Source organism: Pedobacter namyangjuensis (genome assembly GCF_003313325.1).
GTDB lineage: Bacteria > Bacteroidota > Bacteroidia > Sphingobacteriales > Sphingobacteriaceae > Pedobacter > Pedobacter namyangjuensis.
In genome coordinates this window covers 980417-1037481 of sequence record NZ_QMHQ01000002.1, presented here as the reverse complement: position 1 = coordinate 1037481, position 57065 = coordinate 980417, and the positions used below count along the sequence as shown (strand labels likewise).

Sequence of the window (57065 nt, the reverse complement as noted above, 5' to 3'; positions counted from 1 at the left end):
TTTTTCTCAGAATATTCTTCTATTCTGTTTTCGATAATGTTGTCCGTTAATTCATCTTTAGCTTGGCGTTTTTCAGACCTTAGATACGTTAAACATGTGTTTACTGCAATGCGATAAATCCACGTAGAAATCAATGATTTATTTCTGAATTTATCTAGGTTCTGCCAAACTTTTAAGAAAGTTTCCTGCAGTAGGTCATTTGCCGCATCCTTATCGCCAGTGTAACCATAGCACAAATGGAAAATCTTCTTAGAGTTTTTATCGAATATTTCCTTAAATATGACGTCTTTTTGGCTCATTAATGATTGATGCTACTGTTTTTAGATAGCGATAGGCTACAGATGTTACACAGTTTTGTGCCCAAAAATAATATTTGTTTGCTTACTTTGCGCAATTATTTATTTTTGCCATTCTCGTTTGTACGGTAAATAGTCTTGCGACATGAGATTATGTAGAAAAATAGGTATCATTACAGCAATTTTTCTAAAATAAGTAACCAAATAAACCTACAAGTGCCCTAATTAATTAGGTGCTAAACAAATATTAGCTAAATGAAAAAAAACAAAGTTGGGCAAATTACCTTAGTAGTTATCACCATTGCCATACTGCTAACCGTACTGCATGAATTTAATATCGTTGCGGTTCCCGATCAATGGATGATGGCCATGCGTTGGCTCGTTGCCGCTGTTTTGTTTGTGTATGCAAGTGTTAAAAGAAATTTAACTACCTGGATTTTGGTTTGTATGATATTTGGCGTTTTTGTAGGGCTGGATTTTCCCAATGTGGCTGCCGCTTTACATCCTTTAAGCAAGGGTTTTATAAAATTAGTAAAAACAATTGTTGGCCCAATTCTTTTCGGAACCTTGGTGTTTGGTATTGCTGGTCATTCAGATTTAAAGCAGGTTGGTCGTATGGCTTGGAAATCGATGTTGTATTTCTTTTGTGCCACTTCTTGCGCTATTTTTATTGGTTTAGCAGTTATAAACATTACTCATGCAGGTGTTGGGGTAGATATAAGTCAGATGCCGCAAGAACAGTTGCCTACAGCAAAAATGGTAGACAAAGAGTTGGAGGCTTTACCAGAAAATGTTCATGGGATTTACAAGTTTACGCATTTTATTTACGAGTTATTTCCGGAGAATGTAGTTAAGTCTATGTACGAAAATAAGGTACTACAGATAGTAGTATTTTCAGTTTTGTTCGGTATAGGTTTAGCTATGGTAGAGGAGAAAAAACGTAAACCATTGGTAGATCTTGTGGAAAGTCTCTCCGAAGCCATGTTCAAGTTTACCAATATCATTATGTATTTTGCGCCTATTGGCGTAGGTGCAGCAATGGCTTACACGGTGGGGCATTTGGGTATAGATATTTTAAAAAATCTCTTCATGCTATTAGGTTCGCTTTACATCGCCCTAATTGTATTTATACTATTGGTTTTTGTACCGATAATGATTTTCCTAAAAATTCCAATCAAGAAATTTATACAATCTGTTAAAGAGCCCGTTTCTATCGCATTTGCAACTACCAGTTCAGACGCTGCCCTGCCAAAGGCGATGAGCAATATGGAGCGTTTCGGTGTGCCTCGTAAAATTGTTTCGTTTGTTATACCAACCGGTTATAGTTTTAACCTAGATGGTACCTCGTTATACTTATCGTTGGCGTCTATTTTTGTGGCTCAAGCTGCGGGTATGGATTTGAGCGTTGGTCAGCAATTAGCTATCGCATTTACCCTGATGATTACCAGTAAAGGCGTTGCTGCGGTTCCTAGAGCATCTTTAATTGTACTTATTGCTACGGCAGAGCAATTTGGTTTACCCGTATTTATTATAGCAGCTATTTTAGGTATAGATGAGCTAATGGATATGGCCAGAACATCTGTTAACGTAATAGGTAACTGTTTAGCTACCGTAGTTGTGGCAAAGTGGGAGGGTGAGTTTGATGAGGAAGCAGCCAAGAATTTCAAAGAAGATTAATAATGACAAGTAGAGGAAAGAAAATATTTTTAGCGTCAACGGTAATTATTCCATTTTTAATTTACGCAACCATATACTATGCGCCGATAATTAGAAATGCACCTTTTAAAGCCAAGGAATTTGTTTCTTTAGAATATAAATGGGGCGATGCAGGCTTAGAAAATACCTATAATTCTGCCACAGGCGAATACAAATATTTAAACGATAAAGATTCGTTAATTGTTAAAAACATTAAGCTAACGGAGGCCGATCAGAAATTTTTAGATGAGAATGCTGATGTGCAAGGTTTTTGGAATTTGCCAGATGTTGTTGCCAACGGCGAAGCTGATTTGGAAAATAAAAAAGCCTTACGTTATTTCATAAAATTCAACTACGAGAAAAAATCTAAACAAGTAACATACTTCCCTAGCTTTAACGGCAACGTTAGGATGAAGGCTGCAATTGGAAAAATGCAAAAGGTAATAGAGCAACGTATTACCGATGTAGAAGCCAGAACAAAAAACTAAAATGGCTATAGCTCTAAAGAAAAACCTTTCGTTAATAGCGACTATAGTTGTCATTTTATTGGTAGCTATTGTTGGTTATTATTTTTTAAGGCTTAAGCAAGGTCCATACCAGGTGGTAGATTTTGATAACCTAACCTATAAATGGGGTACAGGCGACACACTGGAAAACGTTTATGACGCTAAAACTGGCAACTACCAGTATCTTAACGCGAAAGATTCTTTAATTAAAACCAACGTAAAATTACGTTCAAATAATATCATTTACATCCACAACAAACTTAACGAAATTGGTTTTTGGAGTTTGCCCGCAGTTATAAAAAATAAAAGTGCAGCATCTAATAGTGTGTTACGTTATGAATTTGAGCTGGTGTATGGCAAAAATCGCAAGACAGTAATTTATTATACAGATTACGATGAAAACCAAGAGTTCAAAGCAAAAGCTAAAGAAGTGCAACAGCTTATATCACAGACGATAGAAGAGGTGGAAAGTAGATTTACCCGCTAATAAAATCTTGAAACTTTAGTAGCTTTAATTGTTTTAATTTCGTATGTTTACGATATATTCGTAATAAATGGAGAAGTTAACACAACAAGAAGAAGAGGCAATGCTTGCGGTTTGGCAAGTTGGTGCTGGTTTTATAAAAGATTTTATGGACGCCATGCCAGAGCCTAAGCCGGTTTATACCACCTTGGCATCTACCATAAAAAACCTTGAACGTAAAGGTTTTCTTAAAAGCGAACGTTATGCCAACGCAAATAGATATAGTGCCAAGGTAAAGGAAGAAGCTTATAAAAAGCGCTTCATGAGTGGTTTTGTAAATAACTATTTCCAGAGTTCATACAAAGAGTTAGTAGCATTTTTTGCTAAGGATAAAAAGATAAGTGCGGATGAATTGAAAGAGATAATCAACTTGATCGAAAACCCTGAAAAGAAATGATATGCCAGATTTTTTTGTCGTATTGCTGAAAATAAATATTGTGTTGTTGCTTTTTGGCGCAACCTATTATCTTGTTTTACGAAGGCTAACTTTTTATACGCTTAACCGTTTTTTTTTAGCCTTTGGGATACTTTTTGCTACAATTTATCCTTTCATAGACCTTACTGATTTCTTTTTAAATCAGAAAAATGAAGCCGTTGCCTTTGTACCACAGTTAAACCAAAAAGTTAGCGAGATGGTACCGTCGGATTTTATCGCTATTAATTGGCAAGTCATAATGGTGGTTTTTTATCTAGGCGTAGCTTTTATGGCATTTAGGTTAATTGTACAATTTGTGTCTTTGTACAAAATGCACAGAAAATCTAAACCAGGTTATGTAGCCAATCATCAAGTTAGGATTTTAGATGAGCCGGTTTCTCCATTTTCTTTTTGGCAAACGGTTTATATCAATCCGGCATTACACAAAAAAACCGAGCTAGATACCATTTTGGCACATGAGAATGTACATGTAAAACAATGGCATTCCTTAGATATTATTTTAGCAGAGCTAAGTGTAGTTTTTTATTGGTTTAATCCGGGTGTATGGCTGATGAAAAAGGCTGTAAAAGAAAATCTGGAGTTTATAACCGATCAGAAGATATTAAATAAAGGAGTTGATAGAAAGGTTTATCAATACAGCTTGTTAGATGTTGGCAACTTAACGCCAGCGGTAGAGATTGTAAATAATTTTAACCTATCCGACTTAAAAAAACGTATTAAAATGATGAACAGTAAGCGTTCGTCTAAATTAACTTTAAGTAGGTATTTGTTCGTATTGCCCGTTTTGTTGTTAACGACTTTAGCGTTTACGGTATCTAAAAAAGAGATTAAAGAAGGATTTGCACCAATAAATAGATTAGTGTCGAGTGTAGTTGAAAATAACGATAATCCTTCTGAGGAAATTGTAGTAATACCTGCTAAGAAGAAAATAAATAAAAAAGTTTCGAGGAATAGTGTTCCTAAGCAGCCGGAGCAAGATAATGTTAGCCAAACTTTACCAACTCTTGATATAAAAAGAGACACTACCGTATTAGTTTTAGTAAAACGTGGCGAAGAAGCTTCTACAGGAGACGAGATTCTTTCTAGATTAAAAGGCCGTGTTACTGGTGTGGCACTTTATAAAGATACCTTAATAACTAAAAAAGGAACGGCATCAGTAAAGATGAATTTTGGTTATAAAGCTGAGGCTATGCCAAACAAAATAACTACTATAAGCAATGTTGTTGTTAGAGGTTATCCTACAAAGGCTAAAGCTGACAGTGTAGCTTCTTTAAAAAATGTAAAATTCGTTTTTGAAGGCAAACAGATTTATCTTGATGAATTTAGTAAATTGGATGCAAACCAAATTGAGTCTATAAATATTGTAAAAGGTACATCAACAGGAGCAGGCACTATTACCGTTGTCGGTCGTAAAAAGGACTAGATTTTTCCTAGCATCACTTCATTCCCATAAAAAGAAAGTAGTCCTAAATGGTTAGGCTTAGCTGTCTGCTTTTAAATACCGTTAAGGTGCTCGTTCTATTTGTCTAAAATTCCCTTTGGAAATCCGACATCACATATCTTTTGATTTCTAAACATTGTTTTAGATCATATTTTCATTGCTTCGAACTTATGGGCGGTTGCTTCGCGAATAAGAGCAACAAACTTTAAATCGAACACCGTAACAAATTTTAAAAGCTTTTGGATTTTTCAGGTACTAATCAATAGTAAAAAGCCCTAACTGCTATTGCAGAAAGGGCTCGTCATTGTTTGGTTTATTAACTATTAACTATTAACTATTAACTATTTCGCCCATCCAGGCTAATTTCTCCTACTAAACTGCATTTACATACTGTAAAATCTTTGGAAGCCTTTATCGTACTATTGATTTTCTTGTCATTAAACAATTTGCAGCAGCATATCTTCATATTTAAAAATTGAATGTTGCTCTTAACATTGCAACTCGGCCAGGTATGTAATAAGTGCCAGAGGTTAAAGCGTTTGCTGTTAGATTAACTGCCTCGAACTTTTGTACATTTGCCAAGTTGGTAATGCCAAATTGTAAATCTGTTTTAAGCTTAACAAACTTATATCTTGCATTAAAATCGGCAAACAAATAGTTAAGGTTGTTTTGACTAGCTTGGTGCGTGTGAATATGTTCTCCTGCTAAGGTTAAAAACACCCTGTTAAACACTGTTGCTGTAACAGACGACTGTTGCCTTAATTGCTGAAATTGAGTAGATATCGCATTTGCTCCGGTAGTTTTGTTATCGGTAACGGCTAAGTTGGCATTGTAAGACCAGTTAATAAATTTGGTAATTTTAGTTTCTATACCTGCTTTATAAGTAAGTGTTTGTGCCGTAAAAGGTAACAAATCGTTATTTTGCAATTGCTCAAATTTTGTTTGAGAAAAGGCTATGCCGGCACTAACCGTACTTTTAAGTTTAAATAAATATTTGCTTGTATTTGCATTAAGTGATAGGCTTTCCATATCATTTGCCATAGGTAACACTACTCTTTGCTGTATGTTGTTGGTTAAAGTGTAAGAAGATATGGTGTTCAAGGTAGTTTTACTGTACGAGGCAGAAACATTAAAGAAAAACATCTGCATCGCTTTGCGAAAATTAAAACCTACACCCGCACTATGCGATTTGCTTTCCGATATCGGCGCATCGTTAGCAAAAAGCGATCTGTAATTTTTTAAAACCGTTCCCTGGTATACGTCATCCAAACTTCCCAAACTGTTTCTGAAAGCGTAGTTGGCAGTTACATAATTCTCAATTCCTGATTGATATTTAAGGTTAAATGCAGGATTTAAGAAGAAACGGTTTAAGCTGTTGTCTAGCGATTTTGTAGCGTCGTTATAGCTAATGTTATTATAGCTGAAAGGCAAGCTTAACGTAGCTCTTAGTTTTTCGCCACTGTACTCGTAGGTAGCATCTGCGTATACTTTTGATTTATCCCAGTTCAAATCGTTAATCATATCTGGAGATACAATTGATGTTGTTTGGTCGTTTTGCACGCTAAAAAGTTCGGTGTTCAATTGTTGGTTTTGTAAACTGAAACCAGTTTTGTAGCTGTGCATAAACTTGTTTTTTGTAAAACCGAAGCTCATGTAATTATGTGTATACAGGGTTGGCAACTTTACAAACTGATCTAAACCTGCATAAGGAACACCATTGTTCAGTATATCTTCATTTAACCCTGGTCTAATGTTTAGCAACTCGGGTTGTGTAGTACGATTTAAAACCGAGTAAAAATTTATCGTATTGCCTGATTTTATTTTCTTACGGTAATTAAATTCGTTACTAATGTCAAACGTTTTCTGGCTAAGCGACTGAAAGGCGCCGATGCCGTTTATGGTTACGCTAGAGTTCGTTGAGTAAGGCGCATAATCTAAGGCCAATGAATTATTTAAATAATGCTTTTCAGCGTTATTATTTACGTTGAAATTAGCTTTTAAACGTTGCGGATTAATAGCATTCTCTTGTACCTCGCTATAACGTATAGTTTGGTTGGGTAAATAAGTTTCAGAAAACTTGTTATATACTTGGTCTCGTTGATCGTATAAATAAGAAACGTTTGCTTTAACTTGTAAATCGCTACTAATTTTATACAGATTGTTTAAGTTAATCAATCCCGCTTTGTTAAATAAAGTTCTAGACTGCGGTAAGGTAGGAACGCCCGCTGCACCAGCAGATAGCAGGTTGCCAGGTCTCTCATTGCCTAATCTCCGCTCGTAATCGGCCATGTTAAAGCTAGTTAAATCGTTACCCGGATCAATCCCGATGTTGTTGCCCTTTATGTTATTGATAAACTTAACCTTGTCTTTAAACAGCATGGTATTCACGTTTCCATCAAAACGCTCTGGAGCGCCTAGTCCGGCCATAATTTCGCCCATCACTTTTAGTTTAGCCTCGTCTTTAAAAACAAGGTTTAGGGCTACATCTTCGCTCATGTTGTTTTTGCGAAGCATTTTGATAGGTTGGTCGTTTTCAATTACCTGAACCTTATCTACTGCGCCATGCGGTATTTTTGTGCCAAGGCTATACTTATCATCTAAAAGATTATCGCCTCCCATATAAAGATTTGAAATGCCTTTGCCGTTATAGCTTATTTTTCCATTGTCGGCCACTTCCATTCCTGGCATTTTTTTAATTACATCGCCTATAGTTCGGTCCTGCTTGTCGGCAAAATCGCTAGTTTTATAATTAAGTGTATCGCCATTTGTAGTTAATTGAGGTCTGTTTTTAACCTCAACAGTTTTAAGGTTAATTTCGCTTTCCTTTAAACTAATATCGTAGCTTTTGTTAAGCTCTGTAATTTGGATAATCTTCTTTTCGAAGCCAATGGTGGTTGCTTCAATGATAAGGTCTTTTGCATCTGCAGGCGCACTCAAACTAAATTCGCCTTTGTCATTAGTTCTGGTGAAGCTTAAAATGCTACCTTCTTTATCTTTTAGGTTGATATTTACCGAAACGATAGGAGCTCCTTTAATATCTTTTACTTTCCCTTTAATTTGTTGTTGCGCAGAGGCGGAAAAATAACAGCCAAAGAGCATAAATATAACTGTAATTAAATGACTTTTCATTTTGTTTCAGGTAGCTCAATAGGGTTGTTTAATTCAATTTTATTTGCGCTGAATGATGCAGTAGCCGGGCGGATAGATGTGCCTTGAGCAAACTTAACATTCATACCGCTTGCTGCCATTTGCGCCTGCATAAAGCCTTGTGGATCTTTGGCTCTTGCTTCTTTTAATTTATCTATTTCTTTTCTGCTGGTTTTGATAGCGTCTGCAGGTAATTTAATTTCAGGACCTAAATAACTGTTTCCGCTATCCATACCAATTATATTTACCATATTTAGACCACCATTTGGCGATGAAACTTTAAGTTCGTCGTCTTTTGTTTGCGCAACTTCTTCTACGTTATCTATCCCCGCAAAAGTAAACTGAACTTCTTTTTTATCGTCGTAGGCTTCTATAATTAATCCTGGCAAACCATTTAATTTCCAAGGACCGCTTTGAAACGGCATTTCTGGCGCATACCAAGCAATCCAGTTTCGTCCTTTAAAGTAGGCTGTTGCTTTTTGGCATTTTACGCCAGAGAAACTAGCCGTGTCTTTCGTTATTTTCCAATTTATGGTTGGTGCGGTTTCTTCAATTAAATAGTTGTTAAAAACACGTTCCTTGGTAATGAACTTATTTTCTTTAGCGAAAAAAAAGTAATCAAGCGGTGTAGTAGTTTTACTATCGGTTTTATCAATTTTTATGCTCATGTTTCCACTGCCAGCTTGCTCTTTTAATTGTTCTGCCAGCTTTTTTTTCATTTGCAACTCCTGATTAATTTTATCATAGCTAGTATAAACCGATGCGTTTTTGCCGATAACCAGCAACATGTTTTCTTTATGTGGTTTATCTTTTTGGGTAGTATCTTGAATATGGGTAAAGCTATATCTAACTCGGGCTAATGCTTTGTCTGTATTCTGTGCAAAAGTTAAGCTTGTAATACCAAGGGCGATAATGCTAAAAAAGAGTTTTTTCATAATTGTTTGTTTTAATTGTTTCGTAAATCTACGATTATTTCGTAATAAGTAAAATGATTTAACAAATTTTAACTTAATAATTTACACTATTAATTTTCAGCTTCTTTTAAAGATGATTTAAACTTAATTAAGTTCTCTTTAGTGGTTTTAACTGTGCTGTAAGGTAGCTTTATTATATTTTCGAAATATGCATTAGCCACATCTGTTCCCATCATTAAATCGACAGGATTTACATCGCCCGGTTCAGCGGTCATTTTCTTTGTAACATCTACTAGCCTTTTAACTGCATTTTCTTTAGCATTATCTATACCGCCGAAACTATAGCTAATTCTTTTGTCTTCATCGTAGGCCTCTATAACCAAACCCGGAAGATTGTGGAATTTATAAGGACCACTTGAAAAAGGAAGGCTGGGAGCAAACCACGCAATCCAATTCTTGTTTTCAAAAGAACCAATAGCTTTTTGACAGTTTATGCCCGAAAAACTTAAGGTGTCTTTTGTGATTTTCCATTCTATATTTGGATCTGGTTCTTCAATTAAATAATCCTGCGCATCTACGGTTTCTTTCGTGTAGTATTTATTTTCTGCCGGATAAGCGAAGTAGCTAGCCTGGTTGGCTTGATCTAAAGCGCTAACATCTAGACTTATAGTGGTTTTATGCGTATTGTTCATCATAGATCTAACTTTTTGATCTAGATTAATTGCAGCTCTGATTTTGCTGTAACTAACATATAACGATGCGTCCTTCCCTAAAAAAAGCATCATGTTTTCTGTTTTTGTTTTTCCGTTTTTTAAAGTGTCATTTCGGTTGGCGTACACGTAAGTAACTCTCGCTATTACAGGTGTTGCTTTTTGGGCGAATGCACTGTTTATCAAAATAAGAATTAACAGGGATAATATAATTGATTTCATGCAACATAAATTTGTGTTAATTTAATTATAAAAATTATGCTGTCTGAATGGTATGGTTCTAAAACTATTTTTTTAATGAAAATGACTTTGGGATTAAATAAAAAAAGTACTCTTCGGTAATTAAGATTGCAATTATTCTGAAGTTTATTTCTTTTCGGGAAGTTCTATAGGGTTGTTAATCACACTGTGGCTAACACCTGTGGTGCTTGTACCCATAGCAATTCTGTTTCTTGGTGTGCCACTTTCTGCAGAAATAAAACCAATTGGATCTTTTCTGTAAAGCTCCATCACTTTATCAAATTCGGCTCTGCTAGCCTTTTTTGCATCCTTTTGTAAGGCTATTTCTTTTCCGAAAAATAAGTCTTTTTGGTAGATTTTCGCTTTAAACATTTGCTCGGGGCTTAGGTTTTCTTGTTTAAGGTTATCTATCCCTGCCAAAGCAAAAATCACCTCCTTTTTATCATCGTAAGCTTCGATAATTAGGCCAGGCAAGCCATTTAATTTCCATGGGCCACTTTGAAAAGGCATTTCTGGTGCGTACCAAGCAATCCAATTTCTACCTTTGAAGTAGGTTGTAGCTTTTTGGCTCTTAATACCTGAAATGGTAGCGGTGTCATTTGTAATTTTCCATTTAATCTGCTGTTGTGGTTCATCAATCAAATAGTAAGAATTCATAAATCGTTCTCTTGTAATAGCTTTATTTGGCGAAGCGAAATAATAAAGGTCTACAAAGTTTACTGGCTTAAACGGCGCAGTTGGAGATGCTTTGGATTCCGCTAGCCCCAAATCGCGTTCAATTCTATCCAAACTAGTAAAAACAGAAGCATTTTTGCCTGTTACCAGCATCATCGTTTCTGTATAAGGGTTGTTTCTACTTAAGGTATCTCGCTGGTGCGTAAAATGATAAGTAATTCTGGCAAGCACAGGATCTGGGGCCTGAGCCGACGAAACAGACGAAATTAAAACAGTAAAGCAGATGGTTAAAAAAGTTTTCATGGTTTATTTTATTATTTAGTTTACGTAAATCTACGAAATATTCGTAATAATAAAAATTATTTTTTTTGGATTTTACTTCGTATGCCTTAAGGTTATAATATGTTTTTTGGCTTCAGCGAAACGCTTATCCTTGATGTGCTGATATTGCACTTACGCCAGTTCGTGGTTTAGTTGCGTTAATCTTCCAATAATCGCCTATGGTAGTTTATTTGCCCGAGGTGATAGGTTAGGTGTGTAGTTAAATGGACTAGCAAATACGAAGTGGATGTGATTTCTGAAAACTTAAGTATTGGATAATCTTTTTTTAAATCTTCTTCAGTTAGCGTGAGCAGAGAATCATTTACCATTTTTATTGTTTCTCTTATAGCCTCTATTAGGTGTGTTCTTGAAATGTTTTTCTGAGAGAATTCTAGATCCCTATTTCTTACATAGTTTGTATTACCGATTTCTTTGCCGATGAGCGCATTTAGATTACCGATTAAATGCAGAACCAAATTACCAGCCGAGTTAGACACTTGTTTCTCTATACGCCAAATATTAGCTTCGTTTTTGTAGCTTTCTATTTCTACGATTAACCTATTTAGGTCTCTTTCAAAAAACGATATCAATTCGGTAGCGTTCATGCTTTTAATTGTGCTGATGGTTTGTTTAAAGATACAGAAAGATTTAGGGTTATGGAAGCCGGCTATTATTTAAATAGGGCTGATGCGGCATCTTGCAACCCTAAATAGTAGCGAAGGCTTTTCTGATCTAGACCCGATTGCAGTGGGCATGAAGCGTAGCGTAATAAAACGGAAAGCGGGAGAGCATTGGCCGATGGAACACAAATCTGCTCTTCAAATCTTTTTTGAAAACTTTTTATGTTATTTTTACATGCCATTAGCTGTTATCTATTCATACAAACTGTAAAATATTTTCAAATGGCTATTGTGTTTGAATAGTATTTGTTCTATATTTGCACCTCGATAAAAAAATAAACAATTCTAATAAATAATTATTTAACAATGTACGCAATAGTAAATATAGCAGGGCAGCAATTTAAAGTTGCAAAAGACCAGCACCTTTTTGTACACCGTTTGCAAGGAGATGAAGGCGCTAGTATTGAATTTGACAATGTATTGTTGGTTGATAATGGTGGTAAAATTACAGTAGGAGTTCCTGCGGTAAAAGGTGCATCGGTTACAGCTAAAATCGTGTCTCATTTAAAAGGTGATAAAGTAATCGTTTTCAAGAAAAAACGTAGAAAAGGTTACAAAAAGAAAAATGGTCACCGCCAGTATTTCACCAAAATCCAGATTGAGAGTATCACTCTGTAGTTTAATTAATTAGTAAATTCACTAATTAGCTGATTAGCTAATTGTACAAATTATAAGAAAATGGCACATAAAAAAGGAGCCGGTAGTTCGAAGAACGGACGTGAATCGCATAGTAAGCGTTTAGGTATTAAGATCTTTGGTGGTCAAGAAGCTATCGCTGGTAACATCATCGTTCGTCAACGTGGTACTAAACACCACCCTGATAAAGGTGTAGGTATTGGTAAAGATCATACATTATTTGCTTTAGTACCAGGTATTGTTACTTTTAAAAAGAAACAAGATAACAAATCTTACGTTTCTGTATTACCTGCAGTAGTTGAAGATGCAGCACCTGTAAAAGTTGCTAAAGCACCAGCTGCTAAAGTGGCAAAAGAAACTGTAGCTAAAAAAGAAGCAGCACCTAAAGCAGCAAAAGCGCCTGCAAAAAAAGCAGCAAAGGCTGATGATGCAGCAGTAGCAGAATAATATTGTAATTTAATTTACATTTAAAAAAGTCTCGATTTATCGGGACTTTTTTTTGCATTAAGATTTAGGAATAGTTGCTTCAGTTTAATCCTTAGCAAATATTTGGGCCGTTTCCCAAAAGCTATTAAATCTATTTAAGTTTAATTTGTATGATAGACCCTGAAATAAATTCAGGGTGACAACCGCCATAAGTTAAGTCCGCGTTAAAATTAATATACGAATTGAATTAAGATTGTTCGGATCGATCGGTTGTGAGAAAATATTTTGAATTAGTTTGATTGATTTGCAGTTGTAGACTTTCTATGTACCCAAGATTGAAGCCGAATAATGAACTTGTTGGGCATAAAAAAAGCTTGATCTGTTTGGATCAAGCTTTTTTTATTGAGTTTTCTGAAGTTTACAATGCCTCAGAAACAACTTCTTTAACTTCTGGAACCATGCGTTGCAGTAAATTCTGAATGCCTGATTTTAAGGTAATTGTACTTGAAGGACAACCACTGCAACTGCCTCTTAATTCAACTGTTACAACACCTTCATCAAAAGATTTGTAGCTAATTGCGCCACCATCCTGTTCTACCGCAGGGCGAACGTAATCGTGCAAAATTTGTTGGATTTTGATTTCAAGTTCTGAACCTTCGAAGTTCGGTGCCTCATCGCTAGCAAGGTCTTTAATTTTTAACTCAGATTCTACTGCACCTTTAACAAATTCTTTTAAAATAGCTTCTATATCTGCCCACTCTGCATCGTCTGTTTTGGTAACGGTTACAAAGTTACTTGCAAAAAAGACACCATTTACGAAATTGAATTTGAACAATTCTTTCGCAAAAGGCGAGGCTTCTGCACTCTCTTTGGTTGCAAAATCTTCACTTCCGTTTATTAAAAGTTTATTTACCATAAACTTCATAGTAGCTGGATTCGGGGTTTGCTCTGTATATACGTTAATTGTCATGTCCTTTAATTTTATGCTACAAAAATAAATAAATCAATTACCAAAAGATTGTTACGGTTGTCTATTTTAGGTCATTTGTTCGTAGAAGCTTGAAGCTAAAAGCAGAAAGCTAAGTCGAGACTTATTCTGTGGAATTAAAAAATACCTGTATAATTAAATGGTGTAATAACTTTCAATTCGGCTTTAACGGCATCGTTTACATCTAATTCGTCAATAAAAACAGCCATTGTTTGCGCTGTGATTTTTTGATTAGTGCGTGTTAAAGCTTTTAAAGCCTCATAAGGGTTAGGATAGGCTTCGCGTCTTAATACAGTTTGGATTGCTTCGGCAACAACGGCCCAATTATTTTCCAGATCTGCATTTATAGCTTCTTCGTTAAGTAATATCTTGTTTAATCCTTTTAATGTAGAAGAAATAGCTATTATGGTATGTGCCATTGGCACTCCAATGTTTCTTAGTACAGTGCTGTCGGTTAAATCTCTTTGCAAACGAGAGATCGGCAATTTTGCTGCAAAGTGCTCGAATAAAGCGTTAGCAATTCCGGCGTTACCTTCTGCATTTTCAAAATCAATCGGATTAACTTTATGTGGCATAGCCGAAGAGCCAACTTCGCCTTCCTTAATTTTTTGCTTGAAGTAGTTTTTTGATATGTAAGCCCAAATATCTTTATCCAAATCCATCAAAATGTTATTGATGCGTTTTAGCGCATCACATTGTGCCGCAAACTGATCGTAATGTTCTATTTGTGTGGTATATTGTGCTCTTTTTAAACCTAATGTTTGATCTACAAATTGGTTAGAAAAGTTTACCCAATTTACTTGAGGATAAGCAATGTGGTGTGCGTTAAAATTACCCGTTGCACCGCCGAATTTAGCACTGTTGGGTAAATTCTTTAAGCTTTCTAATTGTACGCTTAAACGTTCTGCAAAAACTAAAAACTCTTTGCCAAGTTTAGTTGGCGAAGCAGGCTGACCGTGAGTGTGCGCTAGCAAAGACACGTCTTTCCAATCGTTAGCTAAGGCATTTATTTTTTCTATCAGTTCATTTACTGCAGGATAATAAACTTCTTCCAACCCTAATTTAAAAGTATAAGGAATGGCAGTGTTGTTAATATCTTGAGAAGTTAGCCCAAAATGGATAAACTCTTTAAATGGCTGAAGATTTAGCTCGTCGAATTTGGTTTTGATAAAATATTCTACCGCCTTAACATCGTGGTTGGTAATTGCTTCGGTAGCCTTCACCTGCTCGGCATCTTGATCTGTAAAGTTTTGGTAGATAGCTTTTAATTGCGGATACAAACTGCTATCGAAATTTTCTAAACCTGGAATTTTTGCTTCGCAAAGTGCAATGAAATATTCTATTTCTACAAAAATTCTGTATTTAATTAATGCTGCTTCAGAAAAGTAGTTAGCTAATTGCGCAGTTGTTTTTCTGTAACGTCCATCTACCGGAGATATGGCTTGGAGCGGGGATAAATTCATTTTATTGGAATAAATTGATACAGCCGCAAAGTTAACATTATAAAGGTATTTTCTGCTAAAGCAGGCCCGATAAAAACCTTATGCATAAAAAAAGTCTCGACCAATGGACGAGACTTTTTTTATTTTCAATTAATGACTAGTGTTTTACTACAGTAGTATCAGTTTTAACAACTGTATCAACAACGTTAGTATCAGCTTTAACAGTAGTATCTACAGTTACAGTAGTATCAGTACCAGTAGTGTCAGTTGAAGTACCTTTAGTTTCTGAGTTACAAGCTACAACTGATAAAGATAATGCTAAAGCTACAAAGCCTAATTTGAAGAAATTTTTCATTTTGATTTTCTGTTTAAATAATTAATTAATTTTCAATTTAATACCGCAAAGTTAAAAAGGTAACCCGCTAATTAGAAAAAAAGTGAAATTAATTTAAAAATTTTGGGTTTCCTGCGTTTAAATGCCAAATGAGGCAGTTTTTATTTGAAAATATTTTTTAAATAAAATGGTTACCTGCTTTAAATTGTTTTAAAAGTAAGTTTTTTCGACGAATTTTATTAGCGTTTTGAATTGTTTTGACTTTTAATTTTTCTACTACGCTCTAATATTTTGTTAATATGTAAAAAGGAAACTTGATAAGTCTTGTGTGCAATTATTGAAAACCTTGCAACGTTTAGAAAGGGTAGAAAATTAAACTTTGTAAGTCTTCTATCTGATGTAGAAAATATTTCTGTTAAGTAGGTTACCATTTTTTTATTTGCGTATTAACAAAGAAGTTTTTTGCGTTGGCCTGGGTAAACTAAACTCCGATAGGAGTCGGCATGTAGCGAAGCCTTTAGGCAAGCGTAATAAAGCGCATAGCGGGGCTTGCTTTAATACTTTTGCTTGTATTGCTTTACTATAAATTATATTTGTAGGAATAAAAGTATTTTTTTTACATATCATTGGGTTACCATTCACGTTTAAATGTATTAATTGGTGAGTATTAAGTTAAGCAGTTCAGTTCCAACAGATAGAGAGGTAGTATTAGGTATACTTAATAACTCTGAAGAAGCACTTAATAAGCTGTATGTTGCCTATTTTCCGATGGTGTTGCAGTTTATTCTGAATAATAATGGCGATGATGACGATGCAAAAGATGTTTATCAGGAAGCAATTATTGTTTTATACAACAAAATTAAAAGCGGAAGCTTTGAATTAAATAGTAAGTTAAAAACCTATATATATGCTGTTAGCAGACGTATTTGGTTAAAGAAGCTTACGCAACACAGCAAAAAAACTAATAACATTACAGATTTTGAGGATGTATTAGTAGTTGACGATGATGTTGAACAGCATGAGCAAAAAGACATGCAGTTTGATAAGATGAAAGTGGCGTTAGAAGGTTTGGGTGAACCTTGCAAGACAATTATTGAGGATTTTTATATTCATAGTTTGTCTATGCAGGATATTTGCGAAAAGTTTGGCTATACCAATACTGATAATGCAAAAACCCAAAAGTACAAGTGTTTGCAAAGGTTAAAAAAGATATTTTTTCAATCATAAAATGAGGAACGAGATAGAATTAGAGGCGATTATTGAAGATTACTTAAAAGGTAAGCTAACAGCTGATGAGCAACAAGCTTTTGAGCGGTTACGTGCTAACGATCCAATTGTTGATCACAGGGTTGTGGCGCACAAGGTTTTCTTAGAGTCTATGCAACAGTATGCTGATATTTTGCTTTTAAAAGAGCAAATGGATGCTGTTCATAAAACTATTGATGTTGATTCGCTTAGCGATGATTTGAAACCACACCCATCTAAAATTGTTAGAATGTGGCGTAATAACAAGTCTGCAATTGCTGTTGCGGCTTCGTTTTTAGTATTAGCCATGGTTATGTTATATTCTATACAAAGCCAAACTAAAAAAGATGGTTCTTTTGAGGCTTTAAGTAGAGAGGTTAATAAGATCAGTCGCTCACAAAATGATTTGATTAGAAACATAAAAAGTAATAACACTCCTAAAAGTTCGGCAACACCAGCTAAATTTGGCGGCAGTGGTTTTGCAATATCTAGCAATGGTTATATATTAACTAATTACCATGTTATAAAAGGAGCAGATTCTCTGTACGTTCAAAATAATAAAGGTGCTTCTTTTAAAGTTAAAGCGGCGTATACCGATCCGGTTAATGATATTGCGGTTTTAAAAATTAGCGATTTATCTTTCGAAAATTTAGGTAGTTTGCCTTACAGCATCAAAATGACTACCGCTGGCATTGGCGAAGCAGTTTATACCTTGGGCTACCCGAAAGATGATGTAGTTTTAGGCGATGGTTATGTAAGTTCTAAAACGGGCATCAACGGCGATACATTAGCTTACCAAGTTGCAATTCCGGTAAATCCGGGTAATAGTGGTGGTCCGCTAATTGACAATAATGGTAATATTGTTGGTGTTATTAATGGTAAACAAGATAAAGTTGATGGTGCTGCTTTCGCAGTAAAATCTAAATATATAATGGAGGCTTTAAATGCTATTCCGCAGGATTCTTTAAACAGAAGAGTTGCTTTTGGTAAGAAAAGTAGTTTAAAAGGCTTAAAACGTGATAAACAGGTTGCCAAAATTCAAGATTATGTTTTCATGATTAAAGTTTACAACTAAGCGTTAAAATATTAAATTTACAAACCCCGAAACTTAATGCAGTTATCGGGGTTTTTTATTGGCTAAATATATTGATATGGAATTTGGAAGAATTGCTCCCGAAGAAATTGCTACGACAGACTTTACCTTGCCGCCGGATGGCAAGCAGACTAAAACAACATTGGATGGCAAAAAAGCTAAGGATCCGCTATTTTATGTTGGTTGTGCAAAATGGGGCAGAAAGGAATGGAAAGAACTAATATATCCGAAGAAGACCAAAGAGGCTGATTTTTTAGGGGAGTATGTTAAACATTTTAACTCGATAGAACTTAATGCTGTTTTTTACAGCATACCAAAAGAAGAACAAATTCTAAAATGGAAAGAAACTGTTGATGCAAATGTAAAAGGAGATTTTATTTTCTGTCCGAAGTTTTCTAGAACCATTACCCATATAAAAAGACTAAAGGATACGGATTTTTTAACCGACGAATATATTAAAGCCATTAGTGCATTTGGACCATATTTAGGTCCTTGTTTTTTGCAGGTAAGCGATAATTTTGGGCCAAATAATATTGATGTTTTAGAGGCTTACTTGAAGAAATTGCCTAATGATTTAAAGGTTTTTATTGAAGTACGACATAAAGATTGGTTTATTGGCGAAGCCAGAACGCAATTATTTGCTATGTTGGCAAAGTTGGGTAAAGGTGCTGCTATAACTGATGCAAGCGGAAGAAGAGATTGCTTGCATATGGAGTTGCCTACCAAAGAAGCATTTATAAGATTTGTGGGTAACGGAGGAGAGTATTTAGATAGCGATAAAGCTAGGGTAGACGAGTGGGTTGTAAGAATTAAAAGTTGGCTAGCAAAAGGATTGGAAAACGTCTATTTCTTTTTGCACCAGCACGATGAAGCTGATACTCCACTTATAGCAGATTATACTTTAGAACAGTTTAACAAACATTTAGGTAGTGATTTGTCACGGATAAATTTTATTCCGAAAAGTAATCTACTACTTTAGTAGACTTTTTGTAACTTCATCTTATTATAATTTTATATAAAACAAATACATTATGAGTTTAAGAATTGGAGATACAGCGCCAAACTTTAAGGCAAAAACATCTGTAGGCGATATTGATTTTTACAATTTTTTAGGAGATAGTTGGGGAGTGCTATTTTCTCATCCGGCAGATTACACCCCGGTTTGTACTACCGAGTTGGGCAGAACAGCTTCTTTAAAACCAGAATTTGAGAAAAGAAATGTGAAGGTTCTAGCTTTGAGTGTTGATTCGCCCGAATCGCACAGTGGATGGATAAAAGATATTAACGAAACGCAAAATACAAATGTAGAATTTCCTATTATCGCTGATGAGGATAAATCTATTGCAGATTTGTATGATATGATTCATCCGAATGCTAGCGAGACGATGACGGTTAGGTCACTTTTTGTAATTTCTCCAGATAAAAAGGTTAAATTGATGATTACCTATCCGGCTTCTACGGGCAGAAACTTTACCGAGGTTTTAAGAGTAATAGATTCTTTACAGTTAACAGCAAATTATAGCGTTGCTACACCAGCAGATTGGAAAGATGGAGAGGATGTTATTGTAGTTAACAGCATTAAAACAGAAGATATTCCAGCAAAATTTCCGAAAGGGCATAAGGTTATTAAACCTTATTTAAGGACAACACCACAGCCCAACAAGTAAATATAAGGTGTTATTAATTTGATTTTATACGGAAAAATTGATTTATGAGATAAATTGTTCAAAAATTCATTTTATTTTAATCTTTTTATGATAACTTTATTTAACTAAAACTAAAATTAATTAATACAACAAGATTTTTATGAATACCGGAAAAGTAAAATGGTTTAACACCCAAAAAGGTTATGGTTTTATTGTTTATGATGGCAATAAAGAAATTTTCGTTCACTTTAAAGATGTTGCAGGCGGAATTGACGGGATTAAAGAGAATGACGATGTAGAATTTGAAATTGCTGAAGGCAAAAAAGGCTTACAAGCCGTAAACGTCCAAAAAGCTTAACCGGATCTCTATAAAATTTACAAAAAAAGTCCTTTTTTAACCAAAAAGGACTTTTTTATTAGCCTAAACTTTGCGTAAATCTATTATTATAATCTATAATTTTCTCGTTTAGAAGTTTGTGCAAAGAAGTTTGCTTGCTTTTGTCGGCAATTTCCTGTAAACTTTGCAAAACATACATTCCCCTTTTAATATCGTTTAAGAGATTTATCTGCTGCTCAGGGTTTAAAGATAAAATGTAATCGAATTCTTGAGCCACATATTTTGCAGTTTGCTGACTAATCTCAATAGCCTTCGCATCCATTTTCAGTTGGTTTAGGTTTGCTATTAGCGAAACCTTATTAACGGTATCGCTAATTGACCAATTTCTCAAAGGTAATTCTGACAAACTTTTATCGACTACTTTTTTAGCCATTGCTGTTTGATTCTCTTTAAGCAGATTTTCAGTTAATGTATTAGCGAAACTCCAAGTGCCTTGCAAAACGCGTCTGCTTTCTGGATCTATATATTTAGCAGTTTTGTAGCCTGCAAATTCAAAATTCTGATAGTGTTCAAATGCTAAGTTGTTATTGGTAAGCTCAAATTTGTTTGCCTCTGCTTTTGGTTGCAAGGGCAGTAAACGATAAGTTGAGCCTTCCATGTAAAGATATTTATCTAAGCCAATGTAGCTGTCGCTAGAAATACCTATGCTAAAATAAATAGGTCTCTTCCAATTATTAGTTTGAATAATATCCAACATCGCTAGGTCTGCCTTAAAAGCATTGTTTTTTGGGAAGGTCCACTCCATCTGCGAGGCAATTTTGTCTTCATCAGCTTTGCTAACCGTGTTTGTAGCTAAAATTTGTGCTTTATCAACGCTTAGTTTAAACTTTTTGGTGGGTAAGAAGTTTTCTAAAGTTCCGTCGTTCATTTCAATTTTATCGTCTTTATTGTCTGAGGTTAATACAGCTAATAAATCGCTTAACTCTACACTGTCCTTTAAGCCATAGTCTACATACCTAAAGTAATCTCTAGTACCATCTTTATATTGGTTGTTGGTCATTTTTATAGGTAGCGGAGCAGATTTATCCTGTTGCCTTTTCATTTGATTTAAGTAAGACTCAGAAGATAAGAACTGCAAGTTTACTACCCGAACGTCGGTTCTATAGCCTTCAACCTCTTGTATGTACCAAAGCGGATATGTGTCGTTATCTGCATTTACAAACAGAATTGCATTAGGCTCACAGCTGTTTAGGTAGTTTTTTGCCATTTCTAACGCGGTTGTTTTACCACTTCTATCATGGTCGTTCCAACCTTTAGCAGCCATTAAAACCGGCCCAGCTAATAAACAAACACTCGTTGCAACGGCTAGGCTTAGTTTATTTGAGGCTATTTTTCCCAGTAAATCTTTAACGGATAAAACACCCAAACCTATAAAAATTGCGAATGCATAAAACGAGCCAACATATGCGTAATCCCTTTCCCTAACTTGTAATGGATCTTGGTTGATGTATAGAATTATGGCTATGCCCGTACAGAAGAATAGCGTGGCTACAGTAAATGCGTCTTTTTTATTTTTTCTGTATAAGTGTACAATGCCCAGGATGCCTAAAATTAATGGTAATCCATAAAATAGGTTATAACCTTCGTTTTTGGTTATACTCTCTGGAAGTTTGTTCTGGTTACCTAATCGCATTGCATCTAAAGGTTTAATACCTGATAACCAGTTGCCATCTTGTATATTGCCGTGTCCTTGCACATCATTTTGACGGCCTACAAAATTCCAGAAGAAATAGCGCCAGTACATAAAGCCAACTTGGTAGGTATTAAAGAAGCCGACATTTTGCCAAAAGCTTGGTGTTTCGCCTTCTTCAAGTCCCATCCACGATTGGTAGAAGCGAACATGATCTGGTTTATCGCTGTAAGTTCTGGGGAAAAAGGTATTTTTGTCGTAAATAGATTTGTAGGTTTTTCCTATTTCCTCGTACTTTTTATCGCCTTTGCGGTAGGTTGTTCCCGTTTCTTTTGCATCAATTGGTTTTGACGTATAAAATTGTCCGTAGGCAAGAGGTTTGTCTTCATACTGTTCTCTACTCAGATAGCCGTAAAGCGACATTGGAGAATCTGGATTAGAGAGGTTAATATTTGGTTTTGCATTTGCTCTAATGATGATCATAAAGTAGGAGCTAAAACCGAATAATACAAATACTAAACTCAAAAGACCCAAGTTTAAATTATACTTTGCTTTTTTGATAGAATAATAAATGCCGTAGGCGATTGCCGAGAATAGCACAGCTAAAAAAGTGATGGCACCTATTCCGAAGCCAAATCCAAAATTGTTAACGAATAGCAAATCGCTTTTAGCAGCAAAAAGAACAACATATTGTATAACACCAAACTGAACTATGCCTAATACTAAACAACCAACCGCAAACGCCTTTAATACCCCAAAAAAATTAACTTTATTCGTTTTACGGAAATAATATACCAAAGTAATTGCTGGGATAGATAACAGACTTAACAAGTGCATACCTATAGAAATGCCCACAATAAACGAGATGAACAACAGCCACTTATCATTAAGTTGTTGTTCCCATTTTAAGATAGCCCAAAATACTATAGCAGTGCATAAAGTAGATATTGCATAAACTTCTGCCTCTACCGCCGAAAACCAAAACGTATCTGAAAAAGTATAGGCTAATGCACCAACAGTGCCTGTAGCCATAATCGTTAGGATTTGAACAATGTTCAACGACGCTTCTTTTTTAGTTACGATTTTTAGCGCTATAGCATTAATGCTCCAGAATAGAAACATAACTGTTGCGGCGCTAGATACTACCGAAACAAAGTTTGTCCAATAGGCAACATTGGTTGCATTGTTTCCAGCAAGGATAGAGAATAATCTGCCAATCATTAAGAATAAAGGTGCGCCCGGTTGGTGGCCGACTTCCATTTTAAAAGAAGCAGCGATAAACTCGCCACAATCCCAGAAACTAACAGTTGGCTCCATGCAAAGCCAGTAGACGATTAGTGAAATTGCAAAAACGCAAAAGCCACCGATAAGGTTAACTCGGGTAAAAATTTTCATTTGATTGGTTTTAGGTTAATCAAATGTAATTTAATAGCGTGGTGGCGTCTGTTAAAAGATGTTAAATAATGTTAAAATTAATTCTAACTATTTGATATTAATAGTGTTGCTTAATTTTTGCGAAGATTACAATATATCCATTTTCATTTTTTGTGAACAAGATAAAATTGCTGTCGTGAGGTTTTATTTTATATTTTTTTACCAAATTTTCAGCTCTTTCGGGGTAATTTCTAACGATGACGTTTCCGATGAGTTCTTTGGATTTTTTTAATTCGCTTACTGTAGAAATGTGTTCAATTTCAAATATTCTTCCCAAAAATTCATCATTAAAGTTCTCGCTGAAGTATAATTGGCTATGCTGATGTAGTTTTTGTAAATCAAATTTCTCTGCTACATAATTAAAAGCGCCACTTTTTAACAATGCCACGTCTGGCTCGTACAAAAATCCTTCGGGCACATTAGTTGCAATTTTAGTTGAGGTTTGTAGCGCAGCTATTGGAAAAGTAATTGTTTTAATGCTGTGGTTTAAGGTTGCACAAGTAATTTCTATTTCCCCAATTGGGTCGCGGTCTATTACCCAAAGTATTTCTTTGCACTCATTTTTAACGCTTACAATATGTATTTCGCTTACATTTTTTAATTCACTTAAGCCTGCGCTAATGTCTAATAAAGGAGCAGTTTTTATAACGATGCGCTTTGCTTTTTGTAACCATTCATCCAAATGAACAGTAACATCAGGCGTGCAGTCTTTTAACTTAAAAACTTTTGCGCTTTCGCTTCTCCTGGCGGGATCGATATAAATTGTATCGAAAATGATCTGAGTGTTTTTGAGAAAATCGATTCCATTTTCAGTTAGAACGGTTAGGTTTTCGGCTCCCAAGGTTTTTGCATTATGAGCCGAAATACTAGCTAATTCAGTATTAATCTCGCAACTGTAAACATGCTGGCAATTTTTAGCAAAGAAAAAACTATCTACCCCAAAGCCCGAAGTTAAATCTATTAAATTATCGCCTATGGCAAGATTTGCTTTATACATTGCTGTTTGCTCTGAGGAACACTGCTCGATAGACAACAGTACCGGATAATATATCTTTTCCTGATTGTACCAAGTTGGCAATTTATGTTTGCTTTTCTTTTTTGCCGTAATTTGCCCAGCTAACTCAGCAGAACTGACACCTTCAAAAATCGGCTTTGCCAATGCAATTTTATTAACATCATTATTTTGGTTGTTGTTAATGTAATCCTGTACCGAAGTTTGTAAAATAAGCAGGTTCATGAGTTTTCATTTTTCAATCGCAACGCGATAAGTAGGATCTTCGATAATATTTACTGCAATTACATCATCAGCATTTGCCAGCAACGTGCGGCAGTCGGGGCTTAAATGTGTTAGTTGTAACCTTTTACCAGCTTTTTTATAACGCTCTGTAAGTTTATTCAAGGCATCAATTGCAGACATGTCGCTTACTTTACTTTCTTTAAAATCGATAATAACTTCATCAGGGTCGTTATTTATATCAAATTTTTCGTTAAAAGTTGCAACAGATCCGAAAAACAGCGGTCCGTAAATTTGATAGTTTTTGATGCCCTTTTCGTCGATAAATGCTCTTGCTCTAATCCTTTTTGCGCTTTCCCATGCAAAAACCAGTGCCGAAATAATTACGCCTATTAATACAGCTAAAGCAAGGTTGTGTAGCCAAACCGTAATAACTGCCACGGTAATGCCTACAAAAATATCTTGTTTAGGCATCTTATTGATGATCCGAAAACTCGCCCATTCGAAAGTGCCTATTGCTACCATTATCATTACTCCCGTTAAAGCCGCAATGGGTAATTTGCCAATAAGCGGTGCGCCAAATAAAATGATTGCTAAGATGGTTAATGCAGCTATAATTCCAGATAATCTGGCTCTTGCCCCGGCAGAAAGATTTACAAGTGTTTGCGCAATCATCGGGCAACCGCCCATTCCGAAAAAGAAACCATTTAGCATGTTTGCACTTCCCTGTGCTATAGCTTCCCTGTTCCCATTTCCCTTTGTTCCGGTTATTTCATCTACTAAATTTAAGGTAAGCAAGCCTTCGGTTAAACCAACCGACGCCATAATTAAAGCATAAGGAAATAGGATTTGCAAGGTGTCTAAATTGAATGGTAAATTGGGCAAATGAAAGGGAGGGAAGCCACCACTTACAGATGCAATATCGCTTACCGTTTTAGTTTGGATATTGAAACCTATTACGATTAGAAAAACGACAATTATCGCAATTAGCGAAGAAGGAATAGCTTTACTGATTTTTGGAAATAACTTTACAATGAGGATAGTAAGCGCTACCAATCCAATCATGATATACAGCGGATTACCACTTAGCCATACACTTTCTCCATTAACCGTTGTTTTAAATTGAGAAATTTGCGCCATAAAAATAACAATGGCTAAGCCGTTCACAAAGCCGTACATTACGGGTTGAGGCACTAGTCTTATAAATTTTCCAAATTTAAAAACACCGACTAAAATTTGTAGCATACCAGCCAAGGCCACCGCCGCGAAAACATATTCTAAACCGTGAGATTTCATTAGCGCAATAAGAACAATTACGGTTGCGCCAGCACCGCCAGAAATTAAACCCGGCCTACCACCAAATATTGCAGTAACCAAGCCCATAATAAAAGCTGCATACAAACCCGTTAACGGCGGAAAACCGGCAAGAATTGCAAATGATAAAGATTCAGGCATCATTGTCATAGCAACGGTTAAGCCTGCTAAAATTTCTGTTTTATAGTTTATCTTCTGGCTAAAATCGAAAAAAGCACTTCGGGTTTTCATGCTTACTGAGCTAGGCTTTTGTCTTTCATTACAATTTGGCAGGTATGTCTGCTCTTTACCTCCAATAATACATCTTTATTTACGGTAACACGATCTATGGTTTGTTGGTTGTAGTACCGTATGGTTACCAGTTCTAATCCTTTATTGTATTTAACTTTAAAGGTTTCGGCTAAATCTTCTATTAGTTGTTTAAGTTTTTCCTCATCCAAATCAACACTAACCGAAAAACTGATAGCTGAGTTTAGCATGGTATTAACCTTCACTTTGTTTTTATGAAGGATGCTAAAAATGTGGCTTAAATTCTCTTCAATAATAAACGAAAAATCTTTTGGGAAGATAGAGATCAGCACCTGATTCACCTTGAAAATAAAGGAAGCTACAGGCAAGGGACTTTGAGTGTTTGTTATGGCCGTTCCAATCTCTTTTGGCTCTATAAATGAGCGTACGTAAAGCGGAATAGCTTTGTTTTGTATAGGTTTTATGGTTTTTGGATGGATAACGTTTGCGCCATAATAAGTGAGCTCTATCGCATCATGGTAAGAAAGCTCTTCAATCTTTTCTGTTTCATCAAACCATTTGGGGTCTGCATTTAACACACCTGGAACGTCTTTCCAAATGGTTAAGGAATCTGCATTTAAGCAGGCGCAGAATATAGCAGCCGAATAATCAGAACCATCTCTGCCCAAAGTACTCGTAAAGTTTTCGCTTGTACTGCCTATAAAACCTTGGGTTACCACAATTCCCTGCGCTAAGAAAGAGGGCAAGTGTTTTTGTATTTCCTGTTCTGTTTTTTCCCAAATTACATTTGCTTCGCGATAATTATTATCGGTGTGGATGTAATTTCTTGCGTCTGTCCAAATTGTAAAAATCCCCGTTAGGTTTAAATAAGCGGCAACAATTTTGGTAGACACTAATTCGCCTATGGACACGATTTGATCGTATAAATAAGCAGCAGTATCGTTTGCTTCTTCTTCCAAAAGCCATTCAATTTCAACAAATGTATTGGCTACATCATCGTAAATTGGGTTTTTAGCATCTTCAAACAACGTAGAGATTACATCGAAATGGAAGGCTTTCACTTCATCAAAAATTTCATGCACGCTTTCATCGCCTTTAACATAAGCCCAAGTTAATTCTTCTAACTTATTGGTTATCTTGCCCATTGCAGAAACCACAATCAACAAATTATTTGCAGGATAATCTTTTACAATTGTTGCTAAATTTTTAATACCTGATGCATCTTTTACAGAAGCACCGCCAAATTTGAATACTTGCATCTATTTTTGAGAACTTAAAATTGTATTTGGTTTTGCAATTTCTTTAATCGCCGCAAAGGGTATAACCAACTCTGTAGTGCCAAAAGCGTAGGCCTTAATTTCGTAGGGGTTGTAAAGAAAAACTAAGCCTTTATCGCTTACGTAATAATTTTCTGATAACGAAAATTTATCATCCAAGAAAAAATACTTTCCTGAAAGCGTTTCAGTAGGGCTTAATTTTTCATTTTTTCTGAAAATTCCTTCCGCTATGCTTAATAATTTAGCTCTATTGCTCTTATCAATTAACGAATCTAAAGTAATTTGCGTGTTTGTTTTCGGGTTGTAGTTAATATAGGAGATATTGGAATTTCCATGTGCACCGCCAACATAATCTGAATGCTGGTAACGCAAAGCGATATAATTTTCGGTTTGTTTAAGCACATTGATATCAATTAACAAAAACCAATGTTGTGGCGTATCCTTATTCTCTGCAAAGAAAGCGTCATATCCGCTAATAAAGCTTTTGGCAATTTCCGGGTAAGTAATTAGCTTTTCTTCCTTGCCATAAAAGTCAGTTACCTTGCGCTGTATTAGCGTATTAAGCGTGTCGTTTTTAAAAACAGGGTAGGTGACAACAGCTTTTGCAGTATCTACAATTTGCCGGGTATTGATTATATTTTTACTATAAACCTTTACAGAATCATAAGTATAGGTTAAGGTATCTGCAATTGCCGTTGTGCTGTTTTTTGTATCGGTGTCTTTTTTCTCGTTACGACAAGAAACAAGTACGCTAATTAACAAAACAAATAGGGTTATTTTTTTCATGATAGCTAGTTTAATTTTATCGGGCTAATTCAAAGCCATCGATCTGTTCTTTAGAAAAAGATGCATTTAGCCAACCTTCTTCAATTCTTGCTGCGTATTTATTATAGAAGTTTAAGGCTGGTTCGTTCCAGTCTAAAACTTGCCAAACCATACCGCTGTAATTACCATTTTTAGTCTCTTCCATTACTTTTTCGAAAAGCATTTTGCCAATTCCTTTACCTCGATACTCTTCCGTTACTATAAAATCTTCTAGATATAAACGACAGCCTTTCCAAGTTGAGTATCTGGTATAAAACAAAGCAAAGCCAACAATCTCACCGTCAAAGGTCTCTCCTAACGGAGAAGGGAGCTCCGCTACAAAGGCCTTCCAAACCGGATTATTGCCGAAACCAGCGTCAATAAATTGCGCTAACGTAACGGTAACCTCTTCTGGAGCTTTTTCATAAAGCGCCAATTCATTAATTAGCTCCAACAATCTTGCGCAATCTTCTTTCTTAGCAACTCGTATATTCATTTATTTAACTCTAAACTTCAATTTTTAGCTCTTAACTGTTACTCTTTCTCGGCTTTCCAATGTTTAATTACTCGTTTTCCGAATATGTTGCTTCCTATTCTAACCATTGTGCTTCCTTCTGCCACAGCAATTTTATAGTCTGCAGACATGCCCATTGATATTTCCTTAAACGAATCCTCTTTTCTAAAAAAGCTTAGTTTAATTCCATTAAAGAGCACCTTTAGTTCCTGAAACTCGGCACGGGTCTGTAGCTCTGATCCATTATTTGTGGCAATGCCCATTAAACCAACAATTCTAACATTTTTTAAACTTTCAAATTCTTCCGAACGAAGTAGCTCGATAGCTTCATCAAAGCCTAGGCCAAATTTGGTATCCTCATCAGCTATATAAATTTGTAACAAGCAATCTATTACTCGCTTATTTTTAGCAGCTTGTTTATCAATTTCCTTGAGCAGTTTTATACTATCAACTGATTCTATGAGTTTAACAAATGGAGCTATATATTTAACTTTATTCGTTTGTAAATGCCCAATTAAATGCCAGTCGATATCTGTAGGCAACTGCGCTTGTTTATCAACCATTTCTTGCACAAGGTTTTCGCCAAAAATCCTTTGCCCTGCATTGTAAGCTTCCAATGCGGCATCAGCCGGATGGTTTTTAGAGACAGCTACAAGTTTAACCCCCGCTGCGTCTAATTCATTTTTATATTTCAATAAGTTATCTGCAATGCTCATTTATCAGTATTTTTGGTAAAATTAACAACCTTAGCGCAAATTGGCTAAGAAATAGAAGAGTTTTATAAATAATGAAGAGATTTTTTGCTTTGGTTGCTGTAGTCACTTTGCTATATGCTTGCAAACCAGGTATTCCTAAAGATGTACTCCAGCCAGATAAAATGCAGTCGATTTTATATGATATGCATTTGGTTGATGGTTATATTACTGGTTTTTCTAGTCAGGACAGTGCGAAAAAAGTTGCTGCTACCTACTATAAAGCTATTTACAAAAAGTTTGGAGTAGATTCGGCACAATACAATAGAAGCTTAGACTACTATTACAAAAAGCCTACGTTGTTTAAGCAGATTTACGATAGCGTAACCGCTAAGCTTAGCGTACTTAAAGATGAGACGGTATCTTCGATATCAGCAGATGTAGAACACAACTTTAAAGGTGTTTTTGATGCAAGCGTAAAAGACAGCACGCAGTATGATCCTACTTTAAGTAGAAAATACAATTATCGTTACCTGGTTAGTCAGAAGTATGGTAACATCTATAAATCGCCAACGGTTTACAGCCAAATTAATATACAAAGTACTACAACGCCAACGGCAACAAACGGATCAACCGTTCCGGTAGCTACAGCAGATACTACATTAACCACGGTTACAGAGCCAGAGCTAAAACCAAAACAATAACAAATTATGTTATACCCTGAGAATTGCCAAGAAAGGTTAGGCTTTAACGAGGTTAGGCAAATGGTTCATCAACATTGTTTAAGTACAATGGGGCAAGCATTAGTTAATAAGATGCAGGTAATGACCAAGTTTGACCAAATTAATAAGTTTTTAAGGCAAACAAGTGAATTTAAAACCATACTCGAAAATCAAGAACCGCTACAGATAAGTACTTTTTTTGATATAAAAATACTTGCCGATAAAATTAAGGTAGAAGGCGCTTATTTAATGGAAGATGAACTCTTCCAAATTTACGCTTCGTTACAAACTGTTTTTTCTGTTATCAGATTTTTTGATGAGCGAAAAGAAATCTATCCAAATCTGGAAGCGCTTTTTGAACATCTTCCGATAGAAAAAGACATCCTTAAAAAGATAGAAAAAGTATTGGATGCCAAAGGTAAAATGAAACCAAATGCATCTGTCGAATTACAAAATATTACAAGCGAAATTGCCAAAGGCGAGCAGGATGTACGCAAAAGGATGGATTCCATTTACAAAATGGCTTTAGGTAAAAACTGGGTAGCCGATGGAAGCCTAACTATCAGAGATGGTAGAATGTGTATTCCGATTTTGGCAGAAAATAAACGTAAGCTTAAAGGTTTTATACATGATGAATCTGCCAGCGGACAAACGGTTTACCTAGAACCAGAAGAGGTTTTTACACTTAATAATAGGCTCCGGGATTTAGAGTTTGACAGGCGACGGGAAATAATTAAAATTTTAATTGCTTTAACAACCGAACTTAGACCATATACGCCGCTTTTGCTCTCTTACCATGGTTTTTTAACGAAGTTAGATTTTGTTAGGGCTAAAGCTTTGTTTGCAATCGATATACAGGCCAGTATGCCGAAGTTATTGAAAGAGCCCAAAACAAAGTTAATGAATGCTCGCCATCCGCTTTTATTACTTTCGTTTGCGAAAGAACAGAAATCGGTAGTTCCCTTAAATATTCAGTTAAATGAAAACGTAAGGGTTGTTCTGGTTTCGGGGCCAAATGCAGGTGGTAAATCTGTTTGTATGAAAACTGTTGGTTTGTTGCAAATGATGTTGCAGACTGGACTATTAGTTCCGGTTGATGAGAATAGCGAGATGGGTATTTTCGATCAGATTTTTGCAGATATAGGCGACGATCAATCGATTGAGTCTGATTTGAGTACTTACAGCGCTCATTTAACTAAAATGCGATATTTTGTTGCCCATGCAACACCAAAAACCTTGGTTTTAATTGACGAGTTTGGTACAGGCACAGATCCGCAGTTTGGTGGACCAATGGCCGAGGCAGTTTTAGAAGTGTTAAACACGAAAAAGGTTCGCGGTGTAATTACAACACATTATTCGAATCTTAAACTTTTTGCCGGCAGTACCGATGGATTGGAAAATGCATCAATGTTATTTGATAACAGTAAAATGAAACCGCTGTATGTATTAGACATTGGAAAACCAGGTAGCTCTTATGCATTTGAAATTGCGCAAAATATAGGCTTGCAAGACGAGGTACTTAAATTGGCAAAGGCTAAAACTGGTGCAAGCCAAAATAGCATAGATAGTTTGTTGGTTGATCTAGAAAAAGAAAAACGCCAGATTCACGAAAGTAAAATTCAACTTGCAAACCAACAGAACAAAGTTAAAAACCTGGTAAGCGAAAATGAAAAGCTCAAACTTTTCTTAGAGGAGAACAAAAAAGTATTAATTAAAGAAGCTAAGCTGGAAGCGCAAAACATTATTAAAGATGCGAATAAGCTAGTTGAAAACACAATAGCGGAAATTAAAGAGAAACAGGCTGATAAAGTTGTAACCAAACAGCTTCGTCAGAACTTGCAACAGAGTTTGATTAAAAATGAAGTTAGAGAGGAGAAAAAACCTGTAGTAAAGTTTGACGACTCGGCAATTGAAGTGGGGGATTGGGTACAGTTGAACAATGCTGAAACGACGGGGCAAGTTTTAGAAATTAATAGAGATAACTTGGTCTTAGCTTTAGGAGATCTTCGTTCTGTGGTAAAACGTAATCGAGTTAAAAAAATCAGTAACCGTCAAGCAAAAAAAGTTGTACAAAGCAATTCATTTTCAGGTAGAATGGTTGATGCAATTACAAACTTTAAAGCAGAGCTGGATTTAAGAGGAATGCGTGGCGAAAATGCGGTGCAAGAAGTAGAGAACTACATGGATAAAGCGATTATGCTGGGTTTTACCTCTATAAAATTAATCCACGGTAAAGGCGATGGTATTTTAAGGAAATTGATACGGGAGCATTTAAAAAAATACAAAGAGGTTAAAAGTTTAGAAGATGAGCATGCAGACAGGGGCGGCGACGGTATTACCTATGTTAATTTAGCCTAAAACCTTATAGCTGTAACGTTGTTATAATTAAAACGTTACAGCTATGAAAACACTGTTAAACTGCCTATTATTAGTTTTGTTATTTGCGGGTTGCAAAAAAGACAATAACAACGAAAATCCAGATTTGGGAGATGTTGAATTAAAAACGAGAGTTATTACTTCTAGTCTTGCTAATCCTTGGGAAATTATTTACGGACCCGATAATTTTATTTGGGTTACAGAAAAAGCTGGCAAAATAAGTAGAATTAATCCAGCAAACGGGCAGGTCAATAGCTTAATAACAATAAGCGAAGTTAGGGTTAGTGGCGAAGGAGGCTTACTTGGAATGGTGCTGCACCCAGATTTTCCGAATACACCTTTTCTTTATGTTTTTTATAACTATGGTACTTCATACAGAGGTAAAATAGTTCGTTATAGTTATAATAATGGCACGCTTATCAATCCTCAAATATTATTAGACAATATTCCAGCAGCTTCAACACATAATGGATCGAGGCTATTAATTAACGCAAATAAATTATACGTCACCACTGGTGATGCCGCGGATACTTCAACACCTCAAAATGTAAATTCTTTAGCGGGTAAAGTGTTACGACTAAATTTGGATGGCACAATACCCTCGGATAACCCCATTCCAAATAACGCAATGTGGTCGCTCGGACACCGCAATGCGCAAGGTCTTGTATTTGTTGGTAATAAATTATTTTCATCAGAACACGGCCCAGATTCAGATGATGAGATCAATATTATTGAAAAAGGAAGAAATTACGGATGGCCAACGGTAAAAGGTCTGTGTAACGAAACTAACGAAACAGGTTTTTGTAGCACAAATAATGTAGTAGAGCCGTTAATAGCTTGGACACCAACAATTGCACCTAGCGGAATGACTTTTTATAATTCAGACTATATTCCGCAATTCAAAAATTCGTTGTTGTTATCATTATTAAAAGATAGCAAACTTATGCAGTTAAAATTAAATGCTGATCAAAGCAAAATCGAATCAACCAAGAATTTTTACGTCAATGAATTTGGCAGATTGAGAGCTATTACGCAATCGCCAGAAGGTAAGATTTACATCTGCACTTCTAACGGAAGCAACGATAAAATTATAGAAATAAGTAAATAATATAAACAATGTTTTAAGGTGCTTCAATTAGTTTTGAGGTACCTTTTTTATTTCACTTAGTGTATTTTTTACATCTAACCAAAGGCCTCGCAAACTTGCAAAGCGCATATTATCTTCCTATTTTAGCCCAAAACAGTATAAAATGATTAATAAAGTTGTATCGAACGCCGACGAAGCGATTAAAGATATTGCTAACGGACACACACTTATGTTAGGTGGTTTCGGACTTTGCGGTATTCCTGAAAATTGTATCGCTGCTTTGGTTAAAAAAGGTGTTAAAGATTTAACCTGCATATCCAATAACGCTGGTGTAGACGGTTTCGGAATCGGATTAATGTTAGAAACCAGACAGGTGAAAAAAATGATTTCTTCGTATGTTGGAGAAAATGCCGAGTTTGAGCGCCAATTATTAAGTGGCGAACTTGAAGTGGAGCTTATACCACAAGGTACATTGGCGACACGTTGTTTGGCTGCTGGCTACGGTATTCCAGCAATATTTACACCGGCCGGTGTGGGTACAGAGGTAGCCGACGGAAAAGAAACCAGAAATTTTAGCGGTAAAGACTACTTGATGGAATATGCTTTTGATGCCGATTTCGCATTGGTGAAAGCTTGGAAGGGCGATACGGCCGGGAATCTTATTTTCCGTTCTACTAGTAGAAATTTTAATCCAATTATGGCTATGGCCGGAAAAGTTACCATTGCCGAAGTTGAAGAGTTGGTGCAAGCTGGCGAGCTAGATCCAGATCATATACATACACCGGGCGTTTACGTACACAGGATTTTTCAAGGTGAAGCCTATGAGAAAAGAATTGAACAGAGAACGGTTAGGAAAAAGGATTAAGGAATAAGGAACAAACATTAAAGATCGTTTTACAATTCACTTAGTGCCTTAATACCTTTGTGGTTAAAAAGAATAAAATGTTAGACAAAAACGGAATAGCGAAACGAATCGCTAAAGAAATAAAAGACGGTTACTACGTAAATTTAGGCATAGGCATACCAACCTTGGTTGCAAATTATATTCCTAACGGGATAAATGTAGAGTTGCAATCAGAAAATGGATTATTGGGTATGGGTCCATTTCCTTTTGAGGGAGAAGAAGATCCAGATTTGATAAATGCGGGCAAACAGACCATAACTACCTTGCCAGGCTCATCTATCTTCGATTCGGCAATGAGTTTCGGAATGATCAGAGCGCAGAAAATAGACCTGACAATTCTAGGAGCAATGGAAGTTTCTGAAAATGGGGATATCGCCAATTGGAAAATTCCGGGTAAAATGGTAAAAGGAATGGGGGGTGCAATGGATTTAGTGGCATCAGCTAAAAATATTATCGTAGCTATGCAACATATAAATAAAGCAGGCGAAAGTAAATTGTTGCCTGCCTGCACTTTGCCTTTAACCGGCGTAAAATGTATTAAGAAAATTGTTACGGAATTAGCCGTTTTAGATGTTTTGCCAGAGGGAGGTTTCAAATTGTTAGAAAGAGCACCTGGTGTGTCTGTAGATTTTATAAAGCAATCTACCGCTGGTAAACTTGTGGTAGAAGGCGAGATATTAGAAATGCTAATCGATTAGTCGTTTGTGCGAATCCTTATTTTTTGCTAAATTGGGTTTGCACAAATGTTATTAAATTTCCATGAAAAAAATCCTGCTGATTTTATGCTTCGCTATGTTAGTAAGTACGCTGAGCGCACAGGTTAAGCCACTATATTTTTACGGCGATTCTATAATTGCAGATTCTACAAAAGCGACTTCTTACGGCGTATTCGGTAAACTTAGTCAAGAAAATATTTATGTACTTAAGGTTTATGATTTCTTCGACAATTTAATTCAAACCGGAACATACAAAGATGATAGTCTAAAGGTGCCTCATGGAAAGTTCAATTATTACATGCAAGTTGATGATTTTAACGAAGAAAATGGAACTTTTTTTTATTTAAAAGAAAGTTCTCGGTTTTTAAGTGAACTAGGTTCTTTCAATAATGGATTTAAAACAGGCAGATGGATAAGCTTTTATCCAGATGGAAAAATTTTTGCTATTGTAAATTATGTAAATGGGCTTAAACAGGGCGAATATAAAAAGTTTGATAGAAAAGGGCGTACATTGGTGGAAGGTCAATATTTACTTGACCTAGAAGATGGAACCTGGAAATTGGGTAAATATAAACAGGTTAATTTTGTTGAAGGTAGAGTTAGGTCTGCCACAAACTAAATAAAATGATAAAAAAAATACTTTTAACTTTTGTGTTGGCGCTATCAGTAACACTTTGCATCGGGCAGGCAAAGCCGATCTATTTTTATGGCGACAAGATTACAACAGATAAAGATAAAATAACCTCTTATGGTATCTACGGCAAATTAAGTACAGAAGATATATGGACTTTTAAACGGTTTGACCTTTACGACAATTTGTTGCAAACCGGGTCTTACGCAGATTCGCTTTTAACTATTCCACATGGTAAATTTATTTTTTACGGAGATATCCAGGCCTTCAATAATTTAAATCTTACTACTTATAGAATAAAAAATAAATTTAGGTATACCGCTCAAGAGGGCAATTTCGTAAATGGATTGGAACAAGGTCCTTGGTATAACTATTATCCTGATGGTAACATCCTTAGTGTGCAAAATTTTAAAGACGGCAAATTAAATGGATTATTTGTTTCTAGAGACAGGTACGGAAAAGACATTATTACCGGCAACTTTGTTAATGGCGAAAAGGATGGCGAATGGCGTTTTGAAAAGGAAAAAAGATTAGATGTTTTTGAAGCAGGAATATTAAAATCCTCAACCTATATCAAAAAAGAAAAGAAATCGAACAATTAGTAAATCCATTTTTATGAAAAAATTGTTGTTTGTTTCTTTTCTCGCTACCGTATTTAACTATGCTTACGCTCAGAGCACTACACCTCAGATTCATGAAACTGCAGTTGTAGTAGATACACACGGCGATATTATGTTCAATCAGATAAAGTCTGGCATCGATATTGGCAAGTTGCAAAAAACCGGAAACTTTGACTTAGTAAGGGCGAAACAAGGCGGTTTAGATGTTCAGGTCTTCTCCATCTGGTGCGACCATCTTGGCGGTTATCCAATCGCAAACCAGCAAATAGATTCACTTTATAGTTTGATTAGCCGTTATCCATCAAAAATCACTTTAGTTTCAAATGCGCAAGAGCTAAGCAAAGCAGTTGCGGATGGCAAATTGGCTGCAATGATAGGGGTAGAAGGCGGGCACATGATCGAAAATAACCTCAGCTATATAGATAAATTAGCAAAGCGAGGAATGATTTACCTGACCCTTACTTGGAACAACAGTACTCCTTGGGCAAGTTCTGCAGCCGAAGAGACTTCTGGAAAAGTTAAGCGTGAAAATGCCGGGCTAAATGCTTTTGGCAAAAAGGTTGTGGCCAGATTGAATAAACTTCGTGTAATGGTAGATTTATCGCATGTAGGCGAAAAGACATTTTTCGATGCAATTACATTATCTAAAAAACCCGTATTAGTTTCTCATAGCTCTGTATATGCCTTAAATCCTGTTGCTCGAAATCTAAAAGACGAACAGATAAAGGCAGTTGGCAAAAATGGAGGATTAATTTCGTTGAATTTTTACAGCGGATTTTTAGACTCAACTTACAACACTAAACAAAAAGCCTTCTTTGCTAAATATAATGATGAACTTAAACTGCTGAGTTCTAAATATGGTCGTAGTAATGCGATAGACACTCTAATAGCGTTCCACCCAAAAGATGCTGATGCCACTCGTCCGAGTATTGAATTGCTAATCGATCACATCGATTACATTGTAAAATTAATTGGCATAGACCATGTTGGTTTAGGTGCAGATTTCGACGGTGCCGAATCTTTTCCGCTAGGCATTAACAGTATAGCCGACTATCCTAAAATAACTTCGGCTTTGCTAAAAAGAGGTTATAACGAAGCCGATATTAAAAAAATATTAGGCGAGAATTTTATTAGGGTTCTTAAAGCTAATCGAGGGTGATTTACTTCTTATAAAAGCTTATTTTTTATATTTTAAAATATTTCCTAGGGTTAAAAAACTTTTATCAATCATATTTATAATTTTAAAAATGATCGATAGGGATTCTAATTTATGATTTTGTTTTCAAAAGCCGTACACTACTATATATTTTCTAATTGATTTAACGATGTGATTTTTTAATACAATACTTAGTTTTGCTAAATTGTGTTAGGTTGTTTTTTAACAAAAACTAATAAAACGAAACCTAAACCTGCCAATCAATCGGAGTTAAACCTTGTTTCTCTAACAGCTGATTTGTGGTTGAAAAATGCTTTGAACCGAAAAAACCGTTATATGCAGAGAGAGGTGAAGGATGGGCGGTTTTAAGCACATAGTGTTTTTTAGTATCGATCAAAACTTCCTTTTGCTGTGCAAATCTTCCCCAAAGCAAAAAAACAATACCACTACGTTCTTTAGATAAAGTAGAAATTACCTGGTTGGTAAAAGTTTCCCATCCTCGTTTTTGGTGAGAAGCAGCTTCGTTTGCCCTAACGGTTAAAGTTGCATTTAACAACAAAACACCCTGATCAGCCCATGAAGTTAAATCGCCATGCAAAGGTGTTTTAAATCCGGAAAAATCCTCGGCCAATTCTTTGTACATATTCCTTAAAGATGGCGGAACTGGAATACCACGTTGTACCGAAAAGGATAAGCCATGAGCCTGACCTTGACCATGATAAGGATCTTGGCCTAAAATAACCACTTTTACCTTATTGAAAGGAGTGTGGTTAAACGCGTTAAAAATGTCAGCGTTTTTCGGATAAACAACAAATCCTTTTTGCTTTTCTTCCAGCAAAAAGGATTTTAAGTTTTTCATGTATGGTTTTTCGAGTTCATTTCCTAAAACTTTCAACCATCCAGGTTCTAAACTAGCCATGCTTACTTTGTTTTAGCTGTTGCAGTTTTTGGCTTTGCTGCCAAAGCTTTCAACATGTCTTTTTCTAAGGTTTCTGTAGGTCGTTCTGTAATTCTCCCAACTTCAACATCTTTTTTATCGTAGAAAATAAAGGTGGGAACACGAGTAATATTCAAACCATCAATTAAGCCGTTTTCAGCCTGTTTTGTTCCGTCAACAGCAATAATTCTAATTTTATCTTCGGCAACTTTTAAATCGTCCATAATTTTTAAAAAATTCGGAACCTGATATTTGCTATCTCCGCACCATGTGCCCAAAACAATGGTAACTTTTTTGCCTTTAATAAGTTTTCCTAACTCTTCCAAAGAAGTAGAATCGGTTTTATAGTTAGCATAGTTGGCATCGTAACTTGCTTTAAATTCTGGGAAAGTAACTAATCCTTCTCTTGTGCAATTATTTAGCATAACTTGTTTGTGTCTATTTGGGTCTTCAATTTTTTTGTTTAGTTCTTGTGCACCAGCATTTAACGCAAATAATAGCACCAATCCAGTAAGTATGTTTTTCATAAATAAATTTAATTTTGTTTAATAGACTAATCTAACGTCAAATAGTTTAAGCTATTAGGCATGATAACCTTTACCTATTTCAGCTCAATTTTTGATGAAATTATAAATTTAAAATCTAATTTTTAGTATATAAACACGATATTTGCACAAATATTATAAAACTATGCCAAATTTAATACGTCTAATAATAGGTTTCGCTTTTGTGGGTGCTGCAGTAGCATTAATGATCTTCGGTTTTTGGGGCTGGGGAAGCTTATTAATCTTTTTAAGTATCATCATCTTCGTAACCTTTTTCTATAACGAAAACATGCTAATTGCGCAATGGCACTTGCGTAAAGACAATATGGATAAAGCGGAGAAATCTTTAGCAAGAATTAAAAATTTCGAAAAAGAGCTTAATAAAACACAATATGGATATTATAACCTATTAATCGGTTTAATTCAATCCAGAACAGCTCCTATGAAATCTGAAAAATACTTTAAACAAGCTTTAAGCTATGGTTTGTACATGGACCATAACATAGCGTTGGCCAAATTAAGTTTAGCCGGTATTGCGATGGGGAAAAGAAACAAACGCGAAGCGACTATGTATTTGGCAGAAGCTAAAAAGGCCGATAAAAATAAATTATTGGCTGATCAGATTAAGCAAATGAAAGATCAGATGGGCTTAATGGATAAGCAGCAACAAGTTCGTTATAGCAATCGCTAAGAATCAGTAAAACATAAAAAATCCAGTTCTAAAAAATGAGCTGGATTTTTTTTTGACCTATAATTTTGAGTGTTGTTCTTTCGAAAAGCAATAGCCTACAGCTAGGCTAAATTCGTCCCACTGTGTAGTTTATTTGTGCTGGCTATCATTGGGATTAAGTAATAGTTTTCTGCTACTATTCACTTAGTAATGTATCCGAAAATAATTTTACTTGTCGTCAAGCCTGTCGAAGTTTTCTTCATACTCTGCAGAAGTTCTACTTATAATATCGTCTTCAAAGTCGTTTTGCTTTCTGCTAAAAAACAATTCTTCAGCTTGGATTCGCTTAATTAACTGACGCACTAAAGTCAAATCAAAAGTATCTTTATTTAATTTAATGCAGTATTGATTTTCCGTAATTTCTAAACTAGAACTATTCATAACATTAATTATTTTGAGTGAATTAAAATTAAAAAAGGCTTAGCATATTTTACTACGCTAAGCCTTAAGCTTTTGTTATGATTATGTTAAGTCCTCTTTACTGCTAATGCAAAAGATTTATAACTAACAATTATAAATGATTATTATCTACGCGATAAAAACAAACCTGTATCCGTTTTTTCAACTTTTAAGATGTTTCTACCAGTTAAACCTTTTAAAGTTGTGTCCCACTTTTTATTGCTCCAATCGGCAAGTTTCGCTTTAACGTCGGCTAAAAGAAGTTGTTCGCCCTCTTTAACCAAGTTATACAGTTCAGTTTCATCAGCGGTAAGCTCGATTTTTTTCTTTTCAGGGCGCATCTGCGGGAAGAACAACACCTCTTGTATGGTAGACTGGTTAGTCATTAACATTACCAAACGGTCTATTCCGATACCTAAGCCAGAAGTTGGAGGCATCCCATATTCTAGGGCACGGATAAAATCATCATCCATAGCCATGGCTTCATCATCGCCTCTGGCAGCCAATTTTAACTGATCTTCAAAACGTTCTTTTTGGTCAATCGGATCATTTAGCTCGGTGTAAGCATTGCCAATTTCCTTACCCATTACAAATAACTCAAAACGCTCTACTAAGCCTTCTTTAGTGCGGTGTTTCTTTGCTAACGGAGTCATTTCTATTGGGTAATCGGTAATGTAAGTAGGCTGAATTAAATTCGCTTCTACTTTTTCGCTAAATAACTCATCAACTAATTTACCACGGCCCATTGTATCGTCTGTAGCAATACCTAAATCTTTGCAGGTTTGTACCAATTCAGCTTCTGTCATTTCAGAAACATCAATTCCCGTATATTTTTGAATCGACTCGTACATGGTTAGTTTTTCGTAAGGGCCGGCAAAGTCAATCTCATGTTCGCCAACTTTTACTATAGGAGAACCATGAATAGCTACAGCAATTTTCTCCAAACATTCTTCTACCATGCCCATCATCCAAACGTAGTCTTTATAAGCTACGTAAATTTCCATAGAAGTAAACTCAGGGTTGTGTGTTCTATCCATCCCTTCGTTACGGAACATTTTACCAATTTCGTAAACACCATCAAAACCTGCTACAATTAGCCTTTTTAAATATAATTCATTCGCAATGCGAAGAAATAACGGCATATCTAAAGTATTGTGATGGGTGCCAAACGGACGAGCCGCTGCACCGCCATGTACAGCTTGTAAAATTGGCGTTTCAACTTCCATCCATCCTTGGCTATCAAAGTAACTACGCATGGTGTTAATTACTTTAGAGCGGTTAATGAAAATCTGTTTGTAATCTGGGTTAACAGTTAAATCTACATAACGCATTCTGTAGCGCAACTCCGGATTGGTAAAACCATCAAATACATTCCCTTCATCATCGCGTTTTACGATAGGTAAGGGGCGTAAAGACTTAGAAAGTACAGTGAACTTTGTTACGTGTATAGAAATCTCGCCGGTTTGCGTAGTAAAGGCATAACCTTCAATACCAATGAAATCGCCAATATCCAATAATTTCTTAAATACAGTATTGTAAAGTGTTTTATCATCACCAGGGCAAAGTTCATCACGTTTCAAATAAATCTGAATTCGGCCAGTGGCATCTTGTAACTCTGCAAAAGAAGCAGCGCCCATAATGTTACGCCCCATAATTCTACCAGCAAGGCTAATAGTCTTATAAGCAGTTTTATCCTTTTCGTAATTTGCTAATATGTCTGCAGCATTGGCGTTAATTGGGTACGCTTCTGCCGGATATGGATTGATACCCAATTCGCGAAGTTGTTTTAAAGAATCGCGACGTAATACTTCCAGGTCTGATAGTTCTACACTCATTAATGGTAATTTTTTTGCAAAAGTAGTAATTTTTTTGCGTCATTTCGAGGCACTACGCAATCTTAATGCAACAGCATTTTTGTTTTTTGAAAAGCAATAGAGAATTACTATTAACGCAAGCCGGGCTATCCGCTACAAGTCCTCATTTCGCTTTGCTTCATTCCGGGCTTTTCACTGCTATCCCGTTTATTAAGAAAGGCTTGTGCCAGTTGGTAGGTTTTGAACTACAGAAAACCTAATTGGTTAATATTTAAACTCTTTTTAGTGGTTGGGGCTTATTCAGCCTCAACCTCCTCTGCGTACATTTCATTAATCGCATCAGCATATTTTTTCTCTACCACTCTGCGTTTAACTTTCATAGTAGGCGTAATTTCTCCTTCATCCATGCTAAATGGATTACGTTTGATTTTGAAGTTTTTAATGCGCTCAAACTTCGCTAACTCATTAGAAATCTTTTTGATGTCTTTTTCAAACCATTCCTTAATTTCAGGATTTTCGATAAAATCTCCCGCTTCTTCAAAAAAGGCATTGGTAAGGTTAAAGGTTTCTTGTAAAGTCTCTCTGTTAGGGATGATTATTGCCGTGATAAATTCGCGTTTATCGCCAATTAAAAACAATTGTTCAATCTTCGGACTTTTTAAGTATATATTTTCAACTGGGGTTGGGTAAACATTCTTGCCATATGCATTAACAATCATGTTTTTTAAACGGTCGGTGATTTGCAAATTACCTTTGTAGAATCGGGCAATGTCACCTGTGTGAAACCATCTATCCTTATCAATTACCTCGGCCGTTTCTGCAGGTTTGTTATAATAACCCTTCATTACGCAATGTCCACGTACAATTAACTCGCCCTCTTCACTTTCAAAATTTTCGTTAAAGGTTTCGTGTGTTTGTATGGCTAAAATTTCCTTTGTATCGTAATTCTGTATACCAACTTCAATACCTGGAATTACACGGCCTACCGTGCCATACACCTGTCTGTGATATTCGGTAACCGACATTACCGGCGAAGTTTCTGTTAAACCAAAGCCTTCTAAAATCTTGATGCCTAAATCGCCGAAGAATTCACCCACATTTTTAGGTAAGGCTGCACCGCCCGAAAGCATAAATTTTAACCTGCCGCCGGTTTTTTCTTTTATCTTGCTAAATACTAGTTTTTCGGCAATTGCTTTTTTGGCGCTTAATAATAGACCAGGATTTTTCCCCGACTCCTTTTTAACTCGATAATCATTTCCTATGGTCAAAGCCCATGTAAAAATGTTTGCTTTTAAACCTCCGCCAGCTGTACCAGATTTAATTGCTTTATCATGTATACGCTCCAACAGACGCGGAACGCAAGACATAACGGTTGGTCTAACCTCGCCCATGTTTTTTGCTAATAACTCCAAGCTTTGTGCAAAAGCCATTTTACAACCTTGTGCACAGCATACATGGTAGGTTGCAGTACGTTCGAAAACGTGGGATAGGGGTAGGAACGATAAAAATGTCTCGGTTTCATCTATCACCGGAATCTGTTGCAAACAAACTTCTACATTTTTTACAAAGTTATAATGGGTAAGCATTACACCTTTTGGAGTTCCGGTAGTACCAGATGTATAAATTAAAGAGGAAACATCGCTAGGTAAAACTTCTCTTCTACGTAGGTTAATTAACTTTTGTTCATCTGCACTTACAGATTTAGAAAGTAAAATGTTATAACTAATTACTTCTGCTTTTAACCCTGATGGGATTGCAACTTTTTCAAAGCCTTCAAAGGCAGGAATGATGTATTTAAGCTCAGGACAACTATCAGCAATTTTCAAGATCTTTTTAAACAAGAAAGGATTGCCAATTAAAATTGCCTTGATTCCCGAATCATTGATAATATAAGCTACCTCTTGCTCAGATAAAGTAGGGTAGATTGATGTGTTTATAGCTCCAATTTGTTGTATTCCTTGATCATAATAAACGTACTCCGGAGAATTCTCGATCATCAATCCCAATCTGTCGCCTTTCTGTATACCTCTTTCCAGAAAAAAAGCAGAAATTGAATCCGCTCTCAGTAAAGTGTCTTTAAAAGAAATCTCCTCCCAATTAGCGTTTTTCTTATGGATTAAAAATGTTTCTTCGGGTTTATGGATATTTTCTACTACGTTACGTAATAAACTAGGAACTGTAGAAAACTCGTTAAATGATACCATAGCACAATATATTGGTTTGTATTTAGCTAACAATGATAATCTTTTAGCCTTAAAAATGCAAAGATGTGCATAAATAACAAACGCTATTTGCAATTGATTTAAAAAACAATGTTTAACTGTGTTTTAAAATAAAGCTTAACTCGGTAACATTAGGGTTAGAGTTAGCGAAACATAAAACAGCCTACTATAATATTTAATAGAAAAGCAATTGATTGCGATGCTTGAAGTCAGTCCGGCTGTACATTGCAAGTCCTCACTTCGTTTTCAACTACGTTGTGGGCTTTTCATTTCCATCCGGTTTATAATCTAAGGGTTTATGCGCTATACAACATTTGTTTGTTGCATAAACCGAAGTTTTTAAACCTTATTGGAGCGATATCCTTTGGCTTGCATCGCTTGAAGATTTAGCGGAAAGAAGGACATTCTTTGATTACTGAATTCATTTGCTTTTCAAATAAGAAGAGGTGTGCTATTTAAATACGCCGTAGGCATTTGAGTTTTTACTGCTGTAATTGCTCTCTATCGTGCCATCGGGCATTTTGATGATAAACTCTACATAGCCATTATTTTGAATAAAAGCGGCAACGTTACCCATTGATGTATAATTTTCTGTGCGAACAGTTGTTCCAACATCATAGCCTGCATCAACTTTGTTGGTATAAGTTTCGAACTTGTAAAAGAATTTTGGATGCAATATTGAACCATCTTTGTTAAAATAAGTTCCTGTGAATGTTTTGGCTAATAACTGGTTTTCGTCTGGTATTTTAATGAGTTCTGCTGTTTTGATATTGTCGCTAAAAGAGACAATTTTCTCATTTTCTATTTTGAAAACTAAGTCAATTCCATCATCATCAAGTATAAGCTGATCATTGCTTACGCGAAAAGATGCAATGCCGAGTGTATGAGTTCCGCCATAAGTAACTTTATTGCTTTCGTTAAATACAGCAATTGTTGTTGATGGCGAGACATTACGGTATTTGTAAATTATCGCATAGCCTTTTGGATTGTTAATGTCGAATGAGGATTTAATATTGTTTTTATCTTTCTTGCAGGAAAAAATTACAAGTGAAATGATCAGTACTAATAGTTTAATAGAGATTTTAAATGTTTTCATAAGAACATATTTTAAGTTAATATTTAACCTAATCTATTTAGAAAACAGTATTTTCGAATTGAGAGTGAGTGAGCTAACAGTTTAACTTAGTAAACTTATAGTTTGTATGATTGAAACAAAATATAGCGCAAACAAAAAGGCACCGTAAAACAGTGCCTTTGACTAATAATTTTTTAAAACCTAAACAGAAAAACTTTCTCCGCAACCGCAAGAACGGCTAGCATTAGGATTATTAAAAGCAAAACCTTTACCATTTAAACCGTCGGTAAAATCAAGCTCTGTTCCTGCTAAGTATAAAAATGATTTCATATCTAACGCAATGCGGATGCCTCTGTCTTCAAAAAACTGATCGCCTTTTTGCTCTTCGTTATCGAAATCTAAGTTATAAGACAAACCAGAGCAACCACCACCTTTTACAGAAACACGTAAAAAATAATCAGAGCCCATCGCAGAATCCTGCATTAGGTGATCTATTTTGCTTTTTGCTTTATCGGTTATTGTTATCATGATGTTTTAGTATTGCGTATTGCGATAAGCGTATTGAGTCTCAATACTCACTACGCATATCTGAATACTTTTTAGTGGTGTGATTTTGGCATTGCCAAAGCTTCTAATCCATTTTTAACACGGTAATCATTAATTGCAGATTTAATTGCATCTTCTGCTAATACCGAACAGTGGATTTTTACTGGTGGTAAAGCTAATTCTTCTACTAAATCCATGTTGTCGATAGCTAAAGCCTCATCAATAGATTTGCCTTTTAACCATTCTGTAGCTAATGAAGACGATGCAATAGCACTACCACAACCAAATGTTTTAAATTTAGCATCAGTAATTATGTTTTCGTCGTTAACCTCAATTTGCAAACGCATAACGTCTCCGCATTCTGGCGCACCAACTAAGCCGGTACCCACGTTTTTATTATCTTTATTTAAAGTACCAACGTTGCGAGGGTTGGTATAATGTTCCATTACTTTTTCTGAATATGCCATGTCTTTATTTTTTAATTAGCTAATTAGCTAATTGATTATTATCTAATTATTAATGTGTTGCCCACTCAATTTTATCTAAATCAACACCTTCTTTAAACATTTCCCAAAGTGGAGATAAATCTCTTAAATGGTTAACTGCTTTTTTAGTGTTTTCGATAGCATAATCAACTTCTTCTTCAGTAGTAAATCTACCTAAACCAAAGCGGATAGAAGAGTGCGCTAAATCATCAGATAAGCCTAAGCTTTTTAATACGTAAGATGGTTCTAAAGATGCCGATGTACAAGCAGAGCCAGAAGATACTGCTAAATCTTTCATAGCCATCATTAAACCTTCTCCCTCAACATACTTAAACGAGATATTAGCTACGTGTGGCAAACGGTGTTGTGTATTACCATTTACATAACTTTCTTCCATTGTATTTAAAGAAGATTCCAATTTATCACGCAAAGCGGATAAACGAACAGCTTCATCAGCCATTTCCAACCTGCAAAGTTCGCAAGCTTTACCTAAACCAACAATACCGGGAACGTTTAAAGTACCAGAACGCATACCACGCTCGTGACCGCCACCGTCAATTTGTGCCGTAACTTTAACTCTTGGATTTTTTCTACGTACATATAAAACACCTACACCTTTTGGTCCGTACATTTTGTGCGCACTAAAAGCCATTAAGTCTATACCGTCAGCATTTACATCAACAGGAATTTTACCAACCGCTTGTGTAGCATCTGTAAAAAATAAAGCACCATGTTTGTGCGCAATTGCAGAAATCTCTTTGATTGGCTGAATAACACCTATTTCGTTGTTACCATACATAATGGTTACTAAAATAGTTTGTGGAGTCATAGCAGCTTCAAGTTCTTGCAAATCAATTAACCCATCTTCTTTAACTTTAAGATAGGTAACTCTTGCACCTTGTTTCTCTAAGTGCTTGCAGGTATCTAAAACAGCTTTGTGTTCTGTTGTAGCAGTAATAATATGGTTACCTTTATCTTGGTACATTTCAAATACGCCTTTAATACCTAAATTATCAGCTTCTGTAGCACCAGAGGTAAAAATGATTTCTTTTTCAGTACAGCCAATTAATTTTGCCACTTGCTCACGAGCATAATCAACACCTTCTTCAGCTACCCAACCAAAAGCGTGGTTACGACTTGCTGCATTACCAAATTTATTGGTAAAATACGGAAGCATAGCCTCTAAAACTCTAGGGTCTAATGGGGTGGTAGCGTTGTTATCTAAGTAAATTGGAAGTTCCATTTTTTGTTTCTATCTTTTTAAAATCTTCAACCGAAGATGGGTTTTATTTAAGCTTACTGATCAAAGGACAAGGTGTTTTTAACAACAACTAATTCTTTTAACTTTTAGCTTTCATCTTTTCGCTTAGCAAAGATACAAAAAAACTTTCCTAACAATAATAGATATTGGCTATGATAGTATAGTTAAAACCTGCATTTTTACATTTGTTTAACTCTTTAAAGTATGATAGAAAAAGTAGAACACATTGGCATTGCTGTAAAGGATTTAGCATCGGCTTGTAAAGTGTACGAAAAATTGCTCAATACCGGTTGTTACAAAACCGAACATGTAGCCTCCGAACGGGTTGATACGGCTTTTTTCAACACTGGTGTCAACAAAATCGAATTGCTTGCCGGCACGAGCGAAGATAGTGCAATTACAAAATTTATCAATAAAAAAGGAGAGGGGATTCACCATATTGCGTTTGCGGTAGATGATATATATGCAGAAATGGATCGTCTTAAACAAGAAGGTTTTACACTACTTAATGAAACGCCAAAAAAAGGAGCCGATAATAAGTTAATTTGTTTTGTGCACCCAATAGATGCAAATGGTGTTTTAATAGAGCTTTGTCAGGAGATCGATTAATATCAATTGTTCATTAGTATCATTGGTTCATTTAGGCTAAGCTGGCATTAGGCTTTAGAGGATGTTGAAAATACTGATAAATCTTATATAAATTGATTATTATCATGTAATTATTTATTAAATGTAGATATGTTCCAGAGGGAAATAAAAAACACTTAAATCAAACTTCTTAGCTGGTAGATTTGAAATAATTTTTAAATTAGTTTACAAAATTTTTAATGAGCGATACAACACAGCTACTTCAACTTGTAGCTAAACATTTCGAAGTGCCCAATAACATTACCGAATCACATTTGCGTGAGGTATTGGTGAAAACTTTCGAGTATTTGGTAGAAGATGATTTTCAAAAATTACTTCAGGTTTTATATCGGGCGGATGTAGATCAATATAAGTTGAAGGATTTGTTAGAGAATACCGAAGGTAAAACTACCGCAGAAATTATTGCCGACGCTTATATAGAAAGACAAAAAGCGAAAGTGGCTACTTGGAAAAAATATAGTTCGCAAAGCTGAAACAGATCATTTTATGGCTGAAAATAAAACAAAAGAAACCAGTGAAAATGTACTTGCATTTATAAACGCAGTACCTGATTTGCAAAAACGCCAAGATAGTTTTGATCTAATTACTTGGATGGGAGAAATTACTGGTTCGCCTGCTATTATGTGGGGACCAAGTATAATCGGTTTTGGAAAGTACCATTATAAATATGCTAGCGGACATGAAGGCGATGCTCCCTTGCTTGGTTTCTCACCTCGTAAAGCTGCAATTTCTCTTTACATCTACAATTGTGAGGGAGAAGAAACTGCATTGCTATCAAAACTTGGTAAGTTTAAAATGGGTAAAGCCTGTATTTATATAAAAAGGTTAAGTGATATTGACCTTTCGATAGCTAAACAAATAGCTGAAGAATCAATAAAAAGCGTACAGGATAGGTATGGAAATGCGTAGTTGATTGGTAATTTGTTAATTTGAACTTTATTTTTCCAAACATCTATTCTCAGATTTCAAAAGAAAATACTGTAAAAAAGGCTTCAATTTACAGTTGAAGCCTTTTGCAATGATTTGGCATGATTATACTATCGTATAACCGCCATCTGAAATCCAATAACTTCCTGTGGTGAAAGACGATTTGTCTGAACTTAAAAAAGCAACAAGATCTGCTATTTCCTGTACGGTACCTAGCCTGTTCATCGGGCTTTTTGCAGCAACAGCTTTTAAGCCTGCTTCATCTAAATTAGCGGTTAGTAAAGGCGTTTCTATGTATCCTGGTCCAACAGCGTTACACCTGATATTTTTAGTAGCATATTCTGCCGCAATATTTTTAGTAAGGCCAACTACTGCATGTTTAGATGCGGTATAAGCAGGACTGTTTGGTGCTGCAACTTGCCCATGGATAGATGCAATGTTAATGATAGAGCCACCGCCATTTTTTTCCATTTGCTCCAATTGATATTTACAAGCATAAAATACGCCGCTTAAATTCAAAGCAATCACTTTATCCCATTCCTCTGGCTCGTAAGCTGCTGTAGGTTTGGCAGGGCCGCCCACGCCCGCGTTGTTGCAGGCGATGTCTAAACGGCCATATTTTTCTACAGCAAAATCTACTAGCTTTTTATTTTCATCTGCTTTAGACGAATCTGCCTTTATAGCAAATGCTTCGCCACCATTTTGTTTGATTAGGTTTGCCGTTTCATTGGCATGCTCTTCGTTAATATCTGCTACAACAACTTTGGCGCCCTCCTGTGCATAAGTTATTGCTATGGCACGACCAATTCCTGATCCTGCTCCGGAAACTACCGCTACTTTATTTTCTAATATTGACATGGTATATTTTTTTAATTTAACTTAAAAACGGAACGAACTTTTGAATGTTTGTTTAAACCTATCTTTTAACATTCAGTTTACAATGTGCTTTGTTGCCTCGGCACCCGCATTTGCTTGATTTACTAATTTTAAATACCTTAACAAAAAATAAGGCCATTCTAATCTTAAGGAGTTGGGCGAATAAATTGGATATGGAAAAAAATGGGATAGGAGACCTTCCATCAAAAAAGCATTTTGAAATACTTGATGGATTAAGAGGTATTGCAGCTTTAGCGGTGGTAGTGTTTCATTTTATGGAATGGGCCTATACTGATTTTAGTAAAAACTTTATAGCACACGGATTTTTGGCCGTAGATTTTTTCTTTTGCCTATCGGGATTTGTAATTGCTTATGCCTACGATGACCGCATTTCGAAAATGGGTATAATGGAGTTTTTTAAAGCGAGAATAATAAGGTTGCATCCACTGGTAATATTGGGTTCTGTTTTAGGTTTGCTGGCATTTTTATTTGATCCGTTCGGTGGACATCCGGAATTGTACAGTATCGGAAAAATAGTATTAACTTTTTTATGTTCAATGTTACTCATTCCTTTGCCGATTATAGAAGATAGGGGATTTAACTTATTCAGTTTTAATGCACCTTCTTGGTCGCTGTTTTGGGAATACATTGCGAATATTATTTATGCAGTTGTACTTTACAAAATAAAACGCAATTTGCTTTTGTTTTTAACCGTGGTTGCTGGGGTAGTACTTATTTTTGTGGCCAATCGTTCGGGAAATTTACTGGGTGGTTGGAGTGGGCCAACTTTTTTTGATGGTGCCGCCCGGATAGCCTACTCTTTTTTAGCCGGTTTACTTATCTATAGATCTAACTGGATTGTGAAAAACAACTTAGGTTTTTTGGGTATTGCAGTATTACTAATTTTAGCTTTTGTTATGCCTTTTTCTAAATGGAATTGGGTAACAGAACCCCTGGTTGTAATAATTTATTTTCCATTATTGGTGGCATTAGGAGCGGGGGCAACATTGAAGACCAGCTTTAGAAAACTTTGCCTTTTTTCTGGGAAAATTTCCTATCCATTATATATGACACATTATGCAGTATTATGGATGTTTGGAAATTATTATCTAAGCCACAAGCCAAACACCGAGCAATTGACTTATATAATTTTAATAGCGTTAGTGCTATTAGTTGCATTAGCCTATTTGGTAATGAAGTTTTATGATATCCCTGTTAGGAAATTTTTAAACCGAAAATGGATGAAAAAGTTTAGTGCCTAAATAACTTAAAAAGGGTTCAAAACTAAAATTTTGAACCCTTCCTTTTTTAAAGAATAGCTTCTATTTGATTTAATTCCGCTTCGCTAAAACTCAAATTATCTAACGTTTTAAGCGAATCTGCTAATTGTGCACTGCTGCTTGCGCCTACTAAAACAGAGGTAACTGCCGGTTGCCTTAAAACCCAAGCTAATGCCATTTGTGCCAAAGTTTGGCTTCTATTATTAGCAATGTCATTTAAACTATTAATTTGATTTAATCTCTCTGGAGTAATTGCTTCGGCTTGCAAAAAGCCGGTTGCTTTTGCTGCTCTAGATGTTGCCGGAATTCCTTTTAAGTATTTATTGGTTAGCATTCCTTGCGCCAAGGGCGAAAAAGGTATGCAGCCAACTTTTTCATCGGCCAGTAAATCTAACAAACCTTGTTCTGGCGTTCTTTCGAACATAGAGTATTTAGGTTGATGAATAATGCAAGGCGTACCCAATTCTTTTAAAATTTTAAAAGCCTCTTTTGCTTCGGCAGGTTTGTAATTTGATAAACCAACATACAACGCTTTTCCCTGCCTAACAATTAAATCCAAAGCTGTCATGGTTTCAATTAAGGGCGTTTCCGGATCTGGCCTGTGATGGTAAAATATATCGACATAAGGTATGCCCATGCGCTTTAAGCTTTGGTCTAAACTGGACACCAAATATTTTTTAGAGCCCCAATCGCCATAAGGTCCATCCCACATGGTATAGCCTGCTTTTGTAGAAATTACAAGCTCATCTCTATGCGATTTAAAATCTGTAGCGAGTATTTTTCCGAAGTTGGTTTCTGCTGAACCTGGAGGAGGTCCATAATTGTTGGCCAAATCAAAATGGGTAATGCCGCTATCGAACGCAAAATGTAAAATGTCTCTAAAGTTTTGTGGCTCGTCTACATCACCGAAGTTATGCCATAAACCTAAAGATATTGCAGGCAGTTTTAAACCGCTGTTGCCACATCTGTTGTATTGCATATTTTGGTATCTACTGGTTGAGGGATTGTAAGTCATTTCTAAATAAAATTGATGGCTCAATATAGTGAATATGGCAGAATAGAACTGCCAGAATTTTTTATATTTCTTTTAAATAATGTAATTTTTTAAAGTGCAAAAACCAAGCATTTTAGTTTCAGCATACTGGTTGTTCTTTATGTTTTTTAATTTGGCATGCGATGCGATTGAAAGGGTAAGCCTTGATGTAAACAAATAAAAACTTAACTGACGTTAGCAAATTTTTTAACTTGCATTTACCTTAGTAATTTAAACCCGACAGAAGCGAACACGAACGGAGTTTACGGAGTGAAGTAAAGTGGATGGGGGGACTTTCGGAACAAATGAAAAACGGACCTCGCTTTTCCAAAGCAAAAAAACACCTTTTGATTTAACATTTAATTTTGTAAAACTTTAGCTAGCTTTTTTTATTTTAGTTTTATGAAAAGCACTAGCGCACACGATGAACGTATTGCAAAAATGACATTTGCTTCGGTATACCCGCATTACGTTACAAAAGTTGAAAAAAAAAGCAGAACAGTTGCTGAGTTACATGATGTGATAATTTGGCTTACAGGTTTTAGCGAAGAGCAGTTGACACAACAAATTGAGCAAAAAACAAATTTCGAAGATTTTTTTAATTATGCTACATTAAATCCTAATGCAAATTTAATTACCGGTGTTATATGTGGTTATAGGGTAGAAGAAATAGAAAACCCGTTAACGCAAAAAGTACGTTATTTAGATAAGATTGTAGACGAGCTGGCAAAAGGTAAAAAAATTGAAAAAATAAAGAGATCGTAATTCGGCAACTAGGTTATCTAATCACTTCTTGTTGTTTTTCCAGTTTTTCTATCGTTTTTAACGCCTGCCTGTTTTCTAGATAGTAATAGATGGCAAAGCCTAAAAATATTTTACCAAGCACAAAAACTGCTGCAAAAACCCAGCGCCAAGCTTTGTGTATGCGCATGTAGCTACTGCTTGATTCTACTTCAATAAACTGGTTGTTCGCTTCGCGTTTGTTAAAGTTTTGATATTCATATTTTTCAAACGGGGGCCTATCGTCTGGCATCCTATCCTCCACTTTCACTAATCCGCCAATTGCATCTTCAATTTTCTCTAAAGTTCCTGGAGGTGGATTAATTGACATCTGTTGAGCAATGCGCTCTAAGTCCATTTCTAGTTCAAAAAGTGCATCTGCAACCTCTGGATATTTTGCCTTAAGTTTAAGTAACTCTGCTGTTTCAGTTTCTGAAGCCGAACCCATAACATAGGCTTCAAGTACACCGCTTGCTATGTAATTCTTAATTTCCATAATTTTGTTTCATTACAGCGAAAGCCTTTTTTAAAGTCTCCCTAATTGAATCTTCTGTTTGTTTTAGTTGCACTGCAATAGCCGAAACCGACTGCTTTTGGTAATATGCAATATTAAAAACTTGTTGCTCTTGTTCTGTTAAATGTTGTTTAATAACTGGCTTAGCCATTGATGGTTGCGTTATTGTTTTTACCGGCAAATAGGTTAACGCAAATTTACGCAACTCATTCCAACTTGTAACAACGGACGATTGTGTGGTTAAATTGTTCTTCAATCCGTTTTTTGCAAGTTCCTTAAAAATATTAATCATTTGCTGCTCTGCCTGAGATCTATCATCAATAATTTGAGAGATAAAGCCAAGTAGCATGCCCGAATATTTATTGTAAAGCAACCTAATGTCGGGTACTTTCAAAATCATATCGGCTTCGGTTTGTCCTTTTAGCATTTAGTTGGGGTTAGCATTAACAAAACTAATAAGTTTTTTATAACGACCTAATTTTAAGTGAACAATAAGCATTAAAACAGCTATTTGCTCGTTTAAATTAATTTTTTTAGCTAGCTATTTAATTTACTGCTTAAATTTTCTTCGTCAGTTAAATCTAAACGAAGCGGGGTTATCGATACAAAGCCTTCTTCTACAGCGTGGCGGTCGCTTCCTTCCTCGGCGGCTTCTAGTGGTTTAACCCAAATCCAGTAATTATCTCTGCCCATAGGATCTTTGCCCGGAAATACTTGCCCATCGTAAAGCCTAACCGATTGTCGGGTATATTTAATTCCCGTTGGTTCAGGCGGAAAATTTACATTGTATAGTGCTGGCGTTTCATCTTCAAAAAGCTGTGTGAGGCTTTGTGCCACAAAGGGTGCTAGCAGATCGAAGTTTGGTTCCGTTTTGCCTACCGGCGTACTTAATGCGATACCTTTAACACCAAGCAAAACGGCTTGTTTAGCTGCTGCCAAAGTGCCAGAATGCCACATGGAGTTACCTAGATTTGGCCCCATGTTTATGCCAGAAAGTACAACATCTGTATCAGGATACATATGCAAACCCAATGCAACGCAATCTGCCGGTGTACCGTTTACTCGATAGGCATCTATCCCGTTAAAGGTAATAGGCGATTTTTTATAAGTAAGTGGTCGTGAATGTGTAATAGCATGCCCCATTGATGATTGTTCAACATCTGGAGCTACAATTCGAACAGTGCCAAATTGCAAGGCCATTTGCGCAAGTGCAGCTATTCCCGGGCTATAAATTCCATCATCGTTGGTTATTAAAATGTTCATCGCTTAAAGTATTAGTGTGCAAGTAAAACCATATAGCTTACATTATTGTTGCATCAAAATGAAAATAGTTGCACAAAACGTAAGGTTAATACATAATCCCACAGCTGGAGATGAAGAACATAGTAAAAAACAATTGGTAAAATTGATAGAATCAAAAGGTTATTTGTGTAACTACTCGTCATCCAAAAGCAAGGTTTTAGATCAGATACAAACAGAAGAAGAAATTATTGCTGTTGCCGGTGGCGATGGTACGATTCGAAAAACGATACTTTACTTACTTAATAAGAAGTTAAAGTTTAAACGGCCAGTTGCAATTTTACCATTTGGTACCGCTAATAACATTGCAGGTTCATTTGGTATAGGTGCAAATTATGCTAGTTATATTTCGGGTTGGAAAAAAGCACCAAAACGTACCTTGGATGTTGGTTGTGCGCAAATGAATGAAAATGAACACTATTTTATTGAATCTTTCGGTTTAGGATTATTTCCGAAGCTGATGAAAGAAATGGATAGGATAGAAAATCCGCAAGAAGATCCTGAGAAAGAGATGGAATTTGCTTTGGCAAAGCTGATAGAATTGGTTAGCACCATGAAAGCTTTTGCTTGCAAGGTTGATTTGGGTGAAAAAAAAATAGAAGGCGATTTTATAATGGTAGAAGCAATGAACATACCACGGTTAGGCCCCCAGTTAGCTTTTGCGCCACACATAGATCCAAGCGATGGTTACTTGGACTTGGTAATGATTGCTGATAACCAACGTGAAGATTTGATCAAATACCTTAAAAAAATTGGATTGGGTAAAAAAGCAAAATTTCCGTTTAAAAGCGTTCAAATAAAAAAAGCGTCAATACAGTGGCAAACACCCGACGTTAGGTTAGATGATGAGTTGTTAGATTTGAAAAAAAAGAGCGAAACAACTATTTATGCGTTGCCGGCACTATTTAATATAATTTGCAACTCCTAGCAGTTTTCGTTTTTACCATTAGTTAAGGGAACAATCTTCTTTTTCGTATAATTGTTGTTGTAATTAAATCGTATAAAAATGAAGAGAAGAAATTTTATAAAAGGTGCCGCAACAGTTGCCTCGGTATCATTAATAGGAAATAACGTGATAGCTACAGAACATATAGATACAGAAGAGATTACGCATTATGTTTTGTTTTGGCTTAAGAAAGAGTTAAGTGAAAAACAAATCAAAGATTTTAGCGCTTTTTTTGAGCAGTTGAAGGCTATTCCGGTAGTGAAAACCTTACGCTACGGCCGACCAGCGAAAACAAATGCTAGAGAAGTTGTTGATAATTCTTTTAGTTACAACCTAGTAGCAACATTTAAAAATTTGCAAGACATTAACGTTTATGAAACTCATCCTATACATTTAGATGCTATCAAAAAATACAGTCACCTTTGGGAGAAAGTAGTAGTACACGATTCGGTTATTGGCTAAAATTCAATTTCCTGTTTTTAACATATTCGCAATTTGTTCCTTGTGTTATGTTTGAAAAATACATAATCCAATACCTTTCTTTATCTTTGGTTTCTGAACCGTAATTGATGTTAGAAAACGATGAATTTACAAACGATAAGCTCGATTTTGCTAAACTTGCCCCAATATTAAATGGAGACAAAAGCAACCTCGTTGCTGCAGTAAATGATTCGGCTAAAACCATTGTAATATTTAGTCGGCACCGTTATTACCGACATTTGGTGGTAGAGCTTGCAAACGTAACACTAACAAAGGCGGGCAAACTAAAAAATCCGCTACAGTTTTTAGATCCTTTAGATTTAATTTGGAAAACAGAAAAGCATGAAGAAATTAAATTTTTTTCAGGTGTTTCTCGTTTCAAAAACAATTACGATGAAGGTAAAACAGAGGCAGATTTAGCGGCGTTAAAAGCTGTAATTAGCAATCCTCTCAAATACGAATTTTATATGCACAACGAGCAAGAAAATGCTACGGTTAGTGCAACATCAATACTTCCTATAACAATGGAGGTGTTAAAACCCATATTAGAACTTAATGTTGATGAACGTGGCGATAGCTTTTCGATAGATGGAGCGTTAACTATTAACAACAAACGCTACTTTTTAGAAGATGTTGAGCTTCGTTATCAATACTTTGCAAAGATAAAAAATCAGTTTTACTTAATAGCAAGCCCATACGTTAGAAGCGTAATCGATTTTTTTAAGCAACACAGAAATAATTTAGTTTTAGATAGGTTTGTTTACGAAGATTTTCAGGAAAACATTCTTGCTAAAATCGAAGAAAAGGTTAAGATTAATTACGCTTATTTAAAACCTGCTACGCAAAAGCAAATTATAGAACAAGGTTTCGATTTAGATAACGAACAACTGCTTTACCTTACAGAATCTGAAGAGTATGTATTGTTAACGCCGGTAATGCGTTACGGTGGATTAGAAATCCCAGTTATTTCGCAGAAACAAATACATGCTAAAGATAAAAGAGGCAAACGTTTTACGTTAGACCGCGATAAGGAAAGGGAACTGCAATTTGTTACCAATATTGCCAAAATGCATCCCTTTTTTATGGAGCAGGTTGATGGGTTCGCCGAACAACTACA

Annotated in this window: 59 protein-coding genes (2 of these 59 running past the window's edge); 29 read left to right on the top strand and 30 right to left on the bottom strand. The window is 35.7% G+C overall.

All coding sequences use genetic code 11. The features are described from left to right. On the bottom strand, nucleotides 1-299 hold the 5' portion of the coding sequence (locus DUT69_RS11690; protein WP_113653393.1) for an RNA polymerase sigma factor. It extends 199 nt beyond the left edge of the window; 299 of the gene's 498 nt are visible here — the first part of the coding sequence; its start codon is at nucleotides 297-299; its stop codon lies beyond the left edge, outside the window. A gap of 252 nt (nucleotides 300-551) precedes the next feature. On the opposite strand from DUT69_RS11690, the gene DUT69_RS11685 reads away from it, so the two are divergent. The 5 genes from DUT69_RS11685 to DUT69_RS11665 all read left to right on the top strand — a co-directional run bounded on the left by DUT69_RS11685 (nucleotide 552) and on the right by DUT69_RS11665 (nucleotide 4879). After that, nucleotides 552-1973, top strand: coding sequence for a dicarboxylate/amino acid:cation symporter (locus DUT69_RS11685; protein ID WP_113653392.1), 1422 nt, complete (start codon nucleotides 552-554; stop codon nucleotides 1971-1973). 2 nt (nucleotides 1974-1975) lie between these two features. After that, nucleotides 1976-2479 (top strand): hypothetical protein, encoded by a 504-nt coding sequence (locus DUT69_RS11680; protein ID WP_113653391.1) that lies wholly within the window; start codon nucleotides 1976-1978, stop codon nucleotides 2477-2479. Between the two features lies 1 nt (nucleotide 2480). Then, nucleotides 2481-2984 (top strand): hypothetical protein, encoded by a 504-nt coding sequence (locus tag DUT69_RS11675; protein ID WP_113653390.1) that lies wholly within the window; start codon nucleotides 2481-2483, stop codon nucleotides 2982-2984. A 67-nt stretch (nucleotides 2985-3051) separates the two neighbouring features. Then, nucleotides 3052-3417: a BlaI/MecI/CopY family transcriptional regulator gene (locus tag DUT69_RS11670; RefSeq protein ID WP_113653389.1), complete on the top strand. Its 366-nt coding sequence runs from the start codon at nucleotides 3052-3054 to the stop codon at nucleotides 3415-3417. A gap of 1 nt (nucleotide 3418) precedes the next feature. After that, a complete protein-coding gene (locus DUT69_RS11665; RefSeq protein WP_113653388.1) occupies nucleotides 3419-4879 on the top strand; it encodes a M56 family metallopeptidase in 1461 nt (486 codons plus the stop codon). 486 nt (nucleotides 4880-5365) lie between these two features. Here the strand turns inward: DUT69_RS11665 and DUT69_RS11660 are convergent, their stop codons facing one another. From DUT69_RS11660 to DUT69_RS11640, 5 genes are all read right to left on the bottom strand, one after another. Beyond that, on the bottom strand, nucleotides 5366-8026 hold the full coding sequence (locus tag DUT69_RS11660) for a TonB-dependent receptor (protein ID WP_113653387.1): 2661 nt from the start codon (nucleotides 8024-8026) through the stop codon (nucleotides 5366-5368). Next, nucleotides 8023-8979 (bottom strand): GLPGLI family protein, encoded by a 957-nt coding sequence (locus tag DUT69_RS11655; protein ID WP_113653386.1) that lies wholly within the window; start codon nucleotides 8977-8979, stop codon nucleotides 8023-8025. The genes DUT69_RS11660 and DUT69_RS11655 overlap by 4 nt, the downstream gene beginning before the upstream one ends. A gap of 89 nt (nucleotides 8980-9068) precedes the next feature. Further along, nucleotides 9069-9890 (bottom strand): GLPGLI family protein, encoded by an 822-nt coding sequence (locus DUT69_RS11650; RefSeq protein WP_113653385.1) that lies wholly within the window; start codon nucleotides 9888-9890, stop codon nucleotides 9069-9071. 144 nt (nucleotides 9891-10034) lie between these two features. Continuing rightward, nucleotides 10035-10886: a GLPGLI family protein gene (locus DUT69_RS11645; protein ID WP_113653384.1), complete on the bottom strand. Its 852-nt coding sequence runs from the start codon at nucleotides 10884-10886 to the stop codon at nucleotides 10035-10037. Nucleotides 10887-11062: 176 nt separating this feature from the next. Beyond that, complete coding sequence (locus DUT69_RS11640) at nucleotides 11063-11509, bottom strand: DinB family protein (RefSeq protein WP_113653383.1); 447 nt, start codon at nucleotides 11507-11509, stop codon at nucleotides 11063-11065. Nucleotides 11510-11890: 381 nt separating this feature from the next. Between DUT69_RS11640 and rplU the strand changes: the two genes are divergently transcribed. Both rplU and rpmA read left to right on the top strand, forming a co-directional pair. After that, nucleotides 11891-12202 (top strand): 50S ribosomal protein L21, encoded by a 312-nt coding sequence (gene rplU, locus DUT69_RS11630; protein WP_055133669.1) that lies wholly within the window; start codon nucleotides 11891-11893, stop codon nucleotides 12200-12202. A 60-nt stretch (nucleotides 12203-12262) separates the two neighbouring features. Further along, nucleotides 12263-12667, top strand: coding sequence for a 50S ribosomal protein L27 (gene rpmA / locus DUT69_RS11625; protein WP_113653381.1), 405 nt, complete (start codon nucleotides 12263-12265; stop codon nucleotides 12665-12667). Nucleotides 12668-13064: 397 nt separating this feature from the next. Here the strand turns inward: rpmA and DUT69_RS11620 are convergent, their stop codons facing one another. The 3 genes from DUT69_RS11620 to DUT69_RS11610 all read right to left on the bottom strand — a co-directional run bounded on the left by DUT69_RS11620 (nucleotide 13065) and on the right by DUT69_RS11610 (nucleotide 15431). Next, on the bottom strand, nucleotides 13065-13616 hold the full coding sequence (locus DUT69_RS11620) for a NifU family protein (protein ID WP_113653380.1): 552 nt from the start codon (nucleotides 13614-13616) through the stop codon (nucleotides 13065-13067). Nucleotides 13617-13750: 134 nt separating this feature from the next. Then, a complete protein-coding gene (gene purB / locus DUT69_RS11615) occupies nucleotides 13751-15097 on the bottom strand; it encodes an adenylosuccinate lyase (RefSeq protein ID WP_113653379.1) in 1347 nt (448 codons plus the stop codon). A gap of 136 nt (nucleotides 15098-15233) precedes the next feature. Next, complete coding sequence (locus DUT69_RS11610; RefSeq protein WP_113653378.1) at nucleotides 15234-15431, bottom strand: hypothetical protein; 198 nt, start codon at nucleotides 15429-15431, stop codon at nucleotides 15234-15236. 639 nt (nucleotides 15432-16070) lie between these two features. Here DUT69_RS11610 and DUT69_RS11605 point away from each other — a divergent pair. The 5 genes from DUT69_RS11605 (at nucleotide 16071) to DUT69_RS11585 (ending at nucleotide 19752) form a co-directional block, all read left to right on the top strand. Then, nucleotides 16071-16637 (top strand): RNA polymerase sigma factor, encoded by a 567-nt coding sequence (locus tag DUT69_RS11605; RefSeq protein WP_113653377.1) that lies wholly within the window; start codon nucleotides 16071-16073, stop codon nucleotides 16635-16637. A 1-nt stretch (nucleotide 16638) separates the two neighbouring features. Then, the gene (locus DUT69_RS11600; protein ID WP_113653376.1) at nucleotides 16639-17730 is read left to right on the top strand and encodes a S1C family serine protease; all 1092 of its coding nucleotides are present in this window, start codon (nucleotides 16639-16641) and stop codon (nucleotides 17728-17730) included. 76 nt (nucleotides 17731-17806) lie between these two features. Beyond that, nucleotides 17807-18727 (top strand): DUF72 domain-containing protein, encoded by a 921-nt coding sequence (locus tag DUT69_RS11595; protein ID WP_113653375.1) that lies wholly within the window; start codon nucleotides 17807-17809, stop codon nucleotides 18725-18727. 52 nt (nucleotides 18728-18779) lie between these two features. Next, nucleotides 18780-19415 (top strand): peroxiredoxin, encoded by a 636-nt coding sequence (locus DUT69_RS11590; RefSeq protein ID WP_113653374.1) that lies wholly within the window; start codon nucleotides 18780-18782, stop codon nucleotides 19413-19415. A 139-nt stretch (nucleotides 19416-19554) separates the two neighbouring features. After that, entirely contained in the window at nucleotides 19555-19752 is a 198-nt protein-coding gene (locus tag DUT69_RS11585; protein ID WP_113653373.1) for a cold-shock protein, read from the top strand. 58 nt (nucleotides 19753-19810) lie between these two features. On the opposite strand, the gene DUT69_RS11580 is transcribed toward DUT69_RS11585, so the two are convergent. The 7 genes from DUT69_RS11580 to DUT69_RS11550 form a co-directional block, all read right to left on the bottom strand. Then, a complete protein-coding gene (locus DUT69_RS11580) occupies nucleotides 19811-22816 on the bottom strand; it encodes a glycosyltransferase family 117 protein (protein ID WP_113653372.1) in 3006 nt (1001 codons plus the stop codon). Between the two features lie 97 nt (nucleotides 22817-22913). Beyond that, entirely contained in the window at nucleotides 22914-24092 is a 1179-nt protein-coding gene (locus DUT69_RS11575) for a hypothetical protein (protein ID WP_113653371.1), read from the bottom strand. Nucleotides 24093-24098: 6 nt separating this feature from the next. Continuing rightward, nucleotides 24099-25634: a SulP family inorganic anion transporter gene (locus tag DUT69_RS11570; protein ID WP_113653370.1), complete on the bottom strand. Its 1536-nt coding sequence runs from the start codon at nucleotides 25632-25634 to the stop codon at nucleotides 24099-24101. Between the two features lie 2 nt (nucleotides 25635-25636). Then, entirely contained in the window at nucleotides 25637-26911 is a 1275-nt protein-coding gene (locus tag DUT69_RS11565; protein WP_113653369.1) for an aspartate kinase, read from the bottom strand. Next, nucleotides 26912-27715 (bottom strand): DUF3298 and DUF4163 domain-containing protein, encoded by an 804-nt coding sequence (locus tag DUT69_RS11560; protein WP_113653368.1) that lies wholly within the window; start codon nucleotides 27713-27715, stop codon nucleotides 26912-26914. Between the two features lie 16 nt (nucleotides 27716-27731). Further along, nucleotides 27732-28229 carry a GNAT family N-acetyltransferase gene (locus DUT69_RS11555; protein ID WP_113653367.1) on the bottom strand — a complete coding sequence of 166 codons (498 nt, stop codon included), beginning with the start codon at nucleotides 28227-28229 and terminating at the stop codon, nucleotides 27732-27734. Between the two features lie 38 nt (nucleotides 28230-28267). After that, a complete protein-coding gene (locus DUT69_RS11550) occupies nucleotides 28268-28963 on the bottom strand; it encodes a YggS family pyridoxal phosphate-dependent enzyme (protein WP_113653366.1) in 696 nt (231 codons plus the stop codon). Between the two features lie 71 nt (nucleotides 28964-29034). On the opposite strand from DUT69_RS11550, the gene DUT69_RS11545 reads away from it, so the two are divergent. From DUT69_RS11545 to DUT69_RS11510, 8 genes are all read left to right on the top strand, one after another. Beyond that, a complete protein-coding gene (locus DUT69_RS11545; protein WP_113653365.1) occupies nucleotides 29035-29643 on the top strand; it encodes a DUF4296 domain-containing protein in 609 nt (202 codons plus the stop codon). Nucleotides 29644-29649: 6 nt separating this feature from the next. Next, on the top strand, nucleotides 29650-32019 hold the full coding sequence (locus DUT69_RS11540) for an endonuclease MutS2 (RefSeq protein ID WP_113653364.1): 2370 nt from the start codon (nucleotides 29650-29652) through the stop codon (nucleotides 32017-32019). A gap of 43 nt (nucleotides 32020-32062) precedes the next feature. Further along, nucleotides 32063-33145 carry a PQQ-dependent sugar dehydrogenase gene (locus DUT69_RS11535; RefSeq protein WP_113653363.1) on the top strand — a complete coding sequence of 361 codons (1083 nt, stop codon included), beginning with the start codon at nucleotides 32063-32065 and terminating at the stop codon, nucleotides 33143-33145. A 142-nt stretch (nucleotides 33146-33287) separates the two neighbouring features. Then, nucleotides 33288-33989: a CoA transferase subunit A gene (locus DUT69_RS11530; RefSeq protein WP_113653362.1), complete on the top strand. Its 702-nt coding sequence runs from the start codon at nucleotides 33288-33290 to the stop codon at nucleotides 33987-33989. A gap of 77 nt (nucleotides 33990-34066) precedes the next feature. Continuing rightward, nucleotides 34067-34726: a CoA transferase subunit B gene (locus DUT69_RS11525; protein ID WP_113653361.1), complete on the top strand. Its 660-nt coding sequence runs from the start codon at nucleotides 34067-34069 to the stop codon at nucleotides 34724-34726. A 61-nt stretch (nucleotides 34727-34787) separates the two neighbouring features. Beyond that, complete coding sequence (locus DUT69_RS11520; protein ID WP_113653360.1) at nucleotides 34788-35363, top strand: toxin-antitoxin system YwqK family antitoxin; 576 nt, start codon at nucleotides 34788-34790, stop codon at nucleotides 35361-35363. A 5-nt stretch (nucleotides 35364-35368) separates the two neighbouring features. Next, nucleotides 35369-35977, top strand: coding sequence for a toxin-antitoxin system YwqK family antitoxin (locus tag DUT69_RS11515; protein WP_113653359.1), 609 nt, complete (start codon nucleotides 35369-35371; stop codon nucleotides 35975-35977). A 13-nt stretch (nucleotides 35978-35990) separates the two neighbouring features. Then, nucleotides 35991-37154, top strand: coding sequence for a dipeptidase (locus DUT69_RS11510; RefSeq protein ID WP_113653358.1), 1164 nt, complete (start codon nucleotides 35991-35993; stop codon nucleotides 37152-37154). Nucleotides 37155-37398: 244 nt separating this feature from the next. Here DUT69_RS11510 and ung read toward each other — a convergent pair whose 3' ends face one another. Both ung and DUT69_RS11500 read right to left on the bottom strand, forming a co-directional pair. Continuing rightward, nucleotides 37399-38070 carry a uracil-DNA glycosylase gene (ung, locus tag DUT69_RS11505; protein WP_113653357.1) on the bottom strand — a complete coding sequence of 224 codons (672 nt, stop codon included), beginning with the start codon at nucleotides 38068-38070 and terminating at the stop codon, nucleotides 37399-37401. A 2-nt stretch (nucleotides 38071-38072) separates the two neighbouring features. Then, nucleotides 38073-38615, bottom strand: coding sequence for a thioredoxin family protein (locus DUT69_RS11500; protein WP_113653356.1), 543 nt, complete (start codon nucleotides 38613-38615; stop codon nucleotides 38073-38075). A gap of 163 nt (nucleotides 38616-38778) precedes the next feature. On the opposite strand from DUT69_RS11500, the gene DUT69_RS11495 reads away from it, so the two are divergent. Beyond that, nucleotides 38779-39324, top strand: coding sequence for a DUF2892 domain-containing protein (locus DUT69_RS11495; protein ID WP_113653355.1), 546 nt, complete (start codon nucleotides 38779-38781; stop codon nucleotides 39322-39324). Nucleotides 39325-39531: 207 nt separating this feature from the next. On the opposite strand, the gene DUT69_RS11490 is transcribed toward DUT69_RS11495, so the two are convergent. From DUT69_RS11490 to DUT69_RS11460, 7 genes are all read right to left on the bottom strand, one after another. Beyond that, on the bottom strand, nucleotides 39532-39744 hold the full coding sequence (locus DUT69_RS11490) for a hypothetical protein (protein WP_113653354.1): 213 nt from the start codon (nucleotides 39742-39744) through the stop codon (nucleotides 39532-39534). Between the two features lie 143 nt (nucleotides 39745-39887). Beyond that, complete coding sequence (gene lysS / locus DUT69_RS11485; RefSeq protein ID WP_113653353.1) at nucleotides 39888-41597, bottom strand: lysine--tRNA ligase; 1710 nt, start codon at nucleotides 41595-41597, stop codon at nucleotides 39888-39890. Between the two features lie 275 nt (nucleotides 41598-41872). Next, complete coding sequence (locus DUT69_RS11480; protein ID WP_113653352.1) at nucleotides 41873-43780, bottom strand: AMP-dependent synthetase/ligase; 1908 nt, start codon at nucleotides 43778-43780, stop codon at nucleotides 41873-41875. 469 nt (nucleotides 43781-44249) lie between these two features. Beyond that, nucleotides 44250-44894 carry a hypothetical protein gene (locus tag DUT69_RS11475; RefSeq protein ID WP_113653351.1) on the bottom strand — a complete coding sequence of 215 codons (645 nt, stop codon included), beginning with the start codon at nucleotides 44892-44894 and terminating at the stop codon, nucleotides 44250-44252. A gap of 180 nt (nucleotides 44895-45074) precedes the next feature. Then, complete coding sequence (locus tag DUT69_RS11470; protein ID WP_113653350.1) at nucleotides 45075-45401, bottom strand: HesB/IscA family protein; 327 nt, start codon at nucleotides 45399-45401, stop codon at nucleotides 45075-45077. Between the two features lie 71 nt (nucleotides 45402-45472). Beyond that, a complete protein-coding gene (gene iscU / locus DUT69_RS11465) occupies nucleotides 45473-45886 on the bottom strand; it encodes a Fe-S cluster assembly scaffold IscU (RefSeq protein WP_113653349.1) in 414 nt (137 codons plus the stop codon). A gap of 49 nt (nucleotides 45887-45935) precedes the next feature. Further along, complete coding sequence (locus DUT69_RS11460; protein ID WP_113653348.1) at nucleotides 45936-47147, bottom strand: IscS subfamily cysteine desulfurase; 1212 nt, start codon at nucleotides 47145-47147, stop codon at nucleotides 45936-45938. Nucleotides 47148-47369: 222 nt separating this feature from the next. On the opposite strand from DUT69_RS11460, the gene mce reads away from it, so the two are divergent. The 3 genes from mce (at nucleotide 47370) to DUT69_RS11445 (ending at nucleotide 48722) form a co-directional block, all read left to right on the top strand. Continuing rightward, nucleotides 47370-47774 carry a methylmalonyl-CoA epimerase gene (gene mce / locus DUT69_RS11455; RefSeq protein WP_240186710.1) on the top strand — a complete coding sequence of 135 codons (405 nt, stop codon included), beginning with the start codon at nucleotides 47370-47372 and terminating at the stop codon, nucleotides 47772-47774. A 218-nt stretch (nucleotides 47775-47992) separates the two neighbouring features. Beyond that, complete coding sequence (locus DUT69_RS11450) at nucleotides 47993-48286, top strand: hypothetical protein (protein ID WP_113653347.1); 294 nt, start codon at nucleotides 47993-47995, stop codon at nucleotides 48284-48286. Nucleotides 48287-48299: 13 nt separating this feature from the next. Next, complete coding sequence (locus DUT69_RS11445) at nucleotides 48300-48722, top strand: DUF1801 domain-containing protein (RefSeq protein WP_113653346.1); 423 nt, start codon at nucleotides 48300-48302, stop codon at nucleotides 48720-48722. A 123-nt stretch (nucleotides 48723-48845) separates the two neighbouring features. On the opposite strand, the gene DUT69_RS11440 is transcribed toward DUT69_RS11445, so the two are convergent. Further along, nucleotides 48846-49598, bottom strand: coding sequence for an SDR family NAD(P)-dependent oxidoreductase (locus DUT69_RS11440; protein ID WP_113653345.1), 753 nt, complete (start codon nucleotides 49596-49598; stop codon nucleotides 48846-48848). Nucleotides 49599-49789: 191 nt separating this feature from the next. Here DUT69_RS11440 and DUT69_RS11435 point away from each other — a divergent pair, with 191 nt between their 5' ends. Continuing rightward, nucleotides 49790-50878: an acyltransferase family protein gene (locus DUT69_RS11435; protein WP_113653476.1), complete on the top strand. Its 1089-nt coding sequence runs from the start codon at nucleotides 49790-49792 to the stop codon at nucleotides 50876-50878. A 46-nt stretch (nucleotides 50879-50924) separates the two neighbouring features. Here DUT69_RS11435 and DUT69_RS11430 read toward each other — a convergent pair whose 3' ends face one another. Further along, nucleotides 50925-51911, bottom strand: a complete 987-nt coding sequence (locus DUT69_RS11430; RefSeq protein WP_113653344.1) for an aldo/keto reductase — start codon at nucleotides 51909-51911, stop codon at nucleotides 50925-50927. Between the two features lie 420 nt (nucleotides 51912-52331). On the opposite strand from DUT69_RS11430, the gene DUT69_RS11425 reads away from it, so the two are divergent. Then, nucleotides 52332-52694: a DUF2200 domain-containing protein gene (locus DUT69_RS11425; RefSeq protein ID WP_113653343.1), complete on the top strand. Its 363-nt coding sequence runs from the start codon at nucleotides 52332-52334 to the stop codon at nucleotides 52692-52694. A gap of 13 nt (nucleotides 52695-52707) precedes the next feature. Here the strand turns inward: DUT69_RS11425 and DUT69_RS11420 are convergent, their stop codons facing one another. The 3 genes from DUT69_RS11420 to surE form a co-directional block, all read right to left on the bottom strand. After that, nucleotides 52708-53205 carry a hypothetical protein gene (locus DUT69_RS11420; RefSeq protein WP_113653342.1) on the bottom strand — a complete coding sequence of 166 codons (498 nt, stop codon included), beginning with the start codon at nucleotides 53203-53205 and terminating at the stop codon, nucleotides 52708-52710. Beyond that, entirely contained in the window at nucleotides 53195-53650 is a 456-nt protein-coding gene (locus DUT69_RS11415) for a sigma-70 RNA polymerase sigma factor region 4 domain-containing protein (protein WP_113653341.1), read from the bottom strand. Before DUT69_RS11415 ends, DUT69_RS11420 begins: the two co-directional genes overlap by 11 nt. A 110-nt stretch (nucleotides 53651-53760) precedes the next feature. Then, on the bottom strand, nucleotides 53761-54486 hold the full coding sequence (surE, locus tag DUT69_RS11410; RefSeq protein WP_113653340.1) for a 5'/3'-nucleotidase SurE: 726 nt from the start codon (nucleotides 54484-54486) through the stop codon (nucleotides 53761-53763). Between the two features lie 58 nt (nucleotides 54487-54544). On the opposite strand from surE, the gene DUT69_RS11405 reads away from it, so the two are divergent. The 3 genes from DUT69_RS11405 to DUT69_RS11395 form a co-directional block, all read left to right on the top strand. Further along, the gene (locus DUT69_RS11405; protein WP_113653339.1) at nucleotides 54545-55450 is read left to right on the top strand and encodes a diacylglycerol/lipid kinase family protein; all 906 of its coding nucleotides are present in this window, start codon (nucleotides 54545-54547) and stop codon (nucleotides 55448-55450) included. 78 nt (nucleotides 55451-55528) lie between these two features. Beyond that, a complete protein-coding gene (locus DUT69_RS11400) occupies nucleotides 55529-55930 on the top strand; it encodes a Dabb family protein (protein WP_113653338.1) in 402 nt (133 codons plus the stop codon). Nucleotides 55931-56037: 107 nt separating this feature from the next. Further along, nucleotides 56038-57065: the beginning of a DEAD/DEAH box helicase gene (locus tag DUT69_RS11395; protein WP_113653337.1), read on the top strand. The gene runs 1897 nt beyond the window's last position; 1028 of the gene's 2925 nt are visible here — the first part of the coding sequence; the start codon lies at nucleotides 56038-56040; its stop codon lies off the right edge, out of view.

Excerpts from the sequence above, each read along its gene's own strand:
- DUT69_RS11685 (WP_113653392.1), top strand. The coding sequence starts at position 552 with ATGAAAAAAAACAAAGTTGGGCAAATTACCTTAGTAGTTATCACCATT.
- DUT69_RS11680 (WP_113653391.1), top strand. The coding sequence starts at position 1,976 with ATGACAAGTAGAGGAAAGAAAATATTTTTAGCGTCAACGGTAATTATT.
- DUT69_RS11675 (WP_113653390.1), top strand. The coding sequence starts at position 2,481 with ATGGCTATAGCTCTAAAGAAAAACCTTTCGTTAATAGCGACTATAGTT.
- DUT69_RS11670 (WP_113653389.1), top strand. The coding sequence starts at position 3,052 with ATGGAGAAGTTAACACAACAAGAAGAAGAGGCAATGCTTGCGGTTTGG.
- DUT69_RS11665 (WP_113653388.1), top strand. The coding sequence starts at position 3,419 with ATGCCAGATTTTTTTGTCGTATTGCTGAAAATAAATATTGTGTTGTTG.
- DUT69_RS11660 (WP_113653387.1), bottom strand. The coding sequence starts at position 8,026 with ATGAAAAGTCATTTAATTACAGTTATATTTATGCTCTTTGGCTGTTAT.
- DUT69_RS11655 (WP_113653386.1), bottom strand. The coding sequence starts at position 8,979 with ATGAAAAAACTCTTTTTTAGCATTATCGCCCTTGGTATTACAAGCTTA.
- DUT69_RS11650 (WP_113653385.1), bottom strand. The coding sequence starts at position 9,890 with ATGAAATCAATTATATTATCCCTGTTAATTCTTATTTTGATAAACAGT.
- DUT69_RS11645 (WP_113653384.1), bottom strand. The coding sequence starts at position 10,886 with ATGAAAACTTTTTTAACCATCTGCTTTACTGTTTTAATTTCGTCTGTT.
- DUT69_RS11640 (WP_113653383.1), bottom strand. The coding sequence starts at position 11,509 with ATGAACGCTACCGAATTGATATCGTTTTTTGAAAGAGACCTAAATAGG.
- rplU (WP_055133669.1), top strand. The coding sequence starts at position 11,891 with ATGTACGCAATAGTAAATATAGCAGGGCAGCAATTTAAAGTTGCAAAA.
- rpmA (WP_113653381.1), top strand. The coding sequence starts at position 12,263 with ATGGCACATAAAAAAGGAGCCGGTAGTTCGAAGAACGGACGTGAATCG.
- DUT69_RS11620 (WP_113653380.1), bottom strand. The coding sequence starts at position 13,616 with ATGACAATTAACGTATATACAGAGCAAACCCCGAATCCAGCTACTATG.
- purB (WP_113653379.1), bottom strand. The coding sequence starts at position 15,097 with ATGAATTTATCCCCGCTCCAAGCCATATCTCCGGTAGATGGACGTTAC.
- DUT69_RS11610 (WP_113653378.1), bottom strand. The coding sequence starts at position 15,431 with ATGAAAAATTTCTTCAAATTAGGCTTTGTAGCTTTAGCATTATCTTTA.
- DUT69_RS11600 (WP_113653376.1), top strand. The coding sequence starts at position 16,639 with ATGAGGAACGAGATAGAATTAGAGGCGATTATTGAAGATTACTTAAAA.
- DUT69_RS11595 (WP_113653375.1), top strand. The coding sequence starts at position 17,807 with ATGGAATTTGGAAGAATTGCTCCCGAAGAAATTGCTACGACAGACTTT.
- DUT69_RS11590 (WP_113653374.1), top strand. The coding sequence starts at position 18,780 with ATGAGTTTAAGAATTGGAGATACAGCGCCAAACTTTAAGGCAAAAACA.
- DUT69_RS11585 (WP_113653373.1), top strand. The coding sequence starts at position 19,555 with ATGAATACCGGAAAAGTAAAATGGTTTAACACCCAAAAAGGTTATGGT.
- DUT69_RS11580 (WP_113653372.1), bottom strand. The coding sequence starts at position 22,816 with ATGAAAATTTTTACCCGAGTTAACCTTATCGGTGGCTTTTGCGTTTTT.
- DUT69_RS11575 (WP_113653371.1), bottom strand. The coding sequence starts at position 24,092 with ATGAACCTGCTTATTTTACAAACTTCGGTACAGGATTACATTAACAAC.
- DUT69_RS11570 (WP_113653370.1), bottom strand. The coding sequence starts at position 25,634 with ATGAAAACCCGAAGTGCTTTTTTCGATTTTAGCCAGAAGATAAACTAT.
- DUT69_RS11565 (WP_113653369.1), bottom strand. The coding sequence starts at position 26,911 with ATGCAAGTATTCAAATTTGGCGGTGCTTCTGTAAAAGATGCATCAGGT.
- DUT69_RS11560 (WP_113653368.1), bottom strand. The coding sequence starts at position 27,715 with ATGAAAAAAATAACCCTATTTGTTTTGTTAATTAGCGTACTTGTTTCT.
- DUT69_RS11555 (WP_113653367.1), bottom strand. The coding sequence starts at position 28,229 with ATGAATATACGAGTTGCTAAGAAAGAAGATTGCGCAAGATTGTTGGAG.
- DUT69_RS11550 (WP_113653366.1), bottom strand. The coding sequence starts at position 28,963 with ATGAGCATTGCAGATAACTTATTGAAATATAAAAATGAATTAGACGCA.
- DUT69_RS11545 (WP_113653365.1), top strand. The coding sequence starts at position 29,035 with ATGAAGAGATTTTTTGCTTTGGTTGCTGTAGTCACTTTGCTATATGCT.
- DUT69_RS11540 (WP_113653364.1), top strand. The coding sequence starts at position 29,650 with ATGTTATACCCTGAGAATTGCCAAGAAAGGTTAGGCTTTAACGAGGTT.
- DUT69_RS11535 (WP_113653363.1), top strand. The coding sequence starts at position 32,063 with ATGAAAACACTGTTAAACTGCCTATTATTAGTTTTGTTATTTGCGGGT.
- DUT69_RS11530 (WP_113653362.1), top strand. The coding sequence starts at position 33,288 with ATGATTAATAAAGTTGTATCGAACGCCGACGAAGCGATTAAAGATATT.
- DUT69_RS11525 (WP_113653361.1), top strand. The coding sequence starts at position 34,067 with ATGTTAGACAAAAACGGAATAGCGAAACGAATCGCTAAAGAAATAAAA.
- DUT69_RS11520 (WP_113653360.1), top strand. The coding sequence starts at position 34,788 with ATGAAAAAAATCCTGCTGATTTTATGCTTCGCTATGTTAGTAAGTACG.
- DUT69_RS11515 (WP_113653359.1), top strand. The coding sequence starts at position 35,369 with ATGATAAAAAAAATACTTTTAACTTTTGTGTTGGCGCTATCAGTAACA.
- DUT69_RS11510 (WP_113653358.1), top strand. The coding sequence starts at position 35,991 with ATGAAAAAATTGTTGTTTGTTTCTTTTCTCGCTACCGTATTTAACTAT.
- ung (WP_113653357.1), bottom strand. The coding sequence starts at position 38,070 with ATGGCTAGTTTAGAACCTGGATGGTTGAAAGTTTTAGGAAATGAACTC.
- DUT69_RS11500 (WP_113653356.1), bottom strand. The coding sequence starts at position 38,615 with ATGAAAAACATACTTACTGGATTGGTGCTATTATTTGCGTTAAATGCT.
- DUT69_RS11495 (WP_113653355.1), top strand. The coding sequence starts at position 38,779 with ATGCCAAATTTAATACGTCTAATAATAGGTTTCGCTTTTGTGGGTGCT.
- DUT69_RS11490 (WP_113653354.1), bottom strand. The coding sequence starts at position 39,744 with ATGAATAGTTCTAGTTTAGAAATTACGGAAAATCAATACTGCATTAAA.
- lysS (WP_113653353.1), bottom strand. The coding sequence starts at position 41,597 with ATGAGTGTAGAACTATCAGACCTGGAAGTATTACGTCGCGATTCTTTA.
- DUT69_RS11480 (WP_113653352.1), bottom strand. The coding sequence starts at position 43,780 with ATGGTATCATTTAACGAGTTTTCTACAGTTCCTAGTTTATTACGTAAC.
- DUT69_RS11475 (WP_113653351.1), bottom strand. The coding sequence starts at position 44,894 with ATGAAAACATTTAAAATCTCTATTAAACTATTAGTACTGATCATTTCA.
- DUT69_RS11470 (WP_113653350.1), bottom strand. The coding sequence starts at position 45,401 with ATGATAACAATAACCGATAAAGCAAAAAGCAAAATAGATCACCTAATG.
- iscU (WP_113653349.1), bottom strand. The coding sequence starts at position 45,886 with ATGGCATATTCAGAAAAAGTAATGGAACATTATACCAACCCTCGCAAC.
- DUT69_RS11460 (WP_113653348.1), bottom strand. The coding sequence starts at position 47,147 with ATGGAACTTCCAATTTACTTAGATAACAACGCTACCACCCCATTAGAC.
- mce (WP_240186710.1), top strand. The coding sequence starts at position 47,370 with ATGATAGAAAAAGTAGAACACATTGGCATTGCTGTAAAGGATTTAGCA.
- DUT69_RS11450 (WP_113653347.1), top strand. The coding sequence starts at position 47,993 with ATGAGCGATACAACACAGCTACTTCAACTTGTAGCTAAACATTTCGAA.
- DUT69_RS11445 (WP_113653346.1), top strand. The coding sequence starts at position 48,300 with ATGGCTGAAAATAAAACAAAAGAAACCAGTGAAAATGTACTTGCATTT.
- DUT69_RS11440 (WP_113653345.1), bottom strand. The coding sequence starts at position 49,598 with ATGTCAATATTAGAAAATAAAGTAGCGGTAGTTTCCGGAGCAGGATCA.
- DUT69_RS11435 (WP_113653476.1), top strand. The coding sequence starts at position 49,790 with ATGGAAAAAAATGGGATAGGAGACCTTCCATCAAAAAAGCATTTTGAA.
- DUT69_RS11430 (WP_113653344.1), bottom strand. The coding sequence starts at position 51,911 with ATGACTTACAATCCCTCAACCAGTAGATACCAAAATATGCAATACAAC.
- DUT69_RS11425 (WP_113653343.1), top strand. The coding sequence starts at position 52,332 with ATGAAAAGCACTAGCGCACACGATGAACGTATTGCAAAAATGACATTT.
- DUT69_RS11420 (WP_113653342.1), bottom strand. The coding sequence starts at position 53,205 with ATGGAAATTAAGAATTACATAGCAAGCGGTGTACTTGAAGCCTATGTT.
- DUT69_RS11415 (WP_113653341.1), bottom strand. The coding sequence starts at position 53,650 with ATGCTAAAAGGACAAACCGAAGCCGATATGATTTTGAAAGTACCCGAC.
- surE (WP_113653340.1), bottom strand. The coding sequence starts at position 54,486 with ATGAACATTTTAATAACCAACGATGATGGAATTTATAGCCCGGGAATA.
- DUT69_RS11405 (WP_113653339.1), top strand. The coding sequence starts at position 54,545 with ATGAAAATAGTTGCACAAAACGTAAGGTTAATACATAATCCCACAGCT.
- DUT69_RS11400 (WP_113653338.1), top strand. The coding sequence starts at position 55,529 with ATGAAGAGAAGAAATTTTATAAAAGGTGCCGCAACAGTTGCCTCGGTA.